Annotated in this window: 55 protein-coding genes and 1 pseudogene (2 of these 56 cut by a window edge); 12 read left to right on the top strand and 44 right to left on the bottom strand. The window is 66.0% G+C overall.

Features of this window, described 5'->3' with window-relative positions; translation table 11 throughout:
• The 6 genes from NOF53_RS09265 to mqo form a co-directional block, all read right to left on the bottom strand.
• Nucleotides 1-364, bottom strand: the 5' portion of a protein-coding gene (locus tag NOF53_RS09265) for a cobalamin biosynthesis protein (RefSeq protein ID WP_255967533.1). The gene continues 17 nt to the left of window position 1, outside the view; only the first 364 of its 381 coding nucleotides appear in the window; its start codon is at nucleotides 362-364; its stop codon lies off the left edge, out of view.
• On the bottom strand, nucleotides 357-1,757 hold the full coding sequence (locus NOF53_RS09260; protein WP_255967531.1) for a cobyrinic acid a,c-diamide synthase CobB: 1,401 nt from the start codon (nucleotides 1,755-1,757) through the stop codon (nucleotides 357-359). Before NOF53_RS09260 ends, NOF53_RS09265 begins: the two co-directional genes overlap by 8 nt.
• Nucleotides 1,751-2,365, bottom strand: a complete 615-nt coding sequence (cobO, locus tag NOF53_RS09255) for a cob(I)yrinic acid a,c-diamide adenosyltransferase (protein WP_255967525.1) — start codon at nucleotides 2,363-2,365, stop codon at nucleotides 1,751-1,753. The genes NOF53_RS09260 and cobO overlap by 7 nt, the downstream gene beginning before the upstream one ends.
• Nucleotides 2,366-2,419: 54 nt before the next feature.
• Entirely contained in the window at nucleotides 2,420-4,342 is a 1,923-nt protein-coding gene (locus NOF53_RS09250) for a magnesium chelatase subunit D family protein (protein ID WP_255967734.1), read from the bottom strand.
• 212 nt (nucleotides 4,343-4,554) lie between these two features.
• A complete protein-coding gene (locus NOF53_RS09245; RefSeq protein ID WP_255967523.1) occupies nucleotides 4,555-5,079 on the bottom strand; it encodes a GNAT family N-acetyltransferase in 525 nt (174 codons plus the stop codon).
• Nucleotides 5,080-5,142: 63 nt separating this feature from the next.
• Nucleotides 5,143-6,690: a malate dehydrogenase (quinone) gene (gene mqo / locus NOF53_RS09240; RefSeq protein WP_255967521.1), complete on the bottom strand. Its 1,548-nt coding sequence runs from the start codon at nucleotides 6,688-6,690 to the stop codon at nucleotides 5,143-5,145.
• A gap of 121 nt (nucleotides 6,691-6,811) precedes the next feature.
• On the opposite strand from mqo, the gene NOF53_RS09235 reads away from it, so the two are divergent.
• Complete coding sequence (locus NOF53_RS09235) at nucleotides 6,812-7,822, top strand: alpha/beta hydrolase (RefSeq protein ID WP_255967519.1); 1,011 nt, start codon at nucleotides 6,812-6,814, stop codon at nucleotides 7,820-7,822.
• Complete coding sequence (gene mtr, locus NOF53_RS09230) at nucleotides 7,819-9,207, top strand: mycothione reductase (protein WP_255967517.1); 1,389 nt, start codon at nucleotides 7,819-7,821, stop codon at nucleotides 9,205-9,207. Before NOF53_RS09235 ends, mtr begins: the two co-directional genes overlap by 4 nt.
• Nucleotides 9,208-9,226: 19 nt before the next feature.
• Here the strand turns inward: mtr and NOF53_RS09225 are convergent, their stop codons facing one another.
• On the bottom strand, nucleotides 9,227-9,793 hold the full coding sequence (locus NOF53_RS09225) for an alpha/beta fold hydrolase (RefSeq protein WP_255967515.1): 567 nt from the start codon (nucleotides 9,791-9,793) through the stop codon (nucleotides 9,227-9,229).
• A 104-nt stretch (nucleotides 9,794-9,897) separates the two neighbouring features.
• Here NOF53_RS09225 and NOF53_RS09220 point away from each other — a divergent pair, with 104 nt between their 5' ends.
• The 3 genes and pseudogenes from NOF53_RS09220 to NOF53_RS09210 all read left to right on the top strand — a co-directional run bounded on the left by NOF53_RS09220 (nucleotide 9,898) and on the right by NOF53_RS09210 (nucleotide 11,758).
• Nucleotides 9,898-10,260 carry a GntR family transcriptional regulator gene (locus tag NOF53_RS09220; protein ID WP_255967514.1) on the top strand — a complete coding sequence of 121 codons (363 nt, stop codon included), beginning with the start codon at nucleotides 9,898-9,900 and terminating at the stop codon, nucleotides 10,258-10,260.
• A pseudogene (locus NOF53_RS09215) lies at nucleotides 10,257-11,063 on the top strand (ATP-binding cassette domain-containing protein). Before NOF53_RS09220 ends, NOF53_RS09215 begins: the two are co-directional and overlap by 4 nt.
• Nucleotides 11,060-11,758, top strand: a complete 699-nt coding sequence (locus NOF53_RS09210; protein WP_255967512.1) for an ABC transporter permease — start codon at nucleotides 11,060-11,062, stop codon at nucleotides 11,756-11,758. The pseudogene NOF53_RS09215 and the gene NOF53_RS09210 overlap by 4 nt, the downstream one beginning before the upstream one ends.
• Here the strand turns inward: NOF53_RS09210 and NOF53_RS09205 are convergent.
• From NOF53_RS09205 to NOF53_RS09195, 3 genes are all read right to left on the bottom strand, one after another.
• Entirely contained in the window at nucleotides 11,755-13,278 is a 1,524-nt protein-coding gene (locus NOF53_RS09205; RefSeq protein WP_374212595.1) for a cobyric acid synthase, read from the bottom strand. The genes NOF53_RS09210 and NOF53_RS09205 overlap by 4 nt on opposite strands.
• 11 nt (nucleotides 13,279-13,289) lie before the next feature.
• A complete protein-coding gene (gene map / locus NOF53_RS09200) occupies nucleotides 13,290-14,147 on the bottom strand; it encodes a type I methionyl aminopeptidase (RefSeq protein WP_255967510.1) in 858 nt (285 codons plus the stop codon).
• 81 nt (nucleotides 14,148-14,228) lie between these two features.
• Nucleotides 14,229-15,851: an AMP-binding protein gene (locus NOF53_RS09195; protein ID WP_255967509.1), complete on the bottom strand. Its 1,623-nt coding sequence runs from the start codon at nucleotides 15,849-15,851 to the stop codon at nucleotides 14,229-14,231.
• A 158-nt stretch (nucleotides 15,852-16,009) separates the two neighbouring features.
• Here NOF53_RS09195 and NOF53_RS09190 point away from each other — a divergent pair, with 158 nt between their 5' ends.
• Nucleotides 16,010-16,879: a LuxR C-terminal-related transcriptional regulator gene (locus NOF53_RS09190; protein WP_255967508.1), complete on the top strand. Its 870-nt coding sequence runs from the start codon at nucleotides 16,010-16,012 to the stop codon at nucleotides 16,877-16,879.
• Between the two features lie 52 nt (nucleotides 16,880-16,931).
• Complete coding sequence (locus NOF53_RS09185) at nucleotides 16,932-18,359, top strand: APC family permease (RefSeq protein ID WP_255967507.1); 1,428 nt, start codon at nucleotides 16,932-16,934, stop codon at nucleotides 18,357-18,359.
• 4 nt (nucleotides 18,360-18,363) lie between these two features.
• On the opposite strand, the gene NOF53_RS09180 is transcribed toward NOF53_RS09185, so the two are convergent.
• From NOF53_RS09180 to dxr, 6 genes are all read right to left on the bottom strand, one after another.
• A complete protein-coding gene (locus tag NOF53_RS09180) occupies nucleotides 18,364-18,642 on the bottom strand; it encodes a hypothetical protein (protein ID WP_255967505.1) in 279 nt (92 codons plus the stop codon).
• Nucleotides 18,643-18,827: 185 nt separating this feature from the next.
• The gene (locus NOF53_RS09175; RefSeq protein ID WP_255967503.1) at nucleotides 18,828-20,642 is read right to left on the bottom strand and encodes a penicillin-binding transpeptidase domain-containing protein; all 1,815 of its coding nucleotides are present in this window, start codon (nucleotides 20,640-20,642) and stop codon (nucleotides 18,828-18,830) included.
• Between the two features lie 53 nt (nucleotides 20,643-20,695).
• Nucleotides 20,696-21,532, bottom strand: coding sequence for a GNAT family N-acetyltransferase (locus NOF53_RS09170; RefSeq protein WP_255967501.1), 837 nt, complete (start codon nucleotides 21,530-21,532; stop codon nucleotides 20,696-20,698).
• 93 nt (nucleotides 21,533-21,625) lie between these two features.
• Nucleotides 21,626-22,783 carry a flavodoxin-dependent (E)-4-hydroxy-3-methylbut-2-enyl-diphosphate synthase gene (gene ispG / locus NOF53_RS09165; RefSeq protein WP_255967499.1) on the bottom strand — a complete coding sequence of 386 codons (1,158 nt, stop codon included), beginning with the start codon at nucleotides 22,781-22,783 and terminating at the stop codon, nucleotides 21,626-21,628.
• A 41-nt stretch (nucleotides 22,784-22,824) separates the two neighbouring features.
• Complete coding sequence (locus NOF53_RS09160; protein WP_255967497.1) at nucleotides 22,825-24,045, bottom strand: M50 family metallopeptidase; 1,221 nt, start codon at nucleotides 24,043-24,045, stop codon at nucleotides 22,825-22,827.
• Nucleotides 24,046-24,051: 6 nt separating this feature from the next.
• Nucleotides 24,052-25,209 (bottom strand): 1-deoxy-D-xylulose-5-phosphate reductoisomerase, encoded by a 1,158-nt coding sequence (gene dxr / locus NOF53_RS09155; RefSeq protein ID WP_255967495.1) that lies wholly within the window; start codon nucleotides 25,207-25,209, stop codon nucleotides 24,052-24,054.
• A gap of 120 nt (nucleotides 25,210-25,329) precedes the next feature.
• On the opposite strand from dxr, the gene NOF53_RS09150 reads away from it, so the two are divergent.
• Nucleotides 25,330-25,599: a DUF2631 domain-containing protein gene (locus NOF53_RS09150; RefSeq protein ID WP_255967493.1), complete on the top strand. Its 270-nt coding sequence runs from the start codon at nucleotides 25,330-25,332 to the stop codon at nucleotides 25,597-25,599.
• Nucleotides 25,600-25,703: 104 nt separating this feature from the next.
• Here the strand turns inward: NOF53_RS09150 and rlmN are convergent, their stop codons facing one another.
• A complete protein-coding gene (gene rlmN, locus NOF53_RS09145; protein ID WP_255967491.1) occupies nucleotides 25,704-26,813 on the bottom strand; it encodes a dual-specificity RNA methyltransferase RlmN in 1,110 nt (369 codons plus the stop codon).
• A 114-nt stretch (nucleotides 26,814-26,927) separates the two neighbouring features.
• Between rlmN and NOF53_RS09140 the strand changes: the two genes are divergently transcribed.
• Together NOF53_RS09140 and NOF53_RS09135 are read left to right on the top strand one after the other, a co-directional pair.
• Complete coding sequence (locus NOF53_RS09140; protein ID WP_255967489.1) at nucleotides 26,928-27,338, top strand: LapA family protein; 411 nt, start codon at nucleotides 26,928-26,930, stop codon at nucleotides 27,336-27,338.
• Between the two features lie 83 nt (nucleotides 27,339-27,421).
• The gene (locus tag NOF53_RS09135; protein ID WP_255967487.1) at nucleotides 27,422-28,276 is read left to right on the top strand and encodes an HpcH/HpaI aldolase/citrate lyase family protein; all 855 of its coding nucleotides are present in this window, start codon (nucleotides 27,422-27,424) and stop codon (nucleotides 28,274-28,276) included.
• Between the two features lie 32 nt (nucleotides 28,277-28,308).
• On the opposite strand, the gene NOF53_RS09130 is transcribed toward NOF53_RS09135, so the two are convergent.
• The 6 genes from NOF53_RS09130 to rpsB all read right to left on the bottom strand — a co-directional run bounded on the left by NOF53_RS09130 (nucleotide 28,309) and on the right by rpsB (nucleotide 33,347).
• Nucleotides 28,309-29,019: a class I SAM-dependent methyltransferase gene (locus NOF53_RS09130; protein WP_255967485.1), complete on the bottom strand. Its 711-nt coding sequence runs from the start codon at nucleotides 29,017-29,019 to the stop codon at nucleotides 28,309-28,311.
• A gap of 10 nt (nucleotides 29,020-29,029) precedes the next feature.
• Complete coding sequence (locus tag NOF53_RS09125; RefSeq protein ID WP_255967483.1) at nucleotides 29,030-29,959, bottom strand: phosphatidate cytidylyltransferase; 930 nt, start codon at nucleotides 29,957-29,959, stop codon at nucleotides 29,030-29,032.
• Nucleotides 29,960-29,987: 28 nt separating this feature from the next.
• Entirely contained in the window at nucleotides 29,988-30,545 is a 558-nt protein-coding gene (gene frr / locus NOF53_RS09120; RefSeq protein ID WP_109330917.1) for a ribosome recycling factor, read from the bottom strand.
• A gap of 81 nt (nucleotides 30,546-30,626) precedes the next feature.
• Entirely contained in the window at nucleotides 30,627-31,355 is a 729-nt protein-coding gene (gene pyrH, locus NOF53_RS09115) for a UMP kinase (protein ID WP_255967480.1), read from the bottom strand.
• A gap of 173 nt (nucleotides 31,356-31,528) precedes the next feature.
• A complete protein-coding gene (gene tsf / locus NOF53_RS09110) occupies nucleotides 31,529-32,356 on the bottom strand; it encodes a translation elongation factor Ts (protein WP_255967478.1) in 828 nt (275 codons plus the stop codon).
• A 112-nt stretch (nucleotides 32,357-32,468) separates the two neighbouring features.
• A complete protein-coding gene (rpsB, locus tag NOF53_RS09105) occupies nucleotides 32,469-33,347 on the bottom strand; it encodes a 30S ribosomal protein S2 (protein WP_255967476.1) in 879 nt (292 codons plus the stop codon).
• Between the two features lie 330 nt (nucleotides 33,348-33,677).
• On the opposite strand from rpsB, the gene NOF53_RS09100 reads away from it, so the two are divergent.
• A complete protein-coding gene (locus NOF53_RS09100; protein WP_374212594.1) occupies nucleotides 33,678-34,202 on the top strand; it encodes a M23 family metallopeptidase in 525 nt (174 codons plus the stop codon).
• A gap of 8 nt (nucleotides 34,203-34,210) precedes the next feature.
• On the opposite strand, the gene NOF53_RS09095 is transcribed toward NOF53_RS09100, so the two are convergent.
• From NOF53_RS09095 to NOF53_RS09065, 7 genes are all read right to left on the bottom strand, one after another.
• Nucleotides 34,211-35,284: a MinD/ParA family ATP-binding protein gene (locus NOF53_RS09095; RefSeq protein WP_374212590.1), complete on the bottom strand. Its 1,074-nt coding sequence runs from the start codon at nucleotides 35,282-35,284 to the stop codon at nucleotides 34,211-34,213.
• Between the two features lie 75 nt (nucleotides 35,285-35,359).
• Nucleotides 35,360-36,286 (bottom strand): tyrosine recombinase XerC, encoded by a 927-nt coding sequence (locus NOF53_RS09090; protein ID WP_255967474.1) that lies wholly within the window; start codon nucleotides 36,284-36,286, stop codon nucleotides 35,360-35,362.
• Nucleotides 36,287-36,904: 618 nt separating this feature from the next.
• Complete coding sequence (locus NOF53_RS09085; protein WP_255967472.1) at nucleotides 36,905-37,684, bottom strand: siderophore-interacting protein; 780 nt, start codon at nucleotides 37,682-37,684, stop codon at nucleotides 36,905-36,907.
• A gap of 74 nt (nucleotides 37,685-37,758) precedes the next feature.
• The gene (locus tag NOF53_RS09080; RefSeq protein ID WP_255967470.1) at nucleotides 37,759-39,306 is read right to left on the bottom strand and encodes an acyl-CoA carboxylase subunit beta; all 1,548 of its coding nucleotides are present in this window, start codon (nucleotides 39,304-39,306) and stop codon (nucleotides 37,759-37,761) included.
• A 455-nt stretch (nucleotides 39,307-39,761) separates the two neighbouring features.
• Nucleotides 39,762-40,940: a DNA-processing protein DprA gene (gene dprA, locus NOF53_RS09075; protein WP_255967468.1), complete on the bottom strand. Its 1,179-nt coding sequence runs from the start codon at nucleotides 40,938-40,940 to the stop codon at nucleotides 39,762-39,764.
• Entirely contained in the window at nucleotides 40,937-42,445 is a 1,509-nt protein-coding gene (locus NOF53_RS09070; RefSeq protein ID WP_255967466.1) for a YifB family Mg chelatase-like AAA ATPase, read from the bottom strand. The genes dprA and NOF53_RS09070 overlap by 4 nt, the downstream gene beginning before the upstream one ends.
• A complete protein-coding gene (locus NOF53_RS09065; RefSeq protein WP_255967465.1) occupies nucleotides 42,445-42,801 on the bottom strand; it encodes a YraN family protein in 357 nt (118 codons plus the stop codon). The genes NOF53_RS09070 and NOF53_RS09065 overlap by 1 nt, the downstream gene beginning before the upstream one ends.
• Nucleotides 42,802-43,098: 297 nt before the next feature.
• Between NOF53_RS09065 and NOF53_RS09060 the strand changes: the two genes are divergently transcribed.
• On the top strand, nucleotides 43,099-43,503 hold the full coding sequence (locus NOF53_RS09060; RefSeq protein WP_255967464.1) for an HAD family hydrolase: 405 nt from the start codon (nucleotides 43,099-43,101) through the stop codon (nucleotides 43,501-43,503).
• Here NOF53_RS09060 and NOF53_RS09055 read toward each other — a convergent pair.
• The 14 genes from NOF53_RS09055 to NOF53_RS08990 all read right to left on the bottom strand — a co-directional run.
• On the bottom strand, nucleotides 43,415-44,518 hold the full coding sequence (locus NOF53_RS09055; protein ID WP_255967462.1) for a patatin-like phospholipase family protein: 1,104 nt from the start codon (nucleotides 44,516-44,518) through the stop codon (nucleotides 43,415-43,417). The two genes, NOF53_RS09060 and NOF53_RS09055, sit on opposite strands and share 89 nt — an antisense overlap.
• Before the next feature lie 25 nt (nucleotides 44,519-44,543).
• Nucleotides 44,544-44,861 carry a DUF2469 domain-containing protein gene (locus NOF53_RS09050; protein WP_005240496.1) on the bottom strand — a complete coding sequence of 106 codons (318 nt, stop codon included), beginning with the start codon at nucleotides 44,859-44,861 and terminating at the stop codon, nucleotides 44,544-44,546.
• Between the two features lie 59 nt (nucleotides 44,862-44,920).
• On the bottom strand, nucleotides 44,921-45,547 hold the full coding sequence (locus NOF53_RS09045; protein WP_255967731.1) for a ribonuclease HII: 627 nt from the start codon (nucleotides 45,545-45,547) through the stop codon (nucleotides 44,921-44,923).
• A 50-nt stretch (nucleotides 45,548-45,597) separates the two neighbouring features.
• A complete protein-coding gene (lepB, locus tag NOF53_RS09040; RefSeq protein WP_255967730.1) occupies nucleotides 45,598-46,377 on the bottom strand; it encodes a signal peptidase I in 780 nt (259 codons plus the stop codon).
• Nucleotides 46,378-46,458: 81 nt separating this feature from the next.
• Nucleotides 46,459-46,800 (bottom strand): 50S ribosomal protein L19, encoded by a 342-nt coding sequence (rplS, locus tag NOF53_RS09035; protein ID WP_005240490.1) that lies wholly within the window; start codon nucleotides 46,798-46,800, stop codon nucleotides 46,459-46,461.
• 95 nt (nucleotides 46,801-46,895) lie between these two features.
• The gene (locus tag NOF53_RS09030) at nucleotides 46,896-47,801 is read right to left on the bottom strand and encodes a hypothetical protein (protein ID WP_255967728.1); all 906 of its coding nucleotides are present in this window, start codon (nucleotides 47,799-47,801) and stop codon (nucleotides 46,896-46,898) included.
• A 73-nt stretch (nucleotides 47,802-47,874) separates the two neighbouring features.
• Complete coding sequence (locus NOF53_RS09025; RefSeq protein ID WP_255967460.1) at nucleotides 47,875-50,184, bottom strand: Tex family protein; 2,310 nt, start codon at nucleotides 50,182-50,184, stop codon at nucleotides 47,875-47,877.
• 235 nt (nucleotides 50,185-50,419) lie between these two features.
• Nucleotides 50,420-51,112 carry a tRNA (guanosine(37)-N1)-methyltransferase TrmD gene (gene trmD / locus NOF53_RS09020; RefSeq protein ID WP_255967726.1) on the bottom strand — a complete coding sequence of 231 codons (693 nt, stop codon included), beginning with the start codon at nucleotides 51,110-51,112 and terminating at the stop codon, nucleotides 50,420-50,422.
• A gap of 10 nt (nucleotides 51,113-51,122) precedes the next feature.
• Nucleotides 51,123-51,668: a ribosome maturation factor RimM gene (rimM, locus tag NOF53_RS09015; RefSeq protein ID WP_255967724.1), complete on the bottom strand. Its 546-nt coding sequence runs from the start codon at nucleotides 51,666-51,668 to the stop codon at nucleotides 51,123-51,125.
• Between the two features lie 13 nt (nucleotides 51,669-51,681).
• Nucleotides 51,682-51,924 (bottom strand): RNA-binding protein, encoded by a 243-nt coding sequence (locus NOF53_RS09010; protein WP_005240479.1) that lies wholly within the window; start codon nucleotides 51,922-51,924, stop codon nucleotides 51,682-51,684.
• The gene (rpsP, locus tag NOF53_RS09005) at nucleotides 51,921-52,382 is read right to left on the bottom strand and encodes a 30S ribosomal protein S16 (protein ID WP_255967457.1); all 462 of its coding nucleotides are present in this window, start codon (nucleotides 52,380-52,382) and stop codon (nucleotides 51,921-51,923) included. The genes NOF53_RS09010 and rpsP overlap by 4 nt, the downstream gene beginning before the upstream one ends.
• Nucleotides 52,383-52,561: 179 nt before the next feature.
• Complete coding sequence (locus NOF53_RS09000; protein WP_255967455.1) at nucleotides 52,562-53,647, bottom strand: amidohydrolase family protein; 1,086 nt, start codon at nucleotides 53,645-53,647, stop codon at nucleotides 52,562-52,564.
• A 4-nt stretch (nucleotides 53,648-53,651) separates the two neighbouring features.
• On the bottom strand, nucleotides 53,652-55,238 hold the full coding sequence (gene ffh, locus NOF53_RS08995; protein WP_255967722.1) for a signal recognition particle protein: 1,587 nt from the start codon (nucleotides 55,236-55,238) through the stop codon (nucleotides 53,652-53,654).
• A 76-nt stretch (nucleotides 55,239-55,314) separates the two neighbouring features.
• Nucleotides 55,315-57,671, bottom strand: the 3' portion of a protein-coding gene (locus NOF53_RS08990; protein ID WP_255967453.1) for a [protein-PII] uridylyltransferase. 190 nt of this gene lie beyond the right edge of the window; only the last 2,357 of its 2,547 coding nucleotides appear in the window; its start codon lies off the right edge, out of view — the gene reads right to left on this strand; the stop codon is at nucleotides 55,315-55,317.

Here is a 57,671-nt window from a genome sequence, read left to right as displayed (position 1 = left end):
CTGCCGCGACGACGACGCCATTCGCGGACCGTTTGGGAACGATCAGGGGCCCGCCACCGGCGCCGAGTACCGCTGCCGCTTCCGCGACACTCGGCGACCCCGTCTGAACGTTCACCACTCCGGACGGGTTGGGGACGACGACGGCCGCGAGATCTCTTGCGTCGAATCCGAGAACCGGCACCCCGAGCGACGCCGCCGCGCCCAGGACGGCAGGCTCCTTCGCCTTGCGTTCGAGAGTGCCCAGGCAGATCAGCTGTGCCGGCTCGCCCACGTTCGCGGACTCCAGGATCCGGCGCACCGCCGAGATGATGTCGGCGCTGGACGCACGCATGCGGAAGCCGACACCGACGCAGATCTCAGCCACGGTGGGCGAAGTCGCGGGCCGCGCTCACGAACCGCGCGATCGCGGTGGGGTGTCCTGCCGGATGCGTGTGGAGGTACGACGCGTGCACGCCGCCGCCCGCGAATCCCTCGCGCGCCGGTGCACCGTCCCACGGTCGCCAACCCCACGCCGGCGCGTAGCCGGCCGCGTCGCCTCGAGCGAGCGACGTTCGATGGAATTCGTGCCCCACCACTCGCTCACCGGCGGCGAAGAGCGACGAATCGGTCAACGCCACGGCGTCGCGGTAGCCCAGAGTCAGCCGGGATCCGAACGAAGCGTCGACGTCGATCACGGCTGCCATTGCGGAACCGTCCAGGCTGCGCGCGAGATAGAGCAGTCCGGCACATTCGGCGTGTATCGGTGCACCGGCAGCGGCGAGTTCGCGTATCTGCGCGAGGAGGCCGTCGTTCCCGGCGAGCGCGGCGGCGTGCTCCTCGGGAAAGCCTCCCGGAAGTACTACTCCGCACGTGTCAGCAGGCAGTTCGTCGTGCAGGGGATCGAAGGTCACCACCTCCGCCCCGGCCGCCACGAGCAGTTCTCGATGTTCGGCGTACCCGAAAGTGAAGGCCCGGCCGCCGGCAATCGCCACCGTCGGGCGCGCACCGGACTCCACCTCACCTATCTCGACAGCGGGATCCCATGCCGGTCCGTCGACCGCCGAGCAGGCGAGCGCCCGGATCGCCGGCAGATCGAGATGCCGTGTAGCCAGCCGAGTCATCGCCGCCACTGCCTGCAGAGCAGCGGCGCCGTGTTCCGCAGCGGGAACGAGGCCCAGATGCCGGCTCGGCACTTCCAGTTCCGCCATCCGCGGAACCGCGCCCAAGACGGGAAGTCCGGCACGCTCACTCGCCTGCCGCAGCACCTGCTCATGCCGCGGGCTTCCGACTCGGTTGAGGATCACACCGCCGATGCGCACCGACGAGTCGTACGTCGAAAAGCCGTGCAGCACAGCGGCCAGACTCTGGCTGTGCCCCCGGGCATCGACCACCAGCACGACGGGTGCGCCGAGCAGTGCCGCCACCTGCGCTGTCGACCCCTCGGCCGACGGCTGCTGGGACGCGGCATCGATCTTGCCGTCGAACAATCCCATGACACCCTCGACGACCGCGATGTCACAGTCTGTGCTGCCATGACGGTAGAGCGGGGCGATTCGCTCGGCCCCCACCATGACCGGGTCGAGATTTCGGCCCGGCCGACCCGCGGCAAGCGCATGGTAGCCCGGATCGATGTAGTCGGGGCCGACCTTGAAGGGCGCGACCGTGCTCCCGACCTGACGCAGCGCCCCCATCAGACCTGTTGCGACAGTAGTCTTTCCGCTACCCGAGGCGGGCGCTGCAACGACGACGGCAGGAGCCGCCGGATGCACACTTACCACTCGATGCCTCGCTGGCCCTTGCGGCCGGCATCCATCGGATGCGCAATCTTCGTCATCTCCGTCACCAAGTCGGCCGCATCGATCAAAGCCTGCGGGGCGTCCCTGCCTGTGATCACGACATGCTGAGTCCCGGGCCGGTCGCGCAGCACCGCGACGACCTCGTCGACGTCCACCCACCCCCACTTCAGGGGATAGGTGAATTCGTCGAGCACATAGAAGCGGTGCTCCTCCGCGGCGAGCCGGCGGGCAATCTCACGCCATCCCTCGGCAGCAGATTCGGCATGATCTTCCTCGGAGCCGTGTTTGCGCGTCCACGACCAGCCCTCGCCCATCTTGTGCCATTGCACGGCGCCACCGACCCCGGTGTCGTCGTGGAGCCGCCCCAGGGCGCGGAACGCTGCCTCCTCCCCCACCTTCCACTTGGCGCTCTTCACGAACTGGAAGACGCCGACGTCGAATCCCTGGTTCCACGCGCGCAACGCCATTCCGAAGGCTGCAGTGGATTTCCCCTTACCCGGGCCGGTGTGGACCGCGAGTATCGGCGCATTCCGTCGCTGCCGTGTGGTGAGGCCGTCGTTCGGGACGTTCTCGGGAACTCCCTTGGGCATGTCCTGCTCTCCTACCGTTCGATGAGGCCGGGGTTCTCTTACGCCGGGGTTCTCCTACGCCGCAGCGCGGACCACACCCGCGACGTGCTGCGCAGACAGTTCACCGAGCCGGACGTACCCGCCTCGTAGATGCCGGGCCAGTTCCGCTGCGAGGCCCAGCCGGACCATCCCGGTCTCACAGTCCACCACGACCGAGGCGACAGCGCTGTCGGCGAGCAACCCTGCGGCCACTGTGGCGCGATGCAGAGCGTCTTTGCTGCCCGTGGCCCGGCCGTCGGTGAGTGTCACCACGAGCGCCCGCCGCTGCGGGTCACGAAGCCGTTCACGCAGGACCACCTGCCGGGCACGCAGGAAGCCTTCCGCCAGAGGTGATTTCCCTCCGGTGCGCATTCCGCGCAGTCGACGGACCGCGATGTCCACCGAAGACGTCGGCGGCAGAACAAGTTCGGCGTCTCGTCCACGCATCGTGATGACGGCCACTTTGTCACGGCGCTGATATGCGTCGCGCAGGAGTGAGACGACGGCCCCGGTGACCGCTGACAATCGATCACGCGCCGCCATCGAGCCGGACGCGTCCACGACGAACACCACGAGGTTCCCCTCGCGGCCCTCCCGAATCGCACCGCGCAGGTCGGCCGAGTCCAGAATCATTCTGCCTGCCGTGCGTCCACGAGCAACTTGCCGATCCGCCGCCGCGAACAGAGTGCCCACGAGGTGGAGGCCGTGCCCCTGCTCCGCCGCTGCCCGCACCGCTCGACCACGCGACGAGCGGGAGCGAGAGCGCCGACCGGGCGCTCCTTCGCCCACACCGGGAATCTCCAGCAACTTGGTGGTGAACTGGGAGCCGGTCGGCCCGGCAGGTCGCTCCGGCGGCGGCGCCCCGCCGCCCGGTCCGTCAGGGTCGTCCGGTCCGTCGGGGTCGGTCCCGTTGTCGTCCGGGGCGTCACCACCAGGCGTTGCGGCAGAATTCTCAGGCGGCGGACCTTCGGCGGGCGGTTCCTCGGCGGCGGCGCTGGCGTCCGCATCGGCCTGACGCAACGCCTCGTCAAGCTGGTCCTGGTCGAGGCCCGGCTCGTCGAAGGGGTCCCGACGGCGCCGGTGCGGCAACGTCAACTCCGCGGCAACCCGCACGTCCTCCGCCGCCACGGCGTCCGCACCGCGCCAGGCGGCGTGCGCGGTGGCCGTGCGGGCCAGGACCAGATCGGCGCGCATGCCGTCGACGTCGAACGAGGCGCACAGTGACGCGATCCGGCGCAGTTCCGTGTCGTCGAGTTCGACTGAATCGAGCCGGTCCCGGGCTTCGAGGATGGCGCCGGCCAGAGCCTGATCCTGCTCGGCATACCGCGCGGCGAACGTCTCCGGGTCCCGTTCGAAGTCGAGGCGCCGCCGCACCACCTCCATGCGCACATCGACATCACGCGACGCCGCGACGTCCACAGCGAGGCCGAAGCGGTCCAGAAGCTGCGGTCGCAGTTCGCCCTCTTCCGGGTTCATGGTGCCCACCAACACGAATCGCGCTGGATGCGAGTGGGAGATTCCGTCCCGCTCGATGTGCACCCGGCCCATCGCCGCGGCGTCGAGGAGAACGTCGACCAGATGATCGTGCAGGAGGTTCACTTCGTCGACATACAGAACGCCCTGATGGGCAGCGGAGAGAAGACCCGGCCGGAATGCACGTTCACCGTCGCGCAGTACCTTCTCGAGGTCGAGCGAACCGACCACGCGGTCTTCGGTGGCGCCCACCGGCAACTCGACCAGCCGCGCGGGCCGCGGCCCGTTCTCGTCGCGGACGGCAGGCAACAGTGTGGTGAGCGCCCGGACGACCGTCGACTTGGCCGTGCCCTTCTCCCCGCGCACCAGCACACCGCCGATGCCCGGATGGACGGCGCACAGGACGAGCGCCAGACGAAGCTGATCCTGGCCGACGACCGCGCTGAACGGGAAACCCACCGAGGAGTCCCGGCGAGACTGGTCCACTTCACGGTTGGTGCGCACGATGCTTCCCTTCACGCCCCGGTTTCCTCGCCGAGAGCTGTTGGCCGGTACGAATGCCGCGGCGATCTGGCTGGGACTTCGATTCGCTGCGCCCGTGGCAGTAGCGAATCGAAAGATCCGTCACAGTGGCGGGACCGCACCTGGTTCGAACAGGACTTCCCCGCGGACATTCACTCGCCGACCCTAGTCGGCGCTCACCGGCCGGCTGTCGACGGGGCGCCCTGGGCATCCGGTACCGACGCCGCGTCCCCCGAACTGCGGGCCGCGCTGCCACCACGCTTCATGGGAACGTGCGGGATACCGTCCTCGACGAACTCCTCGCCGTCCGGCGTGAATCCGTGCTTCGCATACATGCCCACCAGGTAGGTCTGCGCGTTGATCCGGCAGGGCGCGGACCCCACCTCGGCAAGCGCAGCCCGCAGGAGACGGGTGGTGTGGCCCTGCCCACGCGCGGGCCGCGACGTGCACAGTCGCCCGATCCGGAACGAGGTGGTGCCGTCGTCGTACTCCTCCAGGAGACGGAGAGTGCACACCACCTGACCGTCCTGCTCCAACCAGAAATGTCGCGTGTCGGCCAGCAGATCCTGCCCGTCCAGGTCCGGGTACGGACAGGCCTGTTCGACGACGAACACCTCGACTCGAAGCTTGAGTAACTCGTAGAGCGTCTTGTTGTCGAGATCGAGTGCCCACGCACGCTTGAGTGCTGCAGTTGCCGTCATGACAGGCAACTATGACACAAGCCGGTCCGGAGCGCGCCTGTAGCAGGCCCCGCCGCTCACCCGTCAGAGGGCGGCAACCGAGGCCTCTTCCACCGCGACGGTATCGAGCTGAAGAACCTTCGACGTGTGCTCCCAGACCTGCGCGAACAGCCCCGCTTCGTCGGTGAGCTTCACACCCAGCGACGGCACCATTTCCTGCAGCTTCGGCTTCCACGACTCGTACCGGTCCGGGAAGCAGCGCGCAAGCACGTCGAACATGGCCGGCACTGCCGTCGACGCACCGGGCGACGCACCGAGCAGACCGGCGATACTGCCGTCTGCGGCATTGACCACCGCGGTGCCGAACTCGAGGACGCCGCCCTTGCCCTTGGCTCGCCGGATCACCTGGACACGCTGTCCGGCGGTGATCAATTCCCAGTCCTTGCCGATGGCTTTGGGGACGAACTCGCGCAGCGTGTCGATCCGGCCGGCCTCCGACTTGGTGAGCTCGCTGATCAGGTACTTGACCAGGCCCAGTTCGCTCACCCCGACGCCGAGCATCGACAGGAGGTTATCGGGCTTCACCGAACCGGGGAGATCGGTGACGCGCCCTTCCTTGAGGAACTTGGGAGACCAGCCGGCATACGGGCCGAACAGCAGTCCGGGCTTACTGCCGATCACCCGGGTGTCGAGGTGCGGCACTGACATGGGCGGAGCACCCACTGCGGCCTTGCCGTACACCTTGGCCCGGTGCTGATCGATGAGTTCCGGATTGGTGCAGCGCAGGAACGCGCCACTGACCGGGAATCCGCCGAAGCCCTTGGCTTCGGAGATACCCGACTTTTGCAGCAGGTGCAAGGCACCACCGCCGGCGCCGACGAATACGAACTTGCTACGCACGACCTTCTTGGTGCCGTTGCGACGGTTGGTGACCTTGACCACCCAGCTGCCGTCGGACTGCTTGGTGAGATCGGTGACCTCGTGACCGAAATGCACGATGCCGCCGGACGCGCCGACGTAGCCGAGAAGCTGCTTGGTGAGGGCACCGAAGTCGACGTCGGTGCCGTCCTCGGTCCAGTTGAGCGCGATCGGATCGCTGAAGTCGCGGCCCTTCGCCATCAAGGGCAGACGGCGGGTGAACTCGTCCGGATCCGCCACGTACTCCATGCCCGCGAAGAGGGGGTGTCCGGCCAGCGCGTCGTAGCGGGCGCGCAGGTACTTCACGTTGGCCTCGCCGTGCACGAAGCTGACGTGAGGAATCGGGTTGATGAATTCCTTCGGCTTGGTGAGCACCCCGGTCTCGACTGCGTGCGCCCAGAACTGCCGCGACACCTGGAACTGCTCGTTGACGTTGACGGCCTTCGCGATCTCTACGGTGCCGTCGGGGTTCTCGGGCGTGTAGTTGAGTTCACACAACGCAGAGTGACCGGTGCCGGCGTTGTTCCACGGATCGCTGCTCTCGGCCGCGACGGCGTCGAGCCGTTCGAAGGTGGTGATCGACCAGTCGGGCTGCACCTGACGCAGGATCGCCCCTAACGTCGCGCTCATGATGCCCGCGCCCACCAGCACTACATCCGTCTTCGTCTCTACCGCGTTCTGATCTGACACTGGAGAATCGACTTCCTTGTCCATAGCCGTGCGCGCATCCGCCTGCCGTGTTCGCCGCATAGGTTACCCGCGCGTATGAGCGGAAGTTACCTGCCCCAATTGTGCGCCTCCCCACGGCCGGGAATCGCACATTAGATTGTGATCTGTGACTACATGGGTTCCCGATGTTCTCGGCGACGGATATCAGCAGTTGACCATCCCCCTCGGTAGCGATCCCGACGGGGAGGGTGAGGTCGAGGCAACGCTGATCCGGTACCAGCCCGCGCAGGAGACGAAACGCACCGGTCGGGCAGTGCTGTACGTGCACGGATTTACCGACTATTTCTTCCAGAAACATCTGGCCGAGCACTTCGCCGACCAGGGATATGCGTTCTTCGCCCTCGACCTGCGCAAGTGTGGTCGTTCCCTGAAGCCCGGGCAGACGGCGCATTTCGTCTCGGACCTCACGCTGTACGACGCCGAACTCGACGAGGCGCTCCGCCTCGTGCGCGAGCAGACCGGCGAGGGCCAGGTCCTGCTTGTCGCGCACTCCACCGGAGGGCTCGTCCTGCCGCTGTGGCTGCATCGACGGCAGAAGAAGGCCGACGGCACCGCCGGCCTCGGCGTCAGCGGAGTCATTCTCAACAGCCCGTGGTTCGACCTCCAGGGGCCGTCCTACCTGCGAAATGTGGGCACGGTGGCCGTCGATGCGCTCGGCCGGGTCAAGCGCAAGTCGGTGGTTCCGAAGACTACCCTCGACACCTACGGGGTGAGCCTGCACGTCGACGGCAACGGGATCTGGAACTACAACCTGGACTGGAAACCCCTCGGCGGTTTTCCCGTCACGTTCGGCTGGCTCCGCGCCGTGCGCCGCGGGCATGCGCAACTGCACCGCGGTCTCGATATCGGTGTTCCGGCGCTCATCCTGCGTTCCAAGGCGTCGTACTTCGCTCCGCGATACGACCCGCAGGTCGATACGGCAGATGCGGTCCTCGATGTCCGGCAGATCGCCCGGTGGGCCGGATGTCTCGGCGACCGCACGACGATAGTGCCGATACCGGGCGCCCGGCACGACGTCTTCCTGTCGTCGGACGAGCCTCGCGCACAGGCGTTCGCCGAGGTGGACCTCTGGCTCGACTGGCTGCACGGCCACAACTCCGCGCAGGCACCGCGATGACCCACTTCGATCTCGCCATCATCGGTTCCGGGTCCGGCAATTCCCTTCCCGACGAACGCTTTTCGGACATGAAAATCGCACTTCTCGAGAAGGGCACGTTCGGCGGGACGTGCCTGAATGTGGGATGCATCCCCACCAAGATGTTCGTCTACGCCGCCGAGGTCGCCCGCACGGTCACCGACACCGCGAAGTACGGAGTCGATGCGCAACTCGAGGGTGTGCGCTGGCCCGACATCGTCAAGCGGGTCTTCGGCCGTATCGATCCGATCTCCGCCGGCGGTGAGCGCTACCGCGCGGAGGACACCCCGAATACCACGCTCTTCCGTGGGCATGCGTCCTTCGTCGGTCCGCGGACGATCGACACCGGAAACGGTGAGACCATCACGGCAGATCAGGTAGTCGTCGCCGCCGGGTCGAGGCCGATCATCCCGGCCGTCGTGCGCAAGGCAGGGGTGCCGTATTACACCAACGACGACATCATGCGGCTCCCCGAACTCCCCGAGCGCCTGGTGATCATCGGAGCCGGGTTCATCGCCGCGGAATTCGCGCACGTGTTCTCCGCGCTCGGCACGCGGGTGTCGCTGATCTCGCGGGGCGAGCACCTGTTGCGGCACCTGGACGACGACGTGGCCCGGCGGTTCACGGATCTGGCGTCGTCGAAGTGGGACGTGCACCGTGGCCGGACGGTGGCGTCGGTGCGCCCCGACGGTGCGGGTGTCGCGGTGGAACTCGACAACGGACGGATCGTGTCGGGCGACGTCCTGCTCGTGGCCACCGGCAGGCAGTCCAACGGTGACGTGATCGGGGCGGACGCCGGCGGCATCGACCTCGACCAGGGGCGTGTCGTCGTCGACGAGTTCCAGCGCACGAGCGCCGAGGGGGTCTTCGCGCTCGGCGATGTGTCCTCGCCGTACCAGCTCAAACACGTTGCCAATCACGAGGCCCGAGTCGTCCAGCACAACCTGCTACGGGACGCGTGGCAGGACACATCGGGACTGCGCCGCACCGACCACCGGGTCGTGCCCGCGGCGGTCTTCACCGACCCGCAGATCGCCCACGTCGGACTCACCGAGCGCGAGGCCCGGGACGCCGGCTGGGACGTCACGGTGAAGATCCAGGCCTTCGGTGACGTGGCCTACGGATGGGCCATGGAGGACGATGAGGGTTTCTGCAAGATCATCGCCGAGCGTGGCACGGGGCGTCTGCTGGGCGCACACGTGATCGGTGCACAGGCCTCCACGGTGATCCAGCCCTTGATCCAGGCCATGAGTTTCGATGTGACGGCACACCGGTTGGCTCGGGGTCAGTACTGGATACACCCGGCGCTCCCCGAGGTCGTCGAGAACGCCCTCCTCGGTCTCGACGTCGACGACAGCGGCCTGTAGCGGCTCGGCACTCCACCAACTACCAGGGGCTTGTTCGCAAAACGATCTCGGTGGCGAGCTCGGCGGCCGCGGCGACCGGAACATTGCTGACGCCCTCCAGTTCCACGACGCGGAAATCCGAGTAGACGAAGCGGCCGCTCGCATCGGCTTCGGCTCGCCGCGTGGCGCTTCCGACCATCACGGTGGTCGGAAGCTCCACCGGTGGGCATCCTGCCTCGCGAATGTCGCCCTTCCCGTCGGGCGCCGCCGGGTGACCACGATCCGCCACCACAAGGCTGGCGAAGCGCCCGAACTGGCGGGCAGCGAGCGTCCAGGCGAGTTCGGCCCCCTCTCGGCTACCCACGAGGTTCACCCATCCGACCTTCAGCTCGTCGAGCAGCCCCATCACGGCTGAATCATCCAGACCCTCGATGGACTCGGGCACGATCGTGCGCAGGTCCGAATTGTGCAGACGGGCGCACACACCGTCGTAGACGTCGGGGGCGTCCCCCGCACCGGGCAGCAGCAGGACGGCGTGTTTACTCGACGGCCCGTCGAGCCGAACGGCGCAGTTCCCGTCACCCACAGCCACGTGCGTCAGTTCCATGGCAGAAAACCTACGCGATGTGGGCCGCCTTGCGCTCACAGCCTTTCGGGTTCTATGGTTCATTACATGAGTAATGAACCGATCAACTGGCGGCGGGGCAGGCCATGATCGACAACGGCACACCGCTGTTCCAGCAGATCGCCGAACTCATCGAAAACGCGATCATCGACGGTTCCCTCCAGGAAGAGGGGCAGGTGCCGTCGACCAACGAGCTTGCCGCTTTCCATCGCATCAACCCGGCAACCGCAGGGAAGGGCCTCAATCAGCTGGTTGCCGACGGCATCCTCTACAAGAAGCGGGGAATTGGAATGTTCGTCACCACGGGGGCCGGCGACGCGCTGAGATTTCGCCGGCGCGAGCGGTTCGCTCGCCAGTACATCGATCCCCTCGTCACCGAGGCGGACAAACTCGGCGTCAGCATCACCGAACTGAAGACCATGCTCGATGAACGGGAGGGAGCGCGATGACCGGCGCGGCACTCGACACCGCATCCGAGACCACCACCGTGGCCACGGCGCGCGGCGTCACCAAACTGTTCGGAAATTTCTCGGCACTCGACGGAGTCGATATCACGCTGGGCCGGAACAAGATCTACGGACTGCTCGGACGCATTGGTGCGGGCAAGACCCACACTGATGCAGATCCTCACCGGTCAGGCATTCCAGAGTGCCGGCGAGGTCGAAATTCTCGGGCAGCCACCACACGAGAACTCCCAGATTCTGAGCCACGTCTGCTTCGTGAAGGAAAGTCAGAAGTACCCGGACGACTTCAAGGTCAGGCATGTAATGGCCGCTGCCCGCCACCTACTCCTCCACTGGGACGAGACGCTGGCCAAGACAGCTTCTTGACCTTGCGGCAGGCCTCGACGCGGTGGCGCGGAATATGTTCTACGACCGCCTTCTCGCCGACTATGCCGAGCACCCGCGCACGGTCGTGCTCTCCCACCCATCTCATCGACGAGGTCAGCGACCTGATCGAACACGTGATCCTCCTCGACAAGGGGCGGGTCGTGCTCTCCGAGAACGCGGACGACTTGCGCGGGGCCGCTCTCGCCGTGTCGGGACCGCCGCCGGCGGTGACGCGCTTCGCGTCGGGAAAGACTGTGCTGCACCGCAAATCGCTCGGCCATCAGGAGAGAGTGACGGTACGCGCCGTCCTGTCGGAGTCCGAGCGATCGCGGGCCACCGAGGACGGACTGCAGATCGAACCGCTCACTTTGCAACAACTCGTGGTGCACAGCACCACCGCCGCCGAGGAGGAACGCCGATGACGCATCGTGTGCTCGCCGTCTGCAGAATCCACACCGTCTCCTGGCCGATACTCCTCGCATGGCCGTTCGGCATCTTGCTCGCCTCGTTCGTCATCGGCGTGGGGATCTTCTCGGTGGTCAGTCAGCCGGGAGACAACGGCAACTTCACCGGAGGCGTCTTCGCCCTGTTCGGCTTCGCCCTTGCCTTCCACCTGCAAGCGATGTCACAAACTTTCCCGTTCGCGCTGGGGATGAGTGTCACTCGCCGCGATTACTTCTCGGCCACCCTGCTCGTCGCGGCGGTGCAAGTTGTCGCACTGGGAGTCCTGCTCTACGTGCTCTCGCTCGTCGAGGAAGCAACGAACGGTTGGGGCGTGGACATGCGGATGTTCACTATTCCGAACTACTTCACCTCCAGCCCCGCGGTTCGGTTGAGCACCTATCTGGCGTTCCTCTTTCTCACCGCTGCCGTAGGGATGGTCCTGGGTGCACTCCACCACAGGTGGCGGGTCGTGGGGCTGTTCACTCTCGGCGTCGGCACCCTCCTCATCGGGGGCCTTACCGCAATCGTGATCACGTGGCAGCAGTGGTGGCCGGGCATCGGCACGTGGTTCGTCGAGGTTCCCCGAGCGGTACCGATGGTGTGGATGCCTGTGCTGGCCGCGCTGGCCTGTACCGGCGGAGCATGGCTGATCGTGCGGCGGGCGACTGCCTAGAAATCGAGGCGAGATCCGATGGTGGCCAGCCTTTCCGGAGCACCTTCCTCGATCAAGGTCTCCAGGGCGCCCACATCCAGGTGTTTCTCGACGAGATCGGCCAACAGGTCGAGCTGCGAGGCTCGCACGGCGGCCACGTCGGTGTCCGGGGCGGGGACGAATCCGGTTCGACCCGAGTGCTCCGCGACATCGTCGAGGAGCAGACGGCGGAATCGATCGTTCTCGAGCAGCCCGTGCCAGTGCGTTCCGTAGACGGCGCCGCGGATACTGCCCTCCGCGGCGCCGGTGCTCGCGTAGAGCAGCGGCTGGTCACCGCTTCGCCGCACCCGTCCGTGGTGTATCTCGTATCCGTCGACCGGAACTCCGTACGCGTCGCCGGTAACCCGGCCCAGCACCTTGTTGGCCGCGAACTCCACCTCGAGGTCGAGCAGCCCCAGACCCGTGGTGGCGCCGCGACCCGATTCGACGTCGTCGACGATGACGGAGCCGAGCATCTGGTAGCCGCCGCAGACGCCGAGTACCGGACGGCCTCGTTTCGCCTGCGCCACCACGGCATCGGCAATTCCGTTGCGACGCATCCACTCGAGGTCCGAGACTGTCGACTTGCTGCCCGGCAGAACGATCAGATCGGCGTCCTGTAGGCGGGAGGGGTCGGTGACCCAACGGACCGAGACCCCAGGTTCGCACGCGAGCGCTTCCACGTCCGTCGAATTCGAAATCCGCGGCAGGCGGATCGCGGCCACCCGCAACCATTCGTCTCCCACCGGTGGCCCGGGACGCCCGACCGGGGCGTCGCCTACGACACCGAGCGAATCTTCCGCGTCCAGCCACAGTTCCTCTGCGAACGGAATGACGCCGAGCGTCGGCCGGCCGGTCAGGGCAGACAACTGCTCGAGACCCGGAGTCAGCAGCGACACGTCGCCGCGGAACTTGTTGACGACGAAGCCGGCGATCAACGCCTGATCTTCGGGCGAGAGCACAGCCACCGTGCCGAAGAGGTGGGCCAGCACTCCGCCGCGATCGATGTCGCCTACCACAAGCACCGGGATCCGGCCTGCGCGAGCAAGTCCCATGTTAGCCAGATCCGTTGCCCGCAAATTGATTTCCGCGGGTGAGCCCGCGCCCTCACAGATCACCACGTCGAATTCGCCGCGCAGTGACGCCAGCTCCTCGGCCACCACCACCCGCAGATGGTCGCGGTGCTCGATGTAGTCGCGGGCGCCGACGGACGTGACGGCGCGGCCGCGCACCACAAGCTGGGAGGTGCGATCACTCCCCGGTTTCAGCAGCACCGGGTTGAAACGCACACTCGGCTCGAGTCCGCACGCGGCGGCCTGGAGCGCCTGGGCGCGCCCGATCTCACCGCCGTCGAGCGTCACAACGGAATTGTTGGACATGTTCTGCGCTTTGAACGGTGCCACCCGCACACCGCGACGCGCCAGCATCCGGCACAACCCGGCCACGAGCACGCTCTTACCCGCATCCGACGTGGTTCCGGCGACGAGCAGTGCGCCCTTCAACTGGCCCGGGCTCAAGGCAGGGTGAGGATTTCGGCGCCGGTCTCGGTGACCACGATCGTGTGCTCGAACTGCGCCGTCCAGGCGCGATCCTTCGTCACCACGGTCCAGTCGTCGTCCCAGACCTCCCAGGCGATGTCTCCGAGGTTGATCATCGGCTCGATGGTGAACACCATCCCGGGCTCGATCACAGTGTCCACCGACGGCTCGTCGTAGTGCAGGATGACGAGTCCGTTGTGGAAAGTGGTGCCGATGCCGTGGCCGGTGAAGTCGCGGACCACGCCGTAGCCGAAGCGGTGGGCATACGACTCGATGACCCGGCCGATCACGTTGAGCGCACGGCCGGGCTTGACGGCCTTGATGGCCCGCATGGTGGCCTCGTGCGTTCTCTCGACCAGCAACCGGTGCTCCTCGGCCACGTCCCCTGCGAGGAACGTCGCGTTGGTGTCTCCATGGACCCCGCCGACGTAGGCCGTGACGTCGATGTTGACGATGTCACCGTCCTGGATGACGGTCGAATCCGGAATGCCGTGGCAGATCACTTCGTTGACGGAGGTGCAGCAGGATTTGGGAAAGCCCTTGTATCCCAGCGTCGAGGGATAGGCGCCGTGGTCGATCATGTACTCGTGGGCGATACGGTCCAGTTCGTCGGTGGTGACCCCGGGCGCCACCGCCTTTCCCGCCTCCTGGAGGGCGCGGGCGGCGATCGTGCTCGCCACGCGCATGGCCTCGATCGTCTCGGGTGTCTGCACCCACGGCTCGTGCCCCTCGTTGGCCGTCGGCTTCCAGGCATACTCGGGCCGATCGATACTCGCAGGTACGGCGAGAACGGGCGACACGGTTCCAGGGCTCAATGCTGTGCGGACAGACATGGGTACCAGGGTAGACCCGCCCCTCTCCGTGCGCCTTTCCGGTAGCGGGAACTACCGAAAAGGCGCACAGGCGCGAAGCGCCTATCTCTGGCGGAGAAGGTAGCGCTGCACCTTGCCGCTGGGGGTCTTGGGAAGATGCGGGACGAAGTGCACGGTGCGCGGATAGGCGTGTGCGGCGAACTTCTTCTTCACCAACGTTTGCAACTCGGCTTCGAGGTCGTCGTTGCCCTCGACTCCGTCGCGGAGGACGACGAAGGCTTCGAGTACCTCGCCACGCAGGTCGTCGGGCATTCCGACGACGGCGGCCTCGACGACGGAGTCGTGCATGACGAGCACGCTCTCGACATCGAAGGGCCCGATGCGGTATCCGGCCATGATGATGACGTCGTCGTCGCGGGCCGAGAAGAAGTAGAACCCTTCCTCGTTGGTCTGGCCCGCGTCGCCGGTGAGGTACCAGCGGCCGTCGCCGGTGAAACGCTGCGCGGTCTTCTCCGGGGCGTCGATATACCCGGTGAACCACATGAGCGGGCTGTTCTGTGTGTCGATGGCGACGCGGCCCGGTGTTCGGGGTGGGGCGATCGCATCGGAGTCGTCGGCGAGTACCGCGCAGGCCCAGCCCGGTAGCGGCTTACCCATCGAGCCGTCGCGGACCTCGTCCCGGAGACCCTCCGCCCAGGCGTTCGCGATGAACATCCCGTGCTCGGTCTGCCCGTAGTGATCGCGCACCGGTACGCCGAGGTTCGCCTTCGACCACGAGATCACCTCCGGCGTGAGCGGTTCACCGGCAGAGGAGGCTCGCCGCAACCGCACCGTCTCGGGGATCGGTGTCGGATCCGCGCGCAGACTCCGGTAAACGGTCGGGGCAGCCGCGAAATTCGTGACCCCGAAGCGCTCCATCACCTTCCAGGTGAGCGGGGCAGAGAATCCCGCATGCAGCAGGATGGAACGGGTGCCTGCGGCGAGCGGTCCGAGCAGCGCGTAGTAGAGGCCGTACGCCCATCCCGGGTCCGCGGCGTTCCAGAAGACGTCGTCCTTGCGGACGTCGAGTCCGAACTCCTGGTAGGCGTGGAACGACGCGAGCGCCCGAACGGGGACCGGCACGCCCTTAGGGGTTCCGGTGGTGCCACTGGTGAACAACTGGACCAGAGGGCCGTCGCCGCCGACGGTGACGGCTGCGCCCCGGGCATCGTCGGGATCGTACGACTGAACGAGCGTCCCGAAGTCCAGATTGCCGGAATTTTCGTCGCCGGCGACCACCACCTGCCAGGGCGCGTCCGCCGGAATGTCTTCGCCGGGCGCGAGCTTGTCCAGCTGATTCGCATCGGCAACAACGACCTTTGCACCGCTCGCCCCGAGCCTGAACGCGATGGCCGGGGGTGCGAATGCCGTGAACAGGGGAACGTGGACCGCGCCGCGGCGCCAGATACCGAGCAGGGCGACGACCAAGTCCGCCGACTTGCCCATCAGCGTCGCCACGTGCTCACCCGGTTCGACACCGAGCTCGGCCAGAGCTGCCGCCCACCGCGACGACTGTTCACGGAGGTATCCGTAGGTCAGATCCGTCGACGTCAGGTCGGCTTCCACGACGGTGAACGCCACATCGTCCGCGGGGTGTCGATCACACAGCAGTTCCGCCGCGGTGGCGGTCGGCGTGTCGTACTGATCGAGCAACTCACGCACGCGTGCAGTGGGATCGGTGGTCATGCGGTACTCCTTGTGTTCTCAGGGCCGATGTGTTCTCAGGGCCGAGTGTGTCGCGGGCCGAGTGGTCGTCGGGCCAGGTCGGTAAGGGTCTGGCCTTGCCCGAACTCGCTACGGTTATGATCTAGCTCACAGACCGCCCTGACTACCCCCGGAAAGGGGTGACCGACTTGGTTGTCCCGTCGCTACTACGCCCCCGGGACGGCGATGCCTTGCGTGGTGAACTGCGCACTATCGCCGCCCAGGGTGTTGTGCCGGTTCTCTTCGGCGGTGAGGTGAACGACGACACTCTTCATCTCAGCGAGTTCTTCGGTACCCGCACCAACAACCTCAAGGGGTTGGCCATCCCGCCGCGGTCCGGCCTCGGCGGGCGAGTGGTGACCCAGCGCAGGCCGGCCTCGGTCAACGACTACGGCACCTCGCAGACCATCACGCATCATTTCGATCGTCCCGTACTCAGCGAGGGCCTCCGATCCATCCTCGCCGTGCCCGTCATCGTGCGGGGCGAGTCCCGGGCGGTCCTCTACGCCGCCAGCCGCGAGCGTGCCCCTATCGGTGATCGCACCGCAGATGTCGTCGTCGAGGCCTCGCGCCGGCTCGGCATGGAGATTGCGGTCCGTGACGAGGTCGACCGCCGCCTGGAGATGCTCAGAACACTGGACGTGCAGGGCGTCGACGGAGCCACCACCGAGGAACTTCGAGACATACACGCGGAACTGCGGAGTGTCGCCCAGACGGTCTCCGATTCCCCATTGCAGGAGCGGCTGCGCGGGCTGTCCCAGCGCCTCGCCGCCATCGTCCGGGCTGGCCGCGACGATACGGCCGACGACCCCGGGATCACCCTCGCCCCCCGCGAACTCGATGTGCTGGCCCACGTCTCGCTGGGATGCACCAACACCGAAGTCGCCCAGCGTCTCTCGGTAGGAGCCGAGACCGTGAAAAGTTACCTGCGCAGTGCCATGAACAAGCTGGATGCGCGGTCCCGCCACGAAGCGGTGGTCACAGCGCGCAGGCTGGGGTTACTCCCCTAGCGAGAGGCCTCTTCTCGGCCGAGAAGCGTGACGCAGCGAAAGGCGGTGGATCATGGGATCGACAACGGATTCGAACGCCACGAATTCGAACGCATCCGGTGCGGGTACACCCGAGCAGCCGACTCTCAAGCGGGTCATGGGGCCCGGGCTGCTTCTGTTGTTCATCATCGGCGACATCCTCGGAACCGGTATCTATGCTCTCACCGGCAAAGTGGCGAACCAGGTCGGTGGCGCCGTGTGGTTGCCGTTCCTCGTTGCGTTCCTCGTGGCCATCATCACGGCCTTCAGCTATTTGGAACTGGTCACCAAGTTCCCGAAGGCGGCCGGCGCCGCCCTGTACACGCACAAGGCCTTCGGCGTGCACTTCCTGACGTACATGGTGGCTTTCGCCGTGATGTGCTCGGGAATCACGTCGGCCTCGACGGCGTCGCGTGCCTTCGCTGCGAACTTCGTCGAAGCCTTCGATCTCGATTTCACCACCGGGATCGGCATCACCCTCCTCGGTCTCGCGTTCATGACGCTTGTCGGAATCATCAACTTCCGTGGTGTCAGCGAGAGCGTGAAGACCAATGTGGTTCTCACCTGCATCGAATTATCCGGGCTCCTGATCATCATCATGATCGGTCTGTGGGCACTGGGTGTGGGCGATGGTGACTTCTCCCGGGTCGTCACCTTCGACACCGGTGACCGGTCCCCGGTCGGCGCCGTGATCGCGGGTACCGCGCTCGCCTTCTTCGCCATGGTCGGTTTCGAGGATTCGGTCAACATGGCCGAGGAGTGCAAGGAACCCAGCCGGATCTTCCCGAAGGTCTTGTTGACGGGGCTCCTCGTCACGGGTGCGATCTACGTATTCGTCTCGATCACCGCCATCGCCCTGGTACCGGTGCGCGAGCTAGGCGAAGGTGACACACCACTGCTGAAGGTGGTGCAGGCCGGCGCCCCTGGGTTCCCGATCGGAATCTTCGCGTTCATCACCATGTTCGCGGTCGCCAACACCGCCTTGATCAACATGCTGATGGCAAGTCGGCTGCTCTACGGCATGAGCCGCGAGAAGGTACTCCCTCCTCCGTTCGGGAGGGTGCACGCCCGCCGGCGCACCCCGTACGTCGCGATCGTCTTCACCACGCTCGTCGCGTTCGGCTTGATCACGTTTGTCGGCGAAGTCCCCGAGCTCGGCGGCACCACCGCCCTGCTCCTGCTGTGTGTGTTCACCATCGTCAACGTCACCGTGCTCGTCCTGCGGAAGCAACCCGTGGAGCACAAGCACTTCCGAGTACCGACAGTCCTCCCGATCATCGGCACCCTGACGTGTGGTTTCCTCGCGACTCCCTTCGCCGACCGGCCGATCGTCCAGTACCAGATCGCCGGTGTGCTACTCGGAATCGGCGTCGTCCTCTGGGCAGGGACAGTCCTCGTGAACAAGAAACTCGGAAAGGGCGGCCCGGAGCTCGACCCCGAGAAACTGGCCGAACACGACTAACGCGTCAGAGGGCATCCTCGAGCAGGCGGGCGTTGCGGACGCTGACGCAGGGCACCCGGCGGGCCCTCGCCTGCTGCATCACCATGGCATCCGATGGGGTACACAGCCCGTCGAGCACGTCCTCGGTGGCGATCGCGCACAGCACGTCTCCCTCGCATGAGGTGATCGACGCGATTCCGCGGCCCGACGCCCACCGCTTCAGCTCGAGCCATCTATTCAGCTCGGTGCCGGCTTCCGGCTTGCCGACGAACAACAGGGTGCGGACGCCATGCAGTGCGTCCACGCAGGTTCCTTCCGAAACAAGTGTCATGTGTGAGCGTTCCTGTCTACGTGGTCTTCTCGATCCCGCGGCTGCGGAAATCTTCTACCACCAACTATGGGCGCACCTGACGGCGGTGTCTGTCCCCCGACCGGGCCCCTGAACCGGACCACTCCTGCGTCCCCCGATCGGCCGACACGGCCAGCGGGTCAATATCCCTCGGGCAATGCGGTGAACATGTCCCGGGTGACGGCTACAGCGTTGTCGGAGCTCCCGCCACGCACCACCAGGGTGGCGAAGGCAAGATCACCTCGATAGCCGACGAACCAGGCGTGGGAACCCCCCTCCACCTCGGCCTCGCCCGTCTTTCCGTATACCTCGCCCTGATCTTCGATCCGCTCAGCTGTTCCGCTGGTCACCACGAGCCTCATCATCGACCGCAGCCCCTCGACCATCTCGGGGCTGATCGGCGGATGGTCGCCCTCGATGACGGTCTCGCGTCCGGCGATCAACCGCGGGACGGGAGTCGAACCGTGCGCGATCGTCGCCGCTGCCAGAGCCATCCCGAACGGGCTGACCACTACCTTGCCCTGGCCGAACCCGTCCTCCGTTCGCTGCACCAGCTCGCCCGCCGGCGGGACGGAGCCCGAATCGGTCGGCAGCCCCACCACTTGGTAGTCGGGGCCGATCCCATATTGCGACGCCGCGACAGTCAGCGCATCAGGCCTCATCTCACTGGCGAGTTTCGCGAACGAGGTGTTGCACGAACGGGCGAAGGCCGTGGCCATCGGCACAGTGCCCAGTGCGAATTCGTTGTAGTTGGGAACGCTGCGTTCCCCGATCTCGATACGTCCCGGGCATGGCACCATCGTGTCGGGTGTCGCGATCCCCGAAGAGATGGCTGCCCCGGCAGTGATGATCTTGAACGTCGATCCCGGCGGGTAGAGACCAGTCAGCGCGACAGGCCCGTCCCGGTCCGCCGCCTTGTTCTGCGCCACCGCGAGAACGTCTCCGGTCGACGGCTGGATCACCACCATCATGGTCTGATCGGTCCTGGCGTTGACGGCGTTCTGCGCGGCGACTTGGATGGGCCGATCGAGGCTGATCGAGAACGACGGGGAGGTCTGTGGCGCCGTCTCGGTGAGAACGTCTGTGTCGACACCGTTCTGGTTGACCGTGACCACGCTCCAGCCGGCCTTGCCGTCGACCTCGTCGATCACCGTCTTCTTCACCTGCCCCACGAGGTCCGGGGCGAAGGTGCGATCGGTCGACACCAGGTCCGCCTCGTCCGAGACACTGACTCCGGGAAGGTTAGCGAGGACGCCCGCGACCTGCTCATAGTCTTCCGACCGCAATCGGGTCACGAGGTAGTCGCCCTCGACCGCCGTCGCAGATTCTGCGATCGACTGCGCGGTGAGTGTGTTGTCGAACGGGGCGAGTGCGGCGGCCAGGCCCTGCGACGTGGAGATGACGTTGCCCGACTCCCCGGCGTCGAACTTGACGCGATACACCACTCCGGGAACCAGAACATCCGAGCCGGAGTGCTCGTTGACCCGGGCGCGGGGGGCCGCAGTGGAACGTAGCGACATCGTCTGCCGGTCGCCGAGTCGGGGATGAATGTTGGTGGAACTCCAGCGAACCGCCCACTCCCCGTTCCGGCGCCCCATCTGCAGCTCACCGGAATAGGTCCATACCCGATTCTTCGGGAGGTGCCATTCGTAGGCGTACCCCACGGTGGCGGTGTCTCCGCTGATGTGCACGTCCGTCGTCTCGGCTTCGAGGGATTCCGCCTGTAGCGACTCCCAGGCCGACTCGAGAGTCCGCTGGGCATCGCCTGGCCGATCGGACAGTTCCGCAGCCCGCTCGGAGTCGCGCTCGGCAAACGCCGTGAGAAATGCGTGAGCGGCCGGCTCAGGGCCTTCGGGCTTCGGTGTGCACGCAGTCGAGCCGATAATCAGCGCTGCCGCGCCGCCGAGGGCGATCGACCGCACGACGCGGACTCGAGGGGGTGGCCAGAGGTTCATCGCCGCTCATGGTATGTCCCCGACCACCGCCGACACGGTAGGCAGTCAGCGAGTCAGTCCAGGAGAATTGTGGCGAACGTCGCGACCTGGCTGAAACCGATGCGCGCGTAGGCGCTGCGGGCCACGGTGTTGAAGCTGTTGACATAGAGACTGGCGATTCGGCCGTCGGCGATGACGGCTTCGGCCACGGTTGCCGTTCCCGCGGCCCCGAAACCTTGCCCCCGGTACATCGGGTGCACCCAGACACCCTGGATCTGCCCCACTCGGGACGACACCGACCCGACTTCCGCCTTGAAGATCACCTGATCGTCCTCGAACCGGGCCCACGCGCGGCCGGCCGCTATGAGGTTGGCGACCCGGCGACGATATCCGCGCCCTCCGTCGTTGGCGCGGGGGTCGACGCCGACTTCCTCGATGAACATGGCAACCGCTGCAGGGAGGTACTGCTCGAGTTCGTGCATCCTGACCTGGCGCACGAGTGGATCGGGGCGACAGTGCGGCTTGCTTGCCAACGCGAGCAGAGGCTGATCGGGCCGGACTTCGCGGGCCGGACCCCAGTCCATCTCGAGCATCTCCCACAACGGCAGCGTCAACTCGGCCCGGCCCACCAGCGACGAACACATGCGAGGCGTCCGGCAGGCTCGATCCGCGAACGCGCGCATGTCGTCGGCGCTGCCTCGAAGGGGAACGAAGTTGGCCCCGGAGAAACACAGCGACTCGAGCGGTCCTCCCCGACTCCACAACTCCCCGTGGATCATCCGCGGATCGATTCCGCATTCTTCGACGCGCGCGGCGACCATGCAGGCGGCGACAGGATCGGCGTCGAGAACGCGGAGCACGTGTGCCGCGTCTCGACTGCTCAACTGTTTGGCACCGAGGAGCTTGAGCATCTACCCAACCTTGTCAGCTAGTGGTTCTGCCCACCAGATTGCCACGAACCCGCCGGAAACGGGAGACGTTTCGACGCCGAGGGCCGGCGGGGGTCAGCTGACGGTCACGACGGGGGTCCCGGCCGACGCGTCACCCTCCATCTCTTCTGCGATACGCATCGCTTCCTCGATGAGGGTTTCGACGATCTGTGCTTCGGGCACGGTCTTGATCACCTTGCCCTTCACGAAGATCTGGCCCTTACCGTTTCCGGAGGCCACTCCGAGATCCGCCTCGCGCGCCTCGCCGGGACCGTTGACAACACAGCCCATGACGGCGACGCGGAGCGGAATTTCCATGCCCTCGAGCCCCGCGGTCACTTGGTCGGCCAACGTGTAGACGTCAACCTGGGCACGCCCACACGAGGGGCACGACACGATCTCGAGCTTGCGCGGGCGCAGGTTCAGTGACTGAAGGATCTGCGTTCCGACTTTGATTTCTTCGGCGGGCGGGGCCGACAGTGATACCCGGATCGTGTCACCGATGCCCTCGGAGAGGAGCGCACCGAAGGCAACGGCCGACTTGATCGTCCCCTGGAATGCCGGACCGGCCTCGGTTACGCCGAGGTGCAGTGGGTAGTCGCACCGAGCGGCCAGCTGCCGGTACGCCTCGACCATGATCACCGGGTCGTTGTGCTTGACCGAGATCTTGATATCACCGAACCCGTGTTCCTCGAACAGGCCGGCTTCCCACAGGGCCGACTCGACGAGCGCTTCCGGCGTCGCCTTGCCGTACTTCTGCATGAGCCGGGGATCGAGCGAGCCGGCGTTGACTCCGATACGGATCGGAATGCCGGCGTCACCGGCCGCCTTGGCGACCTCCTTGACGCGTCCGTCGAATTCCTTGATATTGCCCGGGTTCACACGGACCGCGGCGCAGCCCGCCTCGATGGCCGCGAAGATGTAACGCGGCTGGAAATGAATGTCCGCGATAACCGGGATCTGGCTCTTCTTCGCGATCGTCGCGAGTGCGTCGGCGTCCTCCTGGCGCGGGCAGGCAACTCGGACGATGTCGCAGCCGGACGCGGTGAGTTCGGCAATCTGCTGCAGGGTCGCGTTGACGTCGTGGGTTTTCGTGGTGCACATCGACTGCACGGACACCGGGAATTCGCTGCCGACGCCAACTGTCCCAACCTGCAGTTGGCGGGTCTTGCGGCGGGGCGCGAGAACGGCGGCCGGGCCTTCGGGCATACCCAATCCGACAGGGCTGGTCACGTGGGTGCCTTCTTTCGTAGCTTCAGGTCCGAGTTTAGCGATCACTGGAAGAGCTTGATCGGGTTGACGATGTCGGCGGTGAGGGTGAGCAGCATGTATGCGCCGCCGATGACGATCACGACGTAGGTGACGGGCAGCAGCTTCATGTAGTCGACGGGGCCGCCTCGGGGCAGTCCTCGCCTTCTCCGGAACCAGTCGCGGATCCGTTCGTAAAGCGTCACCGCCATGTGCCCGCCGTCGAGTGGGAGCAGCGGAAGCATGTTGAACATGCCGAGGAAGAAGTTGAGGCTCGCCAAGAGGAGTACGAAAGCTTCCCAGATGCCCTGTTCGGCAATCTGGCCGCCGATGACGCTGGCGCCGTACACGGAGATCGGTGTCTCAGGGTCCCGTTCACCGCCCGTCACGGCGTGCCACAGATCGACAGCCTTGCTCGGCATCTGCACCAGACGTTCGGCCGTCATGACGAACATGTCACCGGTGAATCCGAAGGAAGCCGGGACCGCGGACACAGCTGAGTGCTCGACGACGACCGGGGGCGCGGCGATGCCGACCGCTCCGACCGTCGTCTCGTGTGGTTGACTCGCCCCCTCCTCCTGAACCCACCGCTGCACCTGCTGGACGGGAACGACGACCGTCTGCTCGATGCCGTCCCGCTCGATCGTGAAGTCGACCGCTCCCGACAGCGGCCGGGTAGCGGCGGCGACATCCGCAAAGGTCGGCGTCTCCTTGCCGCCCACCGCAGTGATGACGTCGCCCGCCCGGATACCGGCCTCCTGAGCGGGACCGGTACCGGTGCATGGCGCCAGCGCGAAGTCGGGCGCGGGACCCTGGGTGGTGGCCACACATCCGACCGACCCGACCTCGGCGTGGGTGGGCCGGTTGAGGTCGGGCAGACCCCACCCGACGGCGAGGACGTACACCAGGACGAGGCCGAGGAGGAAGTTCATGCCGATGCCGCCGGACATCACGAAGAGGCGCTTCCAGGTCGACTTCTTGTACATCGCCCGGTCTTCCTCGTCCGGTGCGAGTTCGTCGAGGGCCGTCATTCCCGCGATGTCGCAGAAGCCACCGAGCGGCAGCGCCTTCAGGCCGTACTCGGTCTCCCCGCGACGAAAGGAGAAGATCTTGGGACCGAAACCGATGAAGTATCGACGGACTTTCATGCCGGTGGCCTGAGCCACCCACATGTGACCCGCTTCGTGAAGCGCGATCGACAGCGCGATCCCGAGGGCGAAGAGAACAACGCCCACTGCGAACACCATGCAGTTCTAGCCTTCCTGCTTCACGAGCTGACGTGCTCGGTCACGTGCCCAGCCGTCGGCGGCCAGTACGTCTTCCACGGTAGCCGGTGGCGCCGACCACTCGTCCGCCTCGGACAGCACGGCGGCGACGGTACGGACGATGACCGGGAATCGGATGATCCCGTCCAAGAATGCCTGAGCCGCGACCTCGTTGGCAGCGTTGTAGACGGCGGTGAGGCAACCGCCGCCCCTGCCTGCCTCCCTCGCGAGGTCGACAGCAGGGAAGACGGACGAGTCGAGTGGCTCGAAGTCCCACCGGGACGCACTGGTGAAATCGCAGGGGACGGCAGCCCCCGCGACCCGCTCCGGCCAGCCGAGTGCAAGCGCGATGGGCAGCTTCATATCGGGTGGGCTGGCCTGCGCCAGCGTGGAGCCGTCGGTGAACGTAACCATCGAGTGCACGATCGACTGCGGGTGAACCGTAACGTCGATGCGGTCGTACTCGATGCCGAACAGCAGGTGGGTCTCGATGAGTTCGAGTCCCTTGTTCACCAGCGTTGCGGAGTTCAACGTGTTCATCGGGCCCATCGACCAGGTGGGATGGGCGCCAGCCTGCTCGGGAGTGACCGATTCGAGTTGCGCAGCGGACCATCCCCGGAAGGGACCTCCCGAGGCCGTGAGAACGAGGCGAGCCACCTCGTCCGCGCTGCCTCCGCGCAGGCACTGGGCGAGCGCGGAGTGCTCGGAGTCCACGGGCACGATCTGACCGGGCGCCGCGGCAGCGGTGACGAGGGGCCCGCCCGCTACGAGGGACTCCTTGTTCGCGAGCGCCAGCCGTGCACCGGACTCCAGTGCGGCCAGGGTCGGTTCCAGACCCAGGGAGCCGACGAGCGCGTTGAGGACTACGTCCGCTTCGGTGGTTTTCACCAGTTCGGTGACCGCGCCAGGACCGCTCAGCACTCCTGGCAGATTCAGTGCTGCCGCAGCCCGCGGATCGGCGACTGCGACGGAAGTCACACCTGTTTCGGAGATTTGACGTGTCAGGAGATCGACATTCCCACCACCGGCAGCGAGGCCGACGACCGAGAACTTGCCGGGGTTGGCCGCCATCACCTCCAACGCCTGGGTACCGATCGAACCTGTGCTGCCGAGCAGCAGGACGCGGGTGGGCCTGGTTTCATCCACCCAGTCATTGTTCCTGATCGAACAACGACCGCCCGCCATGGATGGCCCCAGTACATACGACGGACGGTCGTATGTCACGATATGGCGAGTAGCGCAACCGAATCTGCAGGAGGATCGATCGTGGCCGGTACCCAGTTGGAGCCCTCGTCCAGCGACCCCGTCGTGGCCGCACACGTCGATACGGCCGAGGTCCCGTCGGCGGCGTGGGGCTGGAGTGGTGAAGCACCCAAGACGTTCCGCTTCTTCGGCTGGTTCTTCGCGCTGTTCCTGCTGCTCATGATCATCGGTAACCACACCGGCCGGGTCGAGGACCTGTGGCTGGTCGGCTGCGCAGGTCTCATGGTCGTCGTTCTCGTCCGCGACATCATCCTGCGGCGTAAGCCCCGCTAGTACCTCGACCTGGGTCAGCACGTCGTTTACGACGAAACCCCTCGCGCCGATTCCTCGGCGACGAGGGGTTTCGTTCGTCTGGTGTCGCTCGTCTCGGCGTGGATTCAGTTCTCGGCGGCAAGCTGCCCGCACGCCGCAGCGATCTCCTGCCCGCGGGTGTCCCGCACAGTGCAGGACACTCCCTGCGCGATCACGCGCCGGACGAATTCCTTCTCCACCGGCTTGGGGCTGGCGTCCCACTCACTGCCCGGAGTGGGATTGAGCGGTATGAGGTTTACGTGCACGAGAGGACCGAGGGCCTTGCGCAGCTTCTTGCCCAGCAGGTCCGCGCGCCACGGCTGGTCGTTGACCTCCCGGATGAGGGCGTACTCGATGGAGACGCGTCGGCCCGACTTGTCCGCGTAATAGCGCGCAGCATCGAGGACTTCGGCCACGGACCAGCGATTGTTCACAGGAACCAGGGTGTCGCGTAGTTCGTCGTCGGGTGTGTGCAGTGACACCGCGAGAGTGACGCTGAGATCCTCGTCGGCGAGCTTGCGGATGGCGGGCGCCAGCCCGACCGTCGAAACCGTCACCGAGCGCTGCGACAGCCCGAGGCCGTCGGGAGCGGGCGAGGTGATACGACGCACCGCTGCGACCACACGCTTGTAATTGGCGAGGGGCTCACCCATGCCCATGAACACCACATTCGACAGGCGGCCCGGCCCGCCGGCCAACTCACCGTCTCGCAGGGAGGCGGCAGCGGCGCGCACCTGGTCGACGATCTCGGCAGTCGACAGGTTGCGCTGCAACCCGCCCTGGCCGGTCGCGCAGAACGGACACGCCATCCCACACCCGGCCTGGCTCGAGATACACAGTGTCGCACGGTCGGGGTAGCGCATCAGAACACTCTCGAGCAGTGTCCCGTCGTTCGCCTTCCACAGGGTCTTGCGGGTATCTCCGCCGTCGCAGGCCAAGTGCTTGACAGGCGTCAGCAACGTGGGGAAGAGCGCCGCCCCCACCTGCTCGCGGACTGCGGCAGGGAGATCGGTCATCTTCTCCGGATCCGCCTCGAGTCGCGCGTAGTACTGCCGGGCCAGCTGGTCGGCCCGGAAGCCGGGCAGGCCCAGTTCCTCGACGGCCTTCCGGCGTTCGGCGGAGTCGAGGTCCGCGAGATGCTTGGGCGGCATCCCGCGCCGGGGCGCGGTGAAAACGAGGGGGAGCGAAACAGCCATAGTTTTTCCATTGTCCCATTGATTCGGGGGCCGAAGTCGTGCGGATACGTGATCGACGCCATTCCGCCGTCGGATGCGGGTGCAGAACGGCCCCGAGTGGGTGAAGATCGAGTTATGTCGACAACACCGGACGACCCCTCACACTCCCCTACGGACGTCCCGGGCGGCGGTGCTGTCGGCGGGCCCGCGCCCGCCGATCCTCCCTACCCCGATACGGCACACCCGGGAACCCAGCATCCCGACGTCGCGCGGAAGAAGGGCATCAAACACACCAGGGCGGGCGCGACGTGGACCGGCCTCGTGATCGGAATCATCGTTCTCGTACTGCTTCTCGTGTTCATCCTGCAGAACCTCGACAGCGCAACGCTGGAGTTGTTCGCCTGGGAGTTCACGCTGCCACTCGGCGTGTCGCTGTTGCTCGCGTCGATCGCCGGCGCAGTGATCATGGCCCTCGCGGGAGGCATCCGGATCATCCAGATCCGGCGAGCGGCAAACCGGCAGCACCGCCTGAACACTAATTACTGACTGAACAATAGTTACGCAAGTGGATCGGGCCGGCATTGGCCGCGCATGATGGTTGTCGTGGATATCACCGGAACGGTACGACTGTGAAGGCCGACATGGAGACGACTGTGGCACCGCGTATCGCTGCCGAGCAGGCGCGATCCTGGCTGCTGGTTCCCGCCGGCAAGCCCGAAGGTTTCGAGGCGGCGCATGCTAGCGCCGCCGACGCTGTCATCCTCGATCTCGAGGACGCCGTAACCCCCGACCGGAAGCCTCGGGCCCGCGCCGACGTGGTCGCCTGGCTCGGTGAGAATCGGCGTGCGTGGGTCCGCATCAACGATGCGACCACACCCTTCTGGGCCGACGATCTCGCGGCGCTGAACGGGGCGCCGGGGCTCGAGGGCGTCATGCTCGCCAAGACCGAGAGTGGAATGCAGGTCGACGCCACCGCCGACCGTCTTCCCGCGGGGACCAAAGTGCTCGCGCTCGTCGAATCCGCGATGGGTCTCGAGGCTGCTCCGGAAATCGCCCGCGCCGAGGCGACGTTTCGCCTGGCGTTCGGTAGCGGCGACTTCCGGCGCGACACGGGGATGGACGATTCCCCGCTGGCCATGGCGTATCCGCGCTCACGGTTGACGATCGCGAGCCGCGCCGCCCGGATCGCCGCACCGATCGACGGGCCGACCCTCGGTTCGGACGTCGACGCCCTGATGCGCGCGTCGGCGCTCACGCTGTCGATGGGAATGAGCGGGAAACTGTGCATGACCATCGCTCAGACGGCACCCGTGAACGGTGCGCTGAGCCCCTCCCCCGCGGAGGCCGAATGGGCCATGGACGTGATCGCCGACCTCGGTGAGGACGGATCGCGGGTGCGCGACGGCAGTGACCTGCCGAAACTCGCGAAAGCCAAGAAGATTAACGCGCTCGCGAAGCTTTTCCACATCGCGCCACGTCAGTAATCAAGCACCCCAGTAATCAAGCGGGTCGGTAGTCAATCGGTTCGCAGTACTTCCAGCCCGGCAGGCTTGCGGCGAAAGTGCACGCGGTAGCGCACGTCGAGAGCCACGCCGGGCGTCTGCGCATAAGCCTTCGCCGCCGTGCGGCGCGTGAACTCGATGCCCAGGACGCGGCGCAGCGATTCCCGATCGGGGAAGAGCCAGCGCGTCTGGACCCGGGTCAGGTCGAAGCCCTGTGCCGAGAAGAATGCTTCGACCGCGCCCGGATTGTACTGCGGTAGGTCCGCGCGCATCCACGCACCGTATGGCTCGACGCTCGCGTCGAGATCGACGACCGCGAGCGCACCTCCCGGTCGCAGCACCCGCATCGCCTCGATGATTCCGGGTCCACATCCGGGGCCGAAGAAGTAGGCGGTTCGGGCATGCACCAGGTCGACGCTCGACTCCTCGAGGGGTATCTGCTCGGCCGATCCCGCGAGAATGCGGACGTGGGGCAACTGCGACACCCGCTGCCGCGCGAGTGCGATCAGCGGCGGATGTGGTTCGACGCCGATCACCGTCCCCCCAGCTTCGGCGAAGGCGGGGAGATGGAAGCCGGAACCGCAACCGACGTCGACGACGGTCTTGCCTGCCCAGTCCAGCGTGGACCGCAGATGCCGGAACAGGGCACCGTCGATGTCCTGCGCCCGGTTCTCGATCTCATACGTGTCGGGCCAATGCCAGATGTTCGGGCTGGGAATGGTCACGGCTGGTCGGTCACACGAGGACCGTGAGCACCAGCCACGTCACGAACGCCGACGGCAGCAGGGAGTCGAGACGGTCCATGATTCCGCCGTGTCCTGGAAGCAAGGTGCCCATGTCCTTGATCCGTAGTTCACGTTTGACCTGGGATTCGATCAGGTCGCCGAGCGTCGCGGTGACTACCAGGACGGAACCGAGAAGTACGCCGATCATCGGGTTCTCGCCGAGGATCAGGGTGACCGTGAGCAGACTGCCGATCACGCAGAACAGCAGGGAACCGAAGAATCCCTCCCACGACTTCTTCGGGCTGATCGCGGGCACCATCGGATGCTTGCCGAAGAGTACTCCGGCGGCGTAGCCACCGACATCGGAGCAGACCACCCCGATCATCAGACAGAGCACCCGGCCCGCCCCGTCGTCCTGCAGCACCATCAGCACAGCGAATGAGGCCAATAGCGGAATCCACGCGGCCACGAATACCGTGATCGCCGTGTCGCGCAGGTAGTTCCGCGGGGTCGCCTTGAGCCCGTGGTCGAACAGACGCCAGACCATGCACACCAGGGCGGTGCCCGCGAATGCGCTGAGAACCCCCTCCGGGCCGAACGGCCAACCCAGCCACAGGACGGCTTGCCCGCCGACGAGAAGCGGTATCCGAGGAGCGCTGATATCGGCTTCCCGCAACCGCTTGGTGACCTCCCAGGTGGCCACGGCCATCGCGACGGACACGACGCCGATCCACACCAGCGGTATGTAGACGAGGATGAGGATCAGCGAGACACCGAGGCCGGCGCCGACGGCGATCGCCGCGGGAAGGTTTCTCCCCGCTTTCGATCCGGTGACCGGGGGTACCTCCGACTGTGCCGGATGCGTTCCCTCCGACGGCACGGAGGGCTCACCCTCGGAAATCGGTCCCCCTGGGGTCCCGTGTTCTGTTGGCACGGTCACTGTCCCCGATCCACTCCTCGTCCCGGGCTCAAACTTCGAGCAACTCGGCTTCCTTGTGCTTCACCAGCTCGTCGATCTGCGCGACGTAACGGGCGGTCGTCTTGTCGAGTTCCTTCTCGGCGCGCCCGACCTCGTCCTCCCCTGCCTCGCCGTCCTTCTGGATGCGGGACAGCTCATCCATTGCCTTGCGGCGCACGTTACGCACCGAGACCTTCGCGTCCTCACCTTTCGCTTTCGCCTGCTTCACCAGTTCGCGGCGGCGTTCCTCGGTGAGCTGCGGCACGGAGATGCGGATCAGGTTGCCGTCGTTCGACGGGTTGACGCCCAGGTCGGAGTTACGGATCGCGTTCTCGATGGGCCCGAGCTGCGAAGCTTCGTAGGGCTTGACCACCACGAGCCGGGCTTCCGGCACGTTGATACTGGCCAGCTGCGTGATCGGCGTGAATGCACCGTAGTAGTCGATGCCGATGCGCGAGAACATTCCAGGATTCGCCCGGCCCGTCCGGATGGAACCCAGATCGTCCTTGGCCACCGTGACAGCCTTCTCCATCTTCTCCTCGGCTTCGAAGAGAGCTTCATCAATCACGGCTGTTCCTCCATGTCGTTCTGCATCGATTCGTCACTGCTTCTACTTCGAGAAACTCTGGGTCGAGCGTGCCACTCACGGTCATGACTTGACGAGCGTTCCGATCTTCTCACCGGAAACCGCCCGGGCGATATTCCCCTCGGTGAGCAGATTGAACACCATGATGGGCATTTCGTTGTCCATGCAGAGACTGAATGCGGTCGCATCAGCCACCTTGAGTCCCTGTTCGATGACCTCGCGGTGCGTGATCTGCGTGTACATCGTGGCGGTGGGATCGAGGTTGGGATCCGCGGTGAACACGCCGTCGACTGCCTTCGCCATCAGCACCACCTCGGCGCCGATCTCGAGTGCACGTTGCGCGGCCGTGGTGTCGGTGGAGAAATAGGGCATGCCCATTCCAGCCCCGAAGATCACGACGCGCCCCTTCTCGAGGTGACGCTGCGCGCGTAGCGGGATGTACGGCTCGGCCACCTGCCCCATGGTGATCGCCGTCTGGACGCGGCTGTCGACACCCTCCTTCTCCAGGAAATCCTGAAGTGCAAGGCAATTCATCACGGTACCGAGCATGCCCATGTAGTCGGAACGAGCACGGTCGAGGCCTCGCTGCTGCAGTTCGGCACCGCGGAAGAAGTTTCCGCCTCCAATGACTACGGCCACCTGCACGCCGGACCGCACGACCCCGGCGATCTGCTCGGCGACCTTCGTCACGACGTCGGGGTCGAGGCCGACCTTCCCACCACCGAACATTTCGCCACCGAGTTTGAGAAGGACTCGATGAAATCCTGGTCGTTCGTCGGCTGGTTCGGACATTGCTCTCCTCGGTTCATCAGCACTCGCCGGTTCCACTACAGCCGAGCGGACCGACGGGCCGGCTCGACGCCTACAGACGGCCATCCTCATCCTGCCTCATCAGGGGGGTGGCGGCATACGTAGACCCCGCCGGGCGAGTGCGCTCGTCCGACGGGGCCATACGACTCACGCGACTAGCTCGAAGAACCGACCTCGAAGCGAACGAAGCGCTTGATCGTCACGCCGGCCTCGTCGAGGATCGCCTTCACGGACTTCTTGGAGTCCTGCACCGAGGACTGCTCGGTCAGCACGACATCCTTGAAGTACCCGTTGACGCGGCCTTCGATGATCTTCGGCAGAGCCTGCTCGGGCTTGCCCTCCGCACGGGCGGTCTCCTCGGCGATGTGGCGCTCGTTGGCGACGATGTCCTCGGGGACCTCGTCACGCGTCACGTACTTGGCCTTGAGGGCAGCAACCTGCATGGCGGCAGCGCGGGCGGCCTCAGCCGCAGCATCGCCTTCACCGGTGTACTCGACGAGAACGCCGACGGCGGGCGGCAGGTCCGCACTGCGCTTGTGCAGGTAGACGGCAACCGGTCCGTCGAAGGAGGCGATCTTGCTCAGCTCGAGCTTCTCGCCGATCTTCGCGGACTGCTCCTGAACGACGGTGTCGACAGTCTTGCCGTCGAGTTCGAGCGCCTTGAGAGCATCGATGTCGGCGGGCTTCGCTGCGGCGGCGACCGAGACGATCGACTCGGCCAGCTTCAGGAAGTCCTCGTTCTTGGCGACGAAGTCCGTCTCGCAGTTGATCTCGAGCAGGACGCCGTCCTTGGCGACGACCAGGCCCTCGGCCGTGGTGCGCTCGGCACGCTTACCCACATCCTTGGCACCCTTGATGCGCAGCTGCTCGACAGCCTTGTCAAAATCGCCGTCGGCCTCGGCGAGAGCGTTCTTACAGGCCATCATTCCGGAGCCGGTCAGCTCGCGGAGCCGCTTGACGTCAGCGGCGGTGTAGTTCGCCATGGTGAGCGAGCCTCCTCATATGTCTGTCGGGACGTAAGTCAGGGTAGTACTCGGTGCAGACCGTGAAACGGCCCTGACCATTCGAGCTCTGGTCAGGGCCGTCGTCATCGGATCAGGCCTCGGCGGCCGGTGCCTCTGCTGCGGGGGCCTCCGCTGCGGGGGCTTCGGCTGCGGGGGCTTCGGCTGCCGGAACGGCAGCTGCCTCGTCCGCGGGCGTCGCCTGCGACAGGAGTTCCTGCTCCCACTCGGCGAGGGGCTCACCGGCGCCGGCCTCGGGCTTCGCGTCCTTGTCGGCGCTCAGTCCGGCACGGGCCTGCACACCCTCGGCGACCGCGGAAGCGACGACCTTGGTGAGAAGCGCGGCGCTGCGGATGGCGTCGTCGTTACCCGGGATCGGGTAGTCGACGAGGTCGGGGTCGCAGTTCGTGTCCAGGATCGCGATGACCGGGATGTTGAGCTTGCGAGCCTCGGCAACCGCCAGGTGCTCCTTGTTGGTGTCGACGACCCACACCGCGGAAGGAACCTTGGCCATGTCGCGGATACCACCGAGGGTGCGATCCAGCTTGGTCATCTCACGCGTGAGCATGAGGATTTCCTTCTTGGTGCGTCCCTCGAACCCGCCGCTCTGCTCCATCGACTCGAGTTCCTTGAGGCGAAGCAGACGCTTGTGGACGGTGGTGAAGTTGGTGAGCATGCCGCCGAGCCAACGCTGGTTGACGTAGGGCATCCCGACGCGAGTGGCCTCGGCCGCGATGGACTCCTGGGCCTGCTTCTTGGTGCCGACGAAGAGAACGGTGCCGCCGTGGGCAACGGTCTCCTTGACGAATTCGTACGCCTTGTCGATGTACGTCAGCGTCTGCTGCAAGTCGATGATGTAGATGCCGTTGCGGTCGGTGAAGATGAACCGCTTCATCTTCGGGTTCCAGCGACGGGTCTGGTGACCGAAGTGGGTGCCGCTGTCGAGCAGCTGCTTCATTGTTACAACAGCCATAGCTGTTATCTCTCTTTCATTGCCGGTTGATGCACAGCATCGGTGATGCTCTGCCCTGACGCCCGTGACCACCGGAACTCGCATCGAGATGCGAGACCAGCCGATGGCCGATAACCTGCGCGGGCGCGCGAAGTCGGACTGTGCGAGCACAGACCGCTCGATCAGTGTACGGCCTCGGCAGCGTTCGCCCTAACCGCGCCGTGGCCCAGACACAATCCGGCGCGTCGCGCAAGAGAACAAGCACATCTGTGGATCGATCCGAGCCCATCCACAGAGCGCCCCGCGCCCGCGTTCGCGCCTCCGGACTGCGGCATCGTCGAACCCGTGACGATGATCGGTGCCGCCCTTCGGACCCTGGTGTCGGCGGCTGCCGCTGCCACCATGCTGTGCGGCGCGGTCCTCGTCGCCCTGCCCGCCGACGCGGCGCCCACCGCGGACTTCGACTGGCCACTTCACCCGCGACCGCGCGTGGTCCGGGTGTTCGACAATCCGGAGCACGACTGGCTTCCCGGTCACCGCGGCGTCGACCTGGGCGGCGTGCCTGATCAGGCGGTGCTCTCCGCAGGAGAAGGGGTGGTGGCCTTCGCGGGCACGGTGGCCGGCAAGCCAGTGGTCTCCGTCGACCATCTCGGTGGGCTTCGCACCACCTACGAACCGGTGACCGCCCGCGTCACTGCCGGTCTCCGGGTGGGTAAGGGAACGGTGCTCGGCACGCTCGAACCCGGCCATCCGGGGTGCATCATGCCCGTCGCGGCGTGCCTGCACTGGGGCCTTCGCCGCGATCGTGTCTATCTCGACCCGCTGGGTCTGGTGCGGGTGGCGCCGGTACGACTGAAGCCCGTCGTTCCGCGGTGAACCTGAAGCTATCGCCATTCCGCGACGGCGTGCCTCCCCGCCGACTCCGGGAAGTCGTCGGCCACCATCGCCGCCAGTTCGACGAATGCCTGACGCGTCTGCGGTCGCAGCAGGTCGAGGTCGACGACCGATCCCTCGGCGAGATGCTCGTCGAACGGTACGACCTTCACAGCCCGGCAGCGCTGCAGAAAGTGATTGGTCAGCTCCGTCATGTCGATCACGGACGATCCCGGCCTGGCGGCACTGATCACCACGACAGTCCGAGACACGAGGTGTCCGTATCCGTGATGCTGGAGCCAATCGAGGGTGGCCGCGGCGCTCCGCGCGCCGTCGATCGCGGGCGAGCTCACGAGCACCAGCGAATTGGCTAGTTGCAGAACACCGTTCATCGCAGAGTGCATGATGCCCGTGCCACAGTCCGTCAAGATGATGTTGTAGTACACCTGCAGGATGTCGATGACCCGCCGGTAGTCGTCCTCGCTGAACGCCTCCGAGATAGCCGGGTCCTGCTCGCTCGCGAGCACCTCGAGCCGACTCGGCGCCTGCGACGTGTGTGTGCGGACATCCGAATAGCGGCGGATTGTCGACTCGGCCGCAATGAGATCGCGAACCGTCGAATGTGTCTGCAGAGGCACCCGCTGCGCGAGCGTCCCGAAGTCGGGGTTGGCGTCCACGGCGATCACACAGTCTCCGCGCAACGACGCGAATGTCGAGCCCAGTCCGATGGTTGTCGTCGTCTTGCCGACGCCGCCCTTGAGGGACAGGAACGCTATCCGGTAGTCCCCTTGAATCGGTTGCCGGATGCGAGCGAGGAGTGCGGCATCACGCGCCTCCCCCGCCGACTGACCCGGATTCAGTGCCCCTCCCGTCAGCCGATGCAGACCCCGCCGCCACCCGCGACCAGGGGCCCGGCGCGCACGCCTGAGCAGGGCGTCCGCCACCAGATCCTGGTTGCTCACCTGATGCTGGCTTGTCAGCGGAGTGGGTTCGTCCCACGACTGCTGCCCCCAGGGGTTCGAAGCCGCGGCCCCCACCGGGGCTCCGCCACCGTCGTTCAGCCACGCCGGCTGCGGTCGAGTCAAGTCTTCACGGTCCACGATTCCCCCGGGATAGTGCAGAACAACTGCAGATTCGTGGGGCGACGCTACCAAACGGGCTCAGGCGCGGGGATGCGCCTGATCGTGCACAGCGCGCAACCGGGCCACGGACACGTGCGTATACAGCTGAGTGGTGGCCAGGCTCGCGTGACCGAGCAGTTCCTGGACCACGCGCAGATCGGCTCCCCCTTCGAGGAGATGCGTGGCCGCCGTGTGCCGCAGTCCGTGTGGTCCGAGGTCGGGGGCCCCGGGCACGGCGGACAAAACCTCGTGAACGGCTGTCCGCGCCTGGCGCTGATCCAGCCGCTTCCCGCGCTTTCCGAGCAGCAGCGCCTGCCCCGACGCCTCGGTCGCCAGGGCTGGACGGCCGATGTGCAGCCAGGAGTCGACGGCCTCGGCCGCCGGCTTGCCGTACGGCACCGACCGCTCCTTGTCTCCTTTACCGATCACGCGCAGCAGGCGCCGCTCGCGATCGACCGAGCCGAGGTCCAGGCCGCACAGTTCGCCCACCCGTATGCCGGTGGCATAGAGCAATTCGACGATGAGACGATCACGCAGGGCCAAGGGGTCCTGCTCGCGGGCACCCGATTCTGCGGCTTCCATGGCGTCGGCGGCCTGTGACTGTCGCAGGACGGCCGGCAACGTCCGGTGCGCTTTCGCCGCGCCCAGCCTGGCTCCGGGATCGATCGGGATCCGCCTCGTACGCAACAACCACGCGGTGAAGGTGCGCACGGACGAGGTCCGCCGGGCGAGTGTCGTTCGGGCGACTCCTGCAGCGGACTGGCCGGCCAGCCACGATCTCAGCACCTGGATGTCCAGTTCCGCGAGATGGGCACCGGGTGCTGTCGACAGCCAGTGATGCAGAAGCGATCTCGCGTCCGCGAGGTACGCCTTCACTGTGTGCGGCGAGCGCCCGCGTTCGAGTCCGAGATGCCGCGAGTACTCCTCGAGCACCGACTCGAGCTGCGGCGGCAAGTCGGCACTCATGGAGGCAAGAGTCGCTGCGGTGCGGCGAAAAATCAAGTGGCCGCGCCGATAAAGTTCATTCGTGCAGCGAACGATCTCCATTCCCGTGTTGTGTGTACTGGCGTTGTTGTCGGCGATCGCCCCGCTGGCCACCGACAGCCGCTTCTGATGTTGGAACATGCTGTTCGGATTCACCCCCTCCATCGCAGTGCGGTGGGCAGGCTATTACCGCCCGATCCACGCCACCGGCGAACCGGGCCAACCGATCTCGCCACAGGCACCGCCTTGAACCGGGCGAATCCGGTGACCCGAACCGGTGCGCCGGAAGAGCAACCGGCCCTCCGACCCCGCCTTACGCAGGCACTTTCCAAGCAGGTCCACTGCTCGGGTTCGGGGTTAGGGTGCTGCTCGTCGGCGGCGCTGCGTTGTTACCGCTACGACGATCGATGCCCCGTCGTGAGGGATGATCCTTGGCCCATTGTTCGTCTCGGTGGCAAGCCGCAGGTTCGTCATGGGCAATGCGACCGGTCTCGTCTCCGAACCGCCGGCCCCGACGCCGCGGTGCCGATGGCCGTGACCATGGTCGCATTTCTCCTGCTGACACGGCGGACGCATACGTCGCAACGCCCGCCGCGAATGTCAGCGCGCGGCGCCCTCGCTCGCCGCGAGTTCGGACTTCCACACGCGGAAGCCTTCCTCGGTGCGTCCACGACGCCAGTAGCCGGAGATCGATGCCGAGGAGGCGGGCACCCCCCGCTCGCGTCGCACATAGGAGCGGAGATTATGCATGACGGCCTGGGCCTCGCCGTGGATGAAGACCTGCGGATTCCCGGGCAGCCAGTTTGCGTTCTTCACCGCCCCGATCAGGGGGGCGGTGTCTCCAGATGCCTCTTCGCCGATTCGGTCCGCCGTGTCGCCGCGGTGAATCCAGGTCACAGTCACTCCTGCCGGTGAGCCGAAGCCGATCTCGTCGTCCGGCCCTGCCACCTCGAGGAAGACATGGCCCTTCGCGTTCGCATCGAGCTTCTCGACCGACGCCGAGATTGCGGGGATCGCGGTCTCGTCGCCGGCGAACAAGTACCAGTCGGCAGCGACGTCCGGGGCGAACGCGCCTCCGGGTCCTCGGAGTCGCAGAGTGTCACCCGCCGTAGCGGCCGCCGCCCAGGGACCTGCGACCCCGGCGTCACCATGAACGACGAAGTCGATTGCGATCTCACGATCGGCAGGGTTCATCGAACGGATGGTGTAAGTGCGGAGCGTGGGCTCTTCACTCGTTCCGAATTCGAGTTTCGCGTAGGCGTCGGTGAAGGCGTTGGGAATGAAGCTGTCGAATCCCGGGTCGCCCAGGTAAACGCGAACCATGTGTGGGGTCAGCCACTCGGTCCGGAGAACGGTCAATGTGGCACTCGGCTTGGCCATGCGTCACCTCTCCAGTGAATATCAGCTTGTTAGCGTTACCTAACTACGGTACAGGAGGTGAGTGCCCACGCCCTTCACAGCGGGATGAGGTGGTGCTTCTGATCGCCCCGAGGGGTGCGCTTGCCGCGGAGCAAGGTCAGGGCACGGCGAATCTCGAGGCGGGTCACCGAGGGTTCGATCACCACATCGATATATCCGCGCTCGGCGGCCGAGTACGGTGTTGCGACGTTCTCGTTGTAGGCGTCGACAAGTTGTTGCTGCAGGGTGTCGCGACCCTCACCCGCGGCCTCGAGTTCTCGGTGGTAGAGAAGACTGACGGCGGCATCGGCGCCCATGACGGCGATGCGTGCGGTCGGCCATGCGAGGTTCACGTCGGCTCCGAGCTGTTTGCATCCCATCACCGCATATCCCCCGCCATAAGCCTTGCGCACTACCACAGTTACTTTCGGCACGGTCGCGGCGGCGAAGGCCTGCAGAAAGCGGCCACCGCTGCGGAGTACACCGTGGCGCTCCTGTTCGAGCCCGGGCAGAAAGCCCGGTGTGTCGACGACAAACACCAACGGGATCTCATAGGCGTCACAGATTCGGACGAATCGCGCCGCCTTGTCGGCACTCACCTGATCGAGCGCGCCACTGAGGACGTGTGGTTGGTTTGCCACTACCCCGACAGATCGACCGTCGACCCGGGCGAATCCTGTGATGACGTTGGGGGCGGTTTGCGCTGCCAGTTCGTGGAAGTGACCGTCATCGAAGATGTTGAGGAGCAGGTCGTGCATGTCGTACGCCGCATTGTCGGAGTCGGGCATGAAGGTGTCGAGCGCCAGATCACTTTCGGTGACGTGCGGTTCGAGACCCTGATTGATGACGGGCGCCTCCTCGTATCGGCTGGACGGCAGGAAGCTCAGATATTCGCGTACCCACGCGAATGCCTCCTCCTCACTGGGTGCGACGTGGTGCACATTCCCGTTGGCGGCCTGCGCGCGGGCACCACCGAGTTCGTCGAGGGTGACGTCTTCCCCCGTCACGGATTTGATCACTCCCGGCCCCGTGACGAACATGTAGGCTTGTTCGTCTACTGCCACAACGAGATCCGTATTGATGGGGGCGTACGCCGCGCCGCCCGCACACTTGCCGAGAAGAATCGAAACCTGCGGGCACATCCCGGACAGGCGAATCTGGCGGCGTCCCATCTCCGCGTACCAGGCGAGGGAGGTGACGGCGTCCTGCACGCGTGCGCCACCGGAGTCGTTGATTCCCACGCAGGGGCAGCCGACGCGGGCGGCGAAGTCCATGATCGAGGCGACCTTGCGGCCGAACATCTCTCCCACGCTTCCCCCGAATACGGTCTGATCGTGCGAGAACACCGCGACCGGACGCCCGTCGACAGTGCCGTGCCCGGTCACGACACCGTCACCGTAGGGATTGTTCGGATCACCGGGGTTGCGGGCCATCTGCCCGACCTCGATGAAACTTCCGGGGTCGAGCAGCATCCGAATCCGTTCCCGCGGCCCAGGCAGACCCTTCTCCTCGCGACGGGCAATCGCCCTCGCACTGCCCGGATTCAACGATTGCTCGAGCCGGTTCTCCAGGTCAGCAAGCAGTTCCGCCGTGGTCATGGCCATGTGAGATCCCTCCGCGAGACGCCACCGCGGCCGGTCAGCCACTGCGCGCCGATAGTTTCCTCACCTGAAACGGTACGAGCACCGACGCCTCCCTGATCGGTGAACCGGACAGACTCTAGGCACTACGCCAGCCACCTGCTGATTTCTTCACACGTGCGCGCGAGCCGAACGACACCTGCCCTGACAGCTCAGGTCGCGGAGCGAAGTCTTCGCTGGTTGAACCCCACCGATTCCGACCCCTACGAACCGGATGCTATCAACAGGCTCAACACCTGGGCGACGAAGTTCCGCCACAGATCACCGGCAGACCCCATGTCTCACTCCTTCACGTGATACCGAACCACCTTGGTTCGTATGCGGTTGTGAGGTGCGTAATACAAGAGTTGTACCTCAGTTTGTGGTCGTTCGGGCGTATCGACTCGCGTGATCGAGAACGAGAAGGCGCCGACCGCCTGTCATCTCTGGCGCGACCACCCGGTGTCGCCGGAGTCCACGAAACCTTCCATCTCGAGCATCGGTAGCACCGCCCGCACCTTCTCGACCGCGACACCGGAGGCTTCCGACAACTCTCGAACTCCCCTTGTACCTAGCGCCGGCAACGCCTCGTACACCAGCAGCGCATCCCCCGACAATGCATCGAGATCCCGCACCGCATCCAGATCGCGCACGACCCCACCGTCGACTCCCTCACGCAACCCGATCGGCCCCGCCTCTTCGAGTACGTCACCGGCATTCGCCACCAAACGCGCCTCCCCCTCCCGGATCATGCGATTGCACCCCGTGGAGGACACCGACGTCACGGGCCCCGGCACCGCCATCACCGGGCGACCGAGCTTTCGCGCCCAACTCGCCGTGTTCCGGGCGCCACTGCGCCACCCCGCCTCCACCACGACGACACCGTCGGACAGGCTCGCCACCAGCCGGTTCCGGGCCAGAAACCGGTACTTCGCCGGCGTCGTCCCCGGCGGATACTCACTGATCACCGCCCCGTTCTGTGCGATCTGGCGCAACAACCGGGCATGACCGGCCGGATACGCCCGATCCACTCCACACGCCAGCACCGCGACCGTCAGGCCGCCGACACCCATTGCCGCCCGATGCGCAGCACCGTCAATCCCGAATGCCGCCCCCGACACAATGGTCCAGCCGTCGACAGCGAGATCACCCGCCACTTCCGCAGTGACGTGTTCGCCGTAGCCACTCGCCGCTCGGGTGCCCACAATCGAGATCGCGCGTTCGGTCAGCTCGACCAGCGAACGCGAACCCAGCACCCACAGCGCAAACGGCGCGCCGTCCTCGCGCGACGCCGACAGTGTGTCGAACCCGAGTAGCCGCCACTGCGGCCAGTCGTCATCCTCGGGGGTGACGAGCCGACCTCCCATCCCGGCCACCAGATCGAGGTCGTGGGCGGCGGTATCTACATGCGCCCGCGCAACAGTCCTCTCTCCCAGCAACTCCGCCAGATACCGCTCGCGTACCGCCCGCGCAGCCTCCTCCGGTCCCACATCATCGACGAGACGTGACAGCGCCGGGCACGGACCCTGCACCACCTTCGACAGATACGCCCACGCCAGCCGACGCGGATCATGCGCGCGCCGCGGATCATCGGCACCGCCGAGAAGTTCCACTGTCATCGAAAACTCCGATCACGAAATCCCAAAGCGGTCACCACTTGCTCCGGGCCGGGCATCGCGAGCCCGGCCAGATCGCCGACAGTCCATGCCACTCGCAATGCCCGGTCGGCGCCGCGCGCAGTGATCATCCCTTTCTGCAGCGCACGCTCGACCGGTGCGAGTGCGGGCCGGGACAGACGAAACTTCTGGCGCAGAGCCGGACCCGGCACCTCCGCGTTGGTACGCCAACCGTGGTCGTACCAACGTTCCCCCGCCGCGGAACGAGCATCGGCAACTCGCCGACGGACGTCTTCCGTGCTCTCGCCGACCTCGTCGATGAACGCGCCGGTCGCCACCGCCTGCATGCGCACGCGAAGGTCGACGCGATCGAGGAGCGGCCCCGACAACTTCCCCAGATACCGCCGCCTCGCCGTCGGCGCGCAGATGCAGTCCGCCTCACGGGCCGGGGCACACGGGCACGGGTTCGCGGCAAGGATCAACTGGAAACGAGCGGGATAACGCGCGACACCGTCCCGCCGGGCGATACGCACCTCGCCGTCTTCGAGTGGTGTACGGAGAGCCTCGAGGACCTTGGTGCCGATTTCGGCGAACTCGTCGAGAAACAGCACGCCCCGGTGTGCGCGGCTCACGGCGCCGGGTCTTGCGACACCGCTGCCGCCGCCGACGAGTGCACTGACCGTGGCCGTGTGGTGTGGCGCGATGAAGGGCGGGACGTCGATCAACGGCCGGTCGGGAGGCAGCAGGCCCGCCACCGAGTGAATCGCGGTCACTTCGAGTGATTCGTCCTCGGTGAGCGGCGGCAGTATGCCCGGAAGCCGTTGTGCGAGCATGGTTTTGCCGACTCCTGGCGGGCCGGTGAGCATCAGGTGGTGTGCGCCCGCCGCAGCGACCTCGATCGCCCACCGCGCCTCCGCCTGACCGACCACCTCGCTGAGGTCGCCGCGCACAGGCTGAACCAGGCGCTCCGTCGGCTCGGGACACTCGAGTTCGTACTCACCGCGCATCCATGCCACCGCGGATCGCAGATCACGCGCGCCCAAGACTTCGATCCCGCTGACGAGCCCCGCCTCGGGCAACGTCTGAACCGGCACCACGACCGTCGGCCAGCCCGCGTTCTTGGCCGCGAGAACCGCGGGCAGCACACCGCGAACCGCACGGAGCCGGCCGTCGAGCGCGAGTTCGCCGAGCAACACGGTCTCCCGGAGGCGATCGCGCTTGACCTGTTTGGCCGCATCGAGCACCGCTGCCACCAGCGCGAGATCGTAGACCGACCCGACCTTTGGCAGCGTCGCGGGCGACAAGGCAAGAATCACCTTCGAGTCCGGCCACTGTTCACCGGAATTAGTCACGGCGGCGCGAATTCGGTCACGCGCCTCCTGTAGCGCCGTGTCCGGTAGTCCCACGAGATGCACGGCGGGAAGACCGCGTCCGATGTCTGCCTCGATTTCCACCAGCTGACCATCGACCCCTGTCACCGCAACTGAGTGCGCACGCCCCAGCGCCATCAAAACGCGTCCCGGACATGCTCGATCTGTGGTTCCCCACCACGGTTCACCATGATCGCGACGACGTCGAACCGCACCCGCGACCAGTGCCGGCCCGAATTCCGCAGCCACTCCACCGCCAGCAACCGAATTCTTCGCTGCTTGGAGAACGTCACCGCCTCGGCCGGGCTGCCGAAACCGAGACCGCGGCGTGTCTTCACCTCGACGAATACGAGCCAGTCCCCCTCTGCGGCAATAAGATCGACCTCGCCGTAACGCGACCGCCAGTTGCGGTCGACGATCTCCATACCCGCATCGGTGAGATACCGGGCCGCCAGATCTTCCCCATGTGCGCCGAGCGCAAGATTGTGCGCCATCGCAGCCTCCGTCGACTCCCCGGCGGTCCACCGATGCGGACCGCGCCCCTGCATTACTGTGCCGCAGGGCGACTCCCGCGAGTCCCCGAAGACCGGTCGAGAAGGTTGACCTGTGGACGGAGGACAGGTTGTGGATAACTGGGCGATTCGGGTCAGGACCTGCACCCAAACCCCTGATCAGACGTGTCAAGCACGGAAGTACGCCTAAGACGTAAAACTCCACTGGCGGCCGACGGCGCCAGGCGGGAAGCTGAAGAAGAGCATCTCCACCGGACAACGTGAAGGAGAGTCGACTCCATGGTGGTCGGGTTCGACTATTGGCAGGTCATCAGCCACTACCCCGAGTATTTTCGCGAGCTCGCCGACATGCATCGGCGGGCCGGCCACGAAGTGGTCATTATCTCCGCCGTCGGAGATCGCACAGCAGGCACTGTAGAGCGCGACGTCCGCACACTGGGGTTCAGCACGGCGATACCGGTGTACGAAGTCAAGTTCGACCATCCGCGCCAAGCACCCGAATTGAAACTCGACAAGTGCCGAGAGCTACGGGTAACCGTCTTCTACGACGACCGCGACGACGTGTGCCGTCTGATGAACGCCCACGGCATTCTCGCTATGCGGGTGACTCGCCGGGACGGCTCGACGTACGACCTCGGTTCGGAGCGGGACCAGGCCCCGCGTTGTCGGTGTCGGATCCGGTGACGTCGGCTGAGTCTGCAGTGGTGACAGTAAGTCCGGCGTCGGCGAGCGCACTTTCCGTGCGATCGCGGCCCAGTTCGATCATCTCCGCCGCCCGATGGAAGTCGAGACTGCGACAGGCGGTGCGCGGAATGCGCACGAGGACGTCCGGTGGATATGCGGCAAGTTGGTAGCGAGCCAGCGTTGCCTGCATCATGTCGAGGGAACGGTTCATCACCGCGAACCGGCTGAACTTGGGGACGACCATCGCCCCGTCCGCATTCGCGCTGTCTCCGCCGGAGACGTCGACGGTGTCGTCCAGCGAATCCAGCTCCGCATGGGCCGTACCGAATCGGCCGACGACCGACCGCACGATGTCCAGCTCACGGAGCTGGGCGGTACTGCGGCGGAACCGTGCCAGCCATTCGTCGACCGGTCGCGAGTCCGCGCTCTCGTTCTCGGGAGCCTGCGACCGGTTGTCCCTGTCCTCGGCGCCGAGACTGACCGCAATTCTGAGCGCGGGCCCCGCAGCCACCAGCGGGGCCATAGGGAGCGGATCGAGCACCCCGCCGTCCGCGAGCACGCGACCGTTGAGCACATAGGGAGTGATGACACCGGGGATGGCGATCGATGCCCGGATTGCGGCGTCGACAGGTCCCCGCTGGAACCACACCGATCGTCCCGCTGCCAAGTCGGTCGCCACGGCAGTATACGGAATGGGAAGGTCTTCGATCCGGACCTCCCCCAGGACCTCACGGACCTTCTGAAGAATCTTCTCCGCGTGAATAGCGCCGGGAGCGGATACCGACAGATCCAGCAGGCGCATCACATCGAGTTGGGTCAGGCTCTGCGCCCAGCGAGTGAAGTCGTCGAGCTTTCCGGCCGCGTAGACACCCCCGACCAGAGCACCCATGGACGACCCCGCGACCCCGACTATCTCGAAACCCTGCTCCTCGAGTACCTGTATCGCCCCGATGTGCGCATAGCCGCGGGCGCCGCCGCTTCCCAGAGCGAGCGCAACGCGCTTCTGTCCGCCCATCGGCTGATCGTACGTGGAGGAAACCTCAGGACAACCCGTTGTCGGGCAACCGCAAGTCGGGCTTGTCGAGTTCCTCGATGTTCACATCTTTGAAGGTGATGACGCGCACATACTTCACGAACCGGGCGGGGCGGTACATATCCCACACCCACGCGTCGGACATGCGCAGTTCGAAGTAGATTTCACCGTCCGCGTTGTGCGGCAGCAGCTCCACCGAGTTGGCCAGATAGAACCGGCGCTCGGTCTCCACGACATAGGAGAACTGACCGACGATGTCCCGGTACTCGCGGTAGAGCGACAGCTCCATCTCGGTTTCGTACTTCTCGAGATCCTCGGCACTCATCGGTCTCGGAGTCCTCCTGCTCTGGTGTGAATAGTCATCATCTCGCACGTCCGGAACTGTTATCCACTCGGTGCCGGGGTGCCCTGTACTCGATTTCGCACCGCCGCGACGTTCGCCCACGACCGGCGGTGCTCGAGGCAAGGGCCCAACGCCTCGAGCGCACTCGTGTGTGCGGATGTGCAATAACCCTTGTGAATGGCAAACCCGTAACCGGGGTAGTCCCGGTCCATCTCCACCATGACGCGATCGCGCGTGACCTTCGCCAGGATGCTCGCGGCCGCGATGCACGCCGCCGCGCCGTCACCACCGATCACCGGCAGTGAGGGAGCGGGAAGGCCCGGCACGCGGAAACCGTCCGTGAGGACGTACCCCGGCGTGGTCGACAACCCTGCGACCGCCCGTCGCATGCCCTCGATGTTCGCCACGTGCACTCCGATGCGGTCCACCTCCTGGGCCGGAATGGACACCACACTCCACGCCAGGGCGAGCCGGGTGATGGCCGGGTAGAGCTCCTCGCGCGTGCGCTCGGTCAACTTCTTGGAGTCGTCGAGCCGTGCCAGGGCAGGGTGCGGCTTGGGGGCCAGAACACAGGCGGCCACGACGAGCGGACCCGCGCAGGCGCCCCGGCCCGCCTCGTCGACGCCCGCCACGGGCCCCAGCCCGCTACGAATGAGGGCCGATTCCATCGTCCGCAGACCGGCCGACCTGCGGATGACGATGCGTGGCGGCCAGGAAGTCACTTGCCCTGAATATCGGGTGAGCTGATGGAGCCTATCCGCGACGGCGGCAGCGCGATGAAAACCGCCTTGCCGATGACGTTGTCGAGCGGAATGGTGCCTTGCATGTCGTCGCCGACGTGATAGCGCGAATCGGCCGAATTGCTGCGGTTGTCGCCCATCACCCAGACGTGCCCGTCCGGGACGGTGACGGGACCGAAGCAGCGTGCCGATTTCAGCGCGGTGTCACAGGCCTGCGAACCAGGGACGAACGGGAAGTCCATGACGACATACGGTTCGTCGAGCGGTGTGCCGTCCACCAGGATCCGTCCCTGTTCGTCACAGCATTCGACGGTCTGACCGCCGGTGGCGATCACACGCTTGACGAGGTCGTTCTCATCCGGCGGGACGAGGCCCACCAGCGAACCGAGTTCTTGGGCGCCGCGCACCACCACGTTCGAGGAACGGGTGGAGACGAAATCCTGCGACCACGAATCGGGGCCACGGAAGACGACGACGTCACCAGGCTGCGGTTCACCGAAGTGGTAGCCAATTTTCTCGACCACGATACGGTCGCCGGTGCACCCCGCACAGCCGTGGAGCGTGGGTTCCATCGACTCGGACGGAATGAGGTACACGCGGGCGATGAAGGTCTGCAGAAGGAAACTCAGAACGAGTGCGACCAGGATGAGAATCGGCAGCTCGCGAAGGAACGAGCGAGGCTTCTTCTCCTGCTTCGTCGCATCCGTGGTGGTCGGTGCGACGGCGGGATCGCCGGTGGTCTCGGATTCCGACGACAATGCCCGCTCCTTCGAAGAATCTGTCACGAAATCAGATTAGCCCGGCACCGCGCGAGCGCAGTGCCGGGCTTATCGGAACGCTCAGCGCTTTTCCTTGATCTTGGCAGCCTTGCCACGGAGATCGCGGAGGTAGTAAAGCTTGGCGCGACGGACGTCACCGCGGGTGACGACCTCGATCTGGGCCAGGTTGGGGCTGTGGACCGGGAAGGTGCGCTCGACGCCGACGCCGAAGGACACCTTGCGGACGGTGAAGGTCTCGCGGACGCCACCGCCCTGGCGACGGATCACGACACCCTTGAAGACCTGCACACGCTCCTTGGAGCCTTCGATGACCTTGACGTGCACGTTCAGGGTGTCGCCGGGACGGAACTCGGGAATGTCGTCGCGGAGGGACTTCTTGTCCAGGAAGTCGAGAGTGTTCATCGGTGTTCCATCCTTGCGTTTTCGCAGGAGCAGAGGAACCGAGCGGCACCTGCAAGGTTCGAAGAACACCGGTGCTCGTCTGGTTCGTGCCCAGTTCAAGTAATGCTGCCTGGTCCAGGCAACCCGTCCATTGTGCCAGACGGGACCGCGCGGGACGAAATCGGCGGTGGTGCCGGATGCACTACCTCGTCGAGTTCCGCCTCCGCGGCCACCTTGGCGTGCTCGGCGGCTTCCTTCACGTGCTCGGCGCTCGGTGTCCCCGCGATGAAGTCCTGCACGAAGATCTTGGCTCGGATCACCGGCCGCCGCAGTTTCCGTTCACGCTCGAGCGCGCGCAGCATCCGCTTGGGCTTCGTGGTGTATCGCCAGCGGGCCCACGGTGCGCTCGGCCGGCTCAACCGAATCGCACCGACCAGCAGTATCGGGAAGATGAACAGACCCAGGAGCCCAGTCCAGATCTTTCCTTTCAGCAGCACCACGCCTGCGATAAGCAGGTTGACGACGGAGAGCACGCCGATCCCCACCCGCACCCACGGATCGGGTGAGTCCCGGAAGCTGGTGACGTCCATCAACTCGAGCGGCCTGAGGCCGAGCAGCAGCAGGCCTGTGACGGCGATCGCCACGAAGACGGCGTCCACCGACGCCCGGCCCTCATCCGCCCAGTACACGTCCTGCAGATAGAAGATCAGCGCGAACTCGTCGAGCACCAATGCAGCGCCGATTCCGAAGAAGGTGGCGAGTACCGCACCGGTGGTCTGGGTGCCGTCCACATACACGGCGACGAGCGCGACACCCGATACCAGCATGGTAATCACACCGAAGACGACGTGATGCACGTGATGACCGCCGGGCTTGACGTTCCCCGGCCACCACGACACCTCCGCGCGGATCATCCGCACGCTCAGCCGAATAAACAGGAAAGCCCCGAGAAACCCCAGCAGGAAGAAGAGCAGGGGCAGCCGCCCGTGCCCGACGATCTCCCGATCCAGCCATTCGTACATCGACATCCACTATCCCAGTAACGAACTGGTCACTCCATCGAAAAGCGAATGCTCGTGCCGAAATGGGCGCCGTCTACTTGCCGAAGCCTGCCTTCCGCAACGCATCCGCCATCGAGCCACCGGGGGCCGGGCGCGCATCGCGACCGCCACGTTCGCGGCCACCCTGCTGGGGTTTACCGCCTCCGCGGCGATCCTGTTGCCCACCACCGCGCGGGTTCTCGTTCTTGCGCGCGGTCGCGCCCACCTCGTCGTCCAGCCGCAACGTAAGCCCGATGCGCTGGCGCGCCTCGTCCACCTCGAGCACCTTCACCTTCACCACATCGCCCGACTTCACGACGTCGCGCGGATCCTTCACGAAGCTGTGGGACATGGCGGAGACATGCACCAGCCCATCCTGGTGCACGCCGATGTCGACGAAAGCACCGAATGCCGCCACGTTGGTGACCACCCCCTCGAGCGTCATCCCGGGCTTCAGGTGCGCCACCTTCTCGATCCCCGCGGCGAAGGTTGCAGTCTTGAACTCCGGCCTCGGGTCCCGCCCTGGCTTCTCCAGCTCACTGATGATGTCCGTGACCGTGGGGAGTCCGAAACGGTCGTCGACGAAGTCTGCGGGATCGAGGCGGCGGAGAACCGCCGTGTTCCCGATGACGTCCCGTACGCCGCACCCACTGGCGCCGACGATCTTGCGCACCACCGGATACGCCTCCGGGTGCACGCTGGACGCATCGAGCGGATCGTCACCATTGGGAATGCGGAGGAAGCCGGCGCACTGCTCGAACGCCTTGGGCCCGAGTCGCGCAACGTCCTTGAGTCCCTTACGGCTCCGGAACGGGCCATTCTGGTCGCGGTGCGCAACGATGCTCTCCGCGAGGGAACCTGCGATACCGGACACGCGGGACAGCAAGGGAACGGATGCCGTGTTCACGTCAACACCCACAGCGTTCACCGCGTCCTCGACCACAGCGCCGAGGGACCGGGCGAGCAGGGTCTCCGAGATGTCGTGCTGGTACTGCCCGACACCGATCGACTTGGGATCGATCTTGACCAGCTCGGCGAGGGGATCCTGCAGGCGGCGGGCGATCGACACGGCGCCGCGGATGGAGACATCGAGGTCCGGCAGTTCCTGCGACGCGTAGGCGGATGCCGAGTACACGGAAGCGCCGGCTTCGGATACCACGATCTTGGTGAGATTTTTGGCGCCGGACTTGGCGATCAGCTCCGTGGCGAGCGCATCGGTCTCGCGAGATGCGGTGCCGTTTCCGATCGCGATCAGCTCCACACCGTGGCGAGACACCAGGTCGGCGAGGGTGGCGAACGCAGCGTCCCGTTTATTGTGAGGCTGGTGCGGATAGATGGTGTCGTGCGCAACGACCTTGCCGGTGGCGTCGACGACGGCGACCTTCGTTCCGGTGCGGAAACCGGGGTCGAGACCCATCGTGGCACGGGTTCCCGCCGGTGCGGCGAGCAGCAGGTCGCGCAGATTGTTGGCGAAGACATCGACCGCGTCCTTCTCCGCAGACTGACGCAACCTCATCCGGACGTCGATGCCCAACGTGATGAGCAGTTTGGTCTTCCACGCCCATCGCACCGTGTCGAGTAACCACTTGTCGGCCGGCCGGCCGCGGTCGGCGATCCCGAACCGGCTTGCGATCCGGCCCTCGTAGACGGTCGGCTCACCGGGAACCGGCTCGTCTCGGTCCGGAGCCAGCGTGAGCGTGAGTACCTCTTCCTTCTCGCCACGCAGCACAGCAAGGATCCGGTGCGAGGGAAGTGTAGTGAACGGCTCGGAGAACTCGAAGTAGTCGGCGAACTTCGCGCCTTCGGTCTCCTTGCCCTTGCGGACGACGGATACCACCTTGCCGCGCGTCCACATCAACTCACGCAGATCGCCCACCAGGTCGGCGTCCTCGGCGAAGCGTTCGACGAGAATCGCCCGCGCACCCTCGAGCTGCTCGGCCGTATAGGACGCGGGGTCGGTTGCGGGATCGGTGATCAGGGCGTCGGCAACAGGCTCGTGGCCCGCTTCCCGGGCGATCTGCGCCTTGGTGCGCCGCTTCGGCTTGAACGGCAAGTAGATGTCCTCGAGCCGCGCCTTGGTCTCGGCCGTCATGATCTGTCCGCGCAGCTGATCGTCGAGCTTGCCCTGCGATTCGATCGATTCGAGCACCGCGACCCGCCGTTCGTCGAGCTCACGCAGATAGCGGAGCCGTTCTTCGAGCTGGCGAAGCTGAGCGTCGTCGAGGGTCCCGGTGACTTCCTTGCGGTAACGGGCGATGAAAGGAACGGTGGCCCCGCCGTCGAGGAGGTCCACGGCGGCCGCGACCTGTCCCTCCCGGACGTCGAGTTCCTCGGCAATGCGCTGGTTCACGGTCTTCAGAGTCACAAAAATGGACCCTACCGCTACCCTGGGACATCATCGTCGGCGGTGAGGCCGTCGCGGGAATTTTCGGGACAAACGTCGTGTCGGCGCCGGTTGCCTGCCCGACGAGAGTGCTCCTCGCGATGACTCTGGCCGCCGCCTGCACCATTCCGACTGCTACACGGCCAGCCGGCGACGAGAGGCGGTGGTGGGCGCCGACGCATGGATGAGGCGTGGAGGAGTTTACGTAGACGCTAGCTCAAGGCAACAGGTCCGGCCGTCGCTCGGCGGTGCGCCGCAACGATTGCTCGTGGCGCCACTGCGCAACCTTGGCGTGGTCACCCGAGCGCAGCACCGGTGGGACGTCGAGTCCGCGCCATGTTGCAGGCCGGGTGTAGCTGGGGCCTTCGAGGAGTCCGTCGGAGAACGAATCCTCTTGGTGGGACTGCTGATTGCCCAGAACGCCGGGGATCAGGCGGACGAATGCCTCGACCATGACGAGCACTGCTGCCTCACCCCCGATGAGGACGTAGTCGCCGATGCTGACTTCTTCGACTCGAACGCGCCGGGCAGCATCGTCGATGACTCGTTGGTCGATGCCCTCGTAACGCCCACACGCAAAGACGATGTGCTGCTCCCCTGCCCAGCGTTCCGCCGTCGCCTGCGTGAACGGGACGCCCGCCGGTGTGGGAACCACCAGGAGCGTGTCGGCGTCGTCCCCGCCCGCTGCCAGGACCTCGTCCAGGGCAGGCCCCCAGACGGTGGGTTTCATGACCATTCCGGGACCACCGCCATAGGGCGAGTCGTCGACAGCTTTGTGGACGTCGTGCGTCCAGTTCCTCAAGTCGTGCACGTCGACGGTGAGGAGGCCCTTGTCGATTGCCTTGCCGAGCAAGGCCGCTCGGAGGGGCTCGAGATACTCGGGAAAGATGGTGACCACGTCGAGACGCATGGTTACCGGCTCACTCACTGTCGGTGGATTCACCGAAGTCGGGGTCGAGCAACCCTTCCGGTGGGTCGATCTCGACGACACCGTCGGCCACGGACACCGAGGTGACGATCGCGGCGACGAACGGGACGAGGAGTTCGGGCGCTCCCTCACGACGGATCGAGAGCAGTTCGCCTGCCGCCGAGTGCAGCACCTCGACGACGCTGCCCACCGGAGTACCGTCCGCCAGCCGAACGGCAAGGCCCTCGAGTTCGTGATCGTAGAACTCGTCCGGGTCCCCTGACGGCTCGAGTTCCGCGCTGTCGATGACGAAAAGCGTGCCGCGCAACGCATCGGCGGCAGCACGGTCCGCTACACCCTCGAGGCGCAGCAGAAGCCGCCCGGAATGCTCCCGGGCGGCTTCTACCGTGTATGTGCTGAGCTTTTGCTCCCGCGGCTTGCGGCCCCGCAGCACGGCACCGAGGGCGAAACGCTGTTCGGGTTCGTCGGTACGAACCTCGACGACGATCTCCCCTTTGATGCCGTGTGACTTGGCGACACGGCCGACGACGAGGTCCACTGCTGTGCGGCCGCTACTGATCGGTGTCGACGACGTCGACACGAATCCCGCGGCCACCGATACCGGACACCAACGTCCGCAGCGCTGTCGCAGTGCGACCGCCCCGCCCGATGACCTTGCCGAGGTCGTCAGGATTGACGTGAACCTCGACAGTGCGCCCCCGACGCCCGGTGATCAGCTCGACACGAACGTCGTCGGGATTGGCGACGATGCCACGAACGAGGTGCTCCACGGCATCGGCGACGACGGCACTCACTTGTCAGCAGCCTCGGAGTTCTCGGCCTCTGCACCCGAAGCGTCGGCGGCAGCCTCGGCGTCATCGGCCTTGGCCTTCTTCTTCTTGGGGGTGATGGCCTCGGACACGGGCTCGTTCTCGGCCTGCGCCAGCGCAGCCTGGAACAGCTCCAGCTTGGACGGCTTTGCTTCCTTGACGCGAAGTGTGCCCTCGGCGCCCGGCAGGCCCTTGAACTTCTGCCAGTCACCGGTGATCTTCAGGAGTGCCTCGACGGGCTCGGTGGGCTGCGCGCCCACGCCGAGCCAGTACTGCGCCCGCTCGGAATCGATGTCGATCAGTGAGGGCTCTTCCTTGGGGTGGTACTTGCCGATCGTCTCGATCGCCCGGCCGTTGCGGCGGGTGCGGGCGTCGGCAACGACGATGCGGTACTGCGGGTTCCGGATCTTGCCGAGCCGGGTGAGCTTGATCTTGACAGCCACTGCTGTACTTCTCCTTCGGTGCGCACACCAAGTGCACACATTGTCACGTGCAATTCAGCGACGCACAGGAATAGTGCGCCCGGTTTTGCCTCTCACCTGTGACCGCCGCGCGGTACGGAACCGGAAGCGACGAACAGCGGATCATTCTGCCAGACGAACACCGTCAGGGTAAAACCAGGTCATCGGGCCTTGACGATATTTCCGCGCAGCAACACGACGTCGGGCGCAGCGAGCGCATCGCTTCCGCTACGCGGGTCGTCTTGGAAGACGAGCAGGTCTGCGGGTGCACCGGGTTCCAGCCCGGGGTGCCCCAGCCAGGTCCGGGCATTCCAGCACGCGGCGCCGAGCGCGTCGGTCGGCGACAGTCCGACGGCCTTCAGCTCCTCGACCTCGTCGGCGACCCGGCCGTGCACGATGGATCCGCCTGCATCCGTGCCTGCATAGATCGGGATCCCGGCCTCGTGCGCTGCGCCGATGGTGTCCTTGACCCGCGAGTGCAGGTCGCGCATGTGAGCCGCGTACACCGGGTACCGCGTCGCGGAGTCGGCGATCCCGGGGAAGGTGGCGATGTTGATCAGCGTCGGGACGAGGGCCGTACCGTGCGCCACCATCAGCTCGATCGTCTCGTCGGTGAGTCCGGTGCCGTGCTCGATACAGTCGATACCGGCGTTGATCAGACCGGGCAATGCGTCCTCGGCGAAGACGTGGGCGGTGACCCGTGCACCCTCGCGGTGGGCGGCGTCGATGGCCTCCACCAGAATGTCGTCGCTCCACAACGGTGCGAGGTCGCCGACCGACCTGTCGATCCAGTCACCGACCAGTTTGACCCAGCCGTCACCGGCGCGTGCCTGCCGCGCGACCTCGGCCGGCAGTTGCTCCTCGTCGTCGAGATCCACCGGCAGCCCGGGGATGTATCGCTTGGGTGCGGCGATGTGCCGACCCGCGCGGATGATCCGGGGCAGGTCGACCCGCTCGTCGAGAAAGCGGGTGTCGACGGGCGAACCGGCGTCGCGGATCAAGAGGACACCGGCGTCGCGCTCGGTCTTCGCCTGCGCGATCAGCCCCTCGGTGCTCTCGCCACCGCCGCCACCGAACTTGATACCGACGTGGCAGTGGGCATCGACCAGCCCGGGAACGATCCACCCCGAATCACACACGGTCTCGGCACCGGCGATCGGCTCGGTGGAGACGACACCATCCTCCACCCAGTATTCGACCGGCTGCTCATCGGGCAGGCCGATACCCCGGAAGTGCAATGCGCTCATCGAATCACTTCTTCGGAAGCTTCAACTGCGACAGGTCGATGCCTTCGAGGCCGGGCGGTAGCTCGTCCAGCCCCTTCGGCATGCTCGACAGATCCGGCATGCCTGCCGGAAGGCCACCGGGCATTCCTGGGAAACCACCCGGCATGCCACCGGGGAATCCGCCGCGCACCTTCGGCGGCGTCGGACCCTTCCCGCCCTTCTTGCCTTTCTTGCCCTTCTTGCTGCTGCGCTGCGGCTTCCGCGACCCCGGCATGCCCATCCGCCCGGCCATCGCCGCCATCATCTTGCGGGCTTCGAAGAAGCGATCCACGAGCTGATTTACGTCGGACACCTTGACGCCCGAACCGTTGGCGATCCGAAGCCTGCGGGACGCATTGATGATCTTGGGGTCCTCGCGCTCGGCCGGCGTCATTCCTCGGATGATGGCCTGGACCCGGTCGAGTTGCTTCTCGTCGACGTTGGCGAGAGCGTCTTTCATCTGGCCGGCGCCGGGAAGCATTCCGAGGAGATTGCCGATGGGCCCCATCTTGCGGACCGCCATCATCTGCTCGAGGAAGTCCTCGAGGGTCAGCTGCCCCGAGCCGATCTTCTGCGCGGTGGCCTCGGCCTGCTCGGCGTCGAAGTGCTGTTCGGCCGCCTCGATGAGGCTGAGGACGTCACCCATGCCGAGGATGCGGCTGGCCATCCGGTCGGGGTGGAAGACGTCGAAGTCCTCGAGCTTCTCGCCCGTGGATGCGAAGAGGATGGGCTGTCCCGTGACCTCACGGACGCTGAGCGCGGCGCCACCGCGGGCGTCACCGTCGAGCTTGGTGAGCACGACACCCGTGAATCCCACGCCCTCACGGAATGCTTCGGCGGTGCTGACCGCGTCCTGACCGATCATCGCGTCGAGAACGAAGAGAGTTTCGTCCGGATCGACGGCGTCGCGGATGCCAGCTGCCTGAGCCATCAGATCGGCATCGATACCGAGGCGACCTGCGGTGTCGACGATGACCACGTCGAACTGCTTGTTACGTGCCTCATCGAGACCGGAACGCGCGACCTCGACCGGATCGGCCGCGGTGACTCCGAGCGCGTTGTCGCCGCCACCGATCGACGTGCCGGGGTGCGGCGCGAAGACAGCGGTGCCGGCGCGTTCACCGACGATCTGCAACTGGGTGACAGCACCCGGACGCTGCAGATCGCATGCCACGAGCAGCGGGGTGTGCCCCTGGTCGCGCAGCCACTTGGCGAGCTTGCCTGCCAGGGTCGTCTTACCGGAACCCTGCAGACCGGCCAACATGATGACTGTCGGCGGTGTCTTGGCGAACGCGAGACGACGCGTTTCACCACCGAGGATTCCGACGAGTTCCTCGTTGACGATCTTGACGACCTGCTGCGCCGGATTGAGCGCCGCGGACACCTCGACACCCTTGGCCCGTTCCTTGATCCTCGCGATGAACGCGCGAACCACGGGCAACGCGACGTCGGCCTCGAGCAGAGCCAACCGGATCTCACGGCACGTGGCATCGATGTCGGCCCCGGAAAGGCGACCTTTGCCACGCAGATCCTTGAGGGCTCCGGTCAACCTGTCGGAAAGGGATTCGAACACCGAGTGCGCTCCTGAAGTCATGCGAGTGTGCGGTGGATATTCTCGGGCACCAGCGTAGCCGCTCCGGCGCGGCCGATCACTCCGGCCCGGCGCCCTCCTGCTTCTTCGGCTTCGGCAGTGGAACGACGCCGAGGATCGCACGCTCGACCTCTTGCCTGCTCGCCCGCGTGTCGTGACCACCGAGATCGAGACAGAACGAGTCGACGACCGATGATCCCAGCGTCGTCACCCTCGCCCAGCGGACGTCCGCGCCGCACGTGTCGAACGCGGCTGCCAGCCGGCACAGGAGACCGAGCCTGTCTTCCGCCCGCAGTTCGAGTATCACCTCGCCGGGTGCAGCGGTGTCGAACCAGATGACCCGCGGCGGGGCCTGCGCGTACAACACGGGAACAGCTGCTTCGCCCCGCTCCTCCACCGCGGCGACGCGCTGGCTCTCGCGGGCCTCGTCTTCCTTGCCCGTGAGCATGTCCAGCAAATTCAGCTCTCCCGCCAGTGCCCTTATCAACTCCTGCCGGAGCAGACCTGCCTGCGGAGGAGCTCCGAAACGCGGCGACACGACGAACGAATTGACGGCCGAATCGCCGGAACTGCCCAACGATGCCGAGTAGACCCGAAGAGAATGCAGCGCAAGCACTCCGGCAGCCTTCGACAACAGTCCGCGCTCGTCGGGGGCGATGACCGTGACAACGTAGGTGTGGGGGCTGTCGGCCGGGTTCAACGCCACATGGACGCCGCCGGACGCCGCCAGTGCGACATGTTCCGGATCGAGCGGATCCGGCGCGGGAAGATTTTCGCCCGCCATGATCAGCCGGCACCTGCGGACCAATTCCCCGATGAGCGAGGACTTCCAATCACCCCATACGCCGGGACCGGTCGCGAGCGAATCGGCTTCGGCCAGGGCGTGCAGCAACTCGAGCAGTACACCGTCTCCACCGAGCGCCTCCACGACCCGTTCCACCGTCTCCGGGTCGTCGAGGTCGCGTCGGGTCGCGGTCTGCGGCAACAGCAGGTGATGTCGAACCATGGCCGTCAGCGTCGCGATGTCCGACGGCCACAGTCCGAGCCGCTTACCGATCTGAATCGCCAGTTCCGCTCCCACCACGCTGTGGTCGCCTCCGCGACCCTTCCCGATGTCGTGGAGCAATGCGCCGAGCATCAGCAGGTCGGGCCGGGCGACGCGTGTGGTGAACCCGCTCGCATACGCCGCGGTCTCGACGAGATGACGATCCACCGTCCAGGTGTGCACGGCGTCCCTCGGCGGCAGATCGCGGACAGCCCCCCACTCCGGCAGGAGCCTCCCCCACAGTCCCGTACGGTCGAGAGCCTCGATCGCGGCGACGGCCCGGCTTCCCGAGCCGAGAAGGACCAGAAGGTCGTTCAGTGCCTCCTTCGGCCATGGTTCCCGCAGTTCCGGCGCGTGGTCGGCCAGGCGGTTCAGCGTCGAAGCGGACATCGGCATACCTGTGGTCGCCGATGCTGCCGCCACCCGCATGACGAGACCGGGGTCCTTGCTGGGCCGGGCATCGCGTGCCAGAACCACCTCACCGGCATGCTCGACCACACCCTCGTCGAGAGGCCGCCGTACCGGTGGCCTCCGCAGTCGGGCCAGACCCCGTCGCGGCAAGGCGTTTCCCGCCGTCCGCACCCCGACGTCCACCGAGTAACTGATGGTGCGCGCGGCGTCGCTGAGCATCCGGGCGAGGTCGAATCGATCGCCGATCCGCAGCGCTGCGCCGATCTCGTCGGCGTCTTGGGCCCGCAGTTGATCACGGGGGCGTCCCGCGACCCGGTGCAGCTCGGTGCGCACGTCGAGAAGACGACGATGCGCGAGTGCGAGTCCCCCACCGGGCGACTCCGGTCCGAGCCCGGGCATGCCGTCGGTGAGCTGCGCGATGGACAGCGCATTGAGCAGCTGTACGTCCCGCAGTCCACCGCGACCGCTCTTGAGATCCGGTTCGGCGCGATGGGCGATTTCACCGCTACGTTCCCACCGCGACCTGGTTTGCGCGATCAGTTCGTCGAAGCGGTTGCGGATGTCGGTGCGCCACTGTCGACGGACTCCGCTGATGAGAAGGTTGCTCAATTCGACGTCGCCGACAATGTGCCGGACCTCGAGCATCCCCAGTGCCGCAGTGATATCCGTGGATGCCACCTGCAACGCCTGCGGGATGGTCCGGACGCTGTGGTCGAGTTTGATGTGTGCGTCCCACAGTGGATACCAGAGCTTGTCGGCGACCTGGGACACCACGGCGGGATCCATGTCGTCGTGGAGCAGCACGAGGTCCAGATCGGAGTACGGCAGCAGTTCGCGGCGTCCGAGTCCCCCGACCGCGACGAGAGCGAACCCACCGTCGCGCTTGATACCGACCTCGGCACCTTTTGTGGTCAACCAGAATTCGTGCAGGTCGACGAGGGCGTGCCGGAGGGCAGGCG

The sequence above is a fragment of the Rhodococcus tibetensis genome, assembly GCF_024438035.1.
GTDB classification, from domain to species: Bacteria; Actinomycetota; Actinomycetes; order Mycobacteriales; family Mycobacteriaceae; genus Rhodococcus_F; species Rhodococcus_F tibetensis.
Note: the sequence above shows the minus strand (reverse complement) of the source record. Positions and strands in the feature narration are given on the sequence as shown.

Coding starts and splice junctions, on each gene's coding strand:
- cobO (WP_255967525.1), bottom strand. CDS start 2,365: ATGCCCAAGGGAGTTCCCGAGAACGTCCCGAACGACGGCCTCACCACA.
- NOF53_RS09245 (WP_255967523.1), bottom strand. CDS start 5,079: ATGACGGCAACTGCAGCACTCAAGCGTGCGTGGGCACTCGATCTCGAC.
- mqo (WP_255967521.1), bottom strand. CDS start 6,690: ATGGACAAGGAAGTCGATTCTCCAGTGTCAGATCAGAACGCGGTAGAG.
- mtr (WP_255967517.1), top strand. CDS start 7,819: ATGACCCACTTCGATCTCGCCATCATCGGTTCCGGGTCCGGCAATTCC.
- NOF53_RS09225 (WP_255967515.1), bottom strand. CDS start 9,793: ATGGAACTGACGCACGTGGCTGTGGGTGACGGGAACTGCGCCGTTCGG.
- NOF53_RS09220 (WP_255967514.1), top strand. CDS start 9,898: ATGATCGACAACGGCACACCGCTGTTCCAGCAGATCGCCGAACTCATC.
- NOF53_RS09210 (WP_255967512.1), top strand. CDS start 11,060: ATGACGCATCGTGTGCTCGCCGTCTGCAGAATCCACACCGTCTCCTGG.
- map (WP_255967510.1), bottom strand. CDS start 14,147: ATGTCTGTCCGCACAGCATTGAGCCCTGGAACCGTGTCGCCCGTTCTC.
- NOF53_RS09195 (WP_255967509.1), bottom strand. CDS start 15,851: ATGACCACCGATCCCACTGCACGCGTGCGTGAGTTGCTCGATCAGTAC.
- NOF53_RS09185 (WP_255967507.1), top strand. CDS start 16,932: ATGGGATCGACAACGGATTCGAACGCCACGAATTCGAACGCATCCGGT.
- NOF53_RS09175 (WP_255967503.1), bottom strand. CDS start 20,642: ATGAACCTCTGGCCACCCCCTCGAGTCCGCGTCGTGCGGTCGATCGCC.
- NOF53_RS09170 (WP_255967501.1), bottom strand. CDS start 21,532: ATGCTCAAGCTCCTCGGTGCCAAACAGTTGAGCAGTCGAGACGCGGCA.
- NOF53_RS09160 (WP_255967497.1), bottom strand. CDS start 24,045: ATGGTGTTCGCAGTGGGCGTTGTTCTCTTCGCCCTCGGGATCGCGCTG.
- rlmN (WP_255967491.1), bottom strand. CDS start 26,813: ATGGCTGTTTCGCTCCCCCTCGTTTTCACCGCGCCCCGGCGCGGGATG.
- NOF53_RS09140 (WP_255967489.1), top strand. CDS start 26,928: ATGTCGACAACACCGGACGACCCCTCACACTCCCCTACGGACGTCCCG.
- pyrH (WP_255967480.1), bottom strand. CDS start 31,355: ATGTCCGAACCAGCCGACGAACGACCAGGATTTCATCGAGTCCTTCTC.
- tsf (WP_255967478.1), bottom strand. CDS start 32,356: ATGGCGAACTACACCGCCGCTGACGTCAAGCGGCTCCGCGAGCTGACC.
- rpsB (WP_255967476.1), bottom strand. CDS start 33,347: ATGGCTGTTGTAACAATGAAGCAGCTGCTCGACAGCGGCACCCACTTC.
- NOF53_RS09100 (WP_374212594.1), top strand. CDS start 33,678: ATGATCGGTGCCGCCCTTCGGACCCTGGTGTCGGCGGCTGCCGCTGCC.
- NOF53_RS09090 (WP_255967474.1), bottom strand. CDS start 36,286: ATGAGTGCCGACTTGCCGCCGCAGCTCGAGTCGGTGCTCGAGGAGTAC.
- NOF53_RS09085 (WP_255967472.1), bottom strand. CDS start 37,684: ATGGCCAAGCCGAGTGCCACATTGACCGTTCTCCGGACCGAGTGGCTG.
- NOF53_RS09080 (WP_255967470.1), bottom strand. CDS start 39,306: ATGGCCATGACCACGGCGGAACTGCTTGCTGACCTGGAGAACCGGCTC.
- dprA (WP_255967468.1), bottom strand. CDS start 40,940: ATGACAGTGGAACTTCTCGGCGGTGCCGATGATCCGCGGCGCGCGCAT.
- NOF53_RS09070 (WP_255967466.1), bottom strand. CDS start 42,445: ATGGCGCTGGGGCGTGCGCACTCAGTTGCGGTGACAGGGGTCGATGGT.
- NOF53_RS09065 (WP_255967465.1), bottom strand. CDS start 42,801: ATGGCGCACAATCTTGCGCTCGGCGCACATGGGGAAGATCTGGCGGCC.
- NOF53_RS09060 (WP_255967464.1), top strand. CDS start 43,099: ATGGTGGTCGGGTTCGACTATTGGCAGGTCATCAGCCACTACCCCGAG.
- NOF53_RS09055 (WP_255967462.1), bottom strand. CDS start 44,518: ATGGGCGGACAGAAGCGCGTTGCGCTCGCTCTGGGAAGCGGCGGCGCC.
- NOF53_RS09050 (WP_005240496.1), bottom strand. CDS start 44,861: ATGAGTGCCGAGGATCTCGAGAAGTACGAAACCGAGATGGAGCTGTCG.
- NOF53_RS09045 (WP_255967731.1), bottom strand. CDS start 45,547: ATGGAATCGGCCCTCATTCGTAGCGGGCTGGGGCCCGTGGCGGGCGTC.
- rplS (WP_005240490.1), bottom strand. CDS start 46,800: ATGAACACTCTCGACTTCCTGGACAAGAAGTCCCTCCGCGACGACATT.
- NOF53_RS09030 (WP_255967728.1), bottom strand. CDS start 47,801: ATGTACGAATGGCTGGATCGGGAGATCGTCGGGCACGGGCGGCTGCCC.
- trmD (WP_255967726.1), bottom strand. CDS start 51,112: ATGCGTCTCGACGTGGTCACCATCTTTCCCGAGTATCTCGAGCCCCTC.
- NOF53_RS09000 (WP_255967455.1), bottom strand. CDS start 53,647: ATGAGCGCATTGCACTTCCGGGGTATCGGCCTGCCCGATGAGCAGCCG.